This is a genomic window from Thalassovita mangrovi (assembly GCF_009857745.1).
Taxonomy (GTDB): domain Bacteria; phylum Pseudomonadota; class Alphaproteobacteria; order Rhodobacterales; family Rhodobacteraceae; genus Thalassobius; species Thalassobius mangrovi.
The window spans coordinates 1-54,116 of record NZ_WWEN01000009.1 but is presented as its reverse complement, the minus strand read 5'-3'; the positions used below and the strand labels follow the sequence as shown (position 1 = coordinate 54,116).

Sequence of the window (54,116 nt, the reverse complement as noted above, 5' to 3'; positions counted from 1 at the left end):
CGGTCGAATACGGCAACACGCAGGATTTCACCGAGGCGCTGATCCGCATCCAGCAGGAAAACGGCAGCTATCAGCGGCTGGAAAACGCGGTGGCGGTCGATCAGCAAACGCTATTCCGGACCTCGATCGCGCTGCCGTCGAACCTGACCGAGGGCGGGTACAAGGCACGGATTTTCCTGACCCGGGGCGGCAGCGTGGTGTCGATGTTCGAAACCGTCATCGACGTGCGCAAGGTGGGGTTGGAACGGTTCCTCTACAACATGGCGCAGGAACAGGCGACGCTTTACGGGCTGCTGTCGATCCTCATCGCGGTGGTCGCCGGTTGGGGCGCCTCGGCCGTGTTCCGGCTGATCCGCAACGGCTAGGCCGGTCCGGGGCGCGCCCCTTCAGCCGCGCCCGATATAGGGCATCTTGGTCGCCATGATCGTCATGAACTGCACATTGGCCTCGGGCCCCAGCTCGGCCATTTGCAGCACCGCCTTGGCGACATCGTCCACCGCCATGGTCGGCGGCGGGTTGTCGGGGTTCTTGGCGATGATGCCTTCCAAAAGCTCGGTCCGCGCATTGCCGATATCGATCTGGCCGCAGGCGATGTCGAAGGCGCGGCCATCGAGCGACAGCGTCTTGGTCAGCCCGGTGATCGCGTGCTTGGTCGTGGTATAGGTCACCGATCCCTCGCGCGGCACATGGGCGCTGATCGATCCGTTGTTGATGATCCGCCCGCCCTGGGGGTTTTGCGCCCGCATCCGGGCGAAACCCGCGCGGGCGCAATAGAACATCCCATCCAGGTTCACCGCCCGCACCAGGTTCCATTCCTCGACGCTGATTTCGTCGATCGGCGCGGCGGATCCGAACATGCCGGCATTGTTGAACAGCACGTCCAGACGCCCGGCCTGATCGACGAAACTGTCGAAGGCATCCTCGACGCTGGCCGGGTCGGTCACGTCGCAGGGCAGGATGACGGCGTTTTCATTGCCGCCCGCCACCTGTTCCAGCGCCTCGCGCCGCCGCGCCAGCAACCCGACGCGCCAGCCCCGGTCCAGGAACAGATGCGCGACAGCCGCGCCGATCCCGGCGCTGGCGCCGGTGATGATGATGGTTTTCATAGCTCCCCCTCCTCCAGTTGCAGGGCCAACGGCGCCGGGGCCGATTTCAGGTCATCGACCCTGAGCGGCCCGCTCGGCTTCGACAGCCGCGCCCGCACCACCCAATGCAGCCGTTCCTCGGCCCGTGTGATGGCAACATAGGCCAGACGTTTCCACAAGGGTTGCCCGGCCTCATTCCTGCCCATCCGGGCGGCGGCGTAAAGGTCGGGGGCAAACACCTGCACATCGCGCCATTGCGACCCCTGCGCCTTGTGGATCGTCACCGCCGCGCCATGCAGGAACACCGCACCCATGCGGGCGGCGAAGGGGATGAACGGTTCTTCCTCGTCCGGCTTTTCGATCTTCACGATGGAAGCGGCGGATACCTGCGGGTCCTCGGCGCCCATCACGTGCAGCCGCGAAAATCCCGGTTTCCGGCCGGGGCCGAGATAGATCACCTGCGCCCCCTTGATCAGGCCGCGCGCTTCCAGGTCCAGCCGCTTCTTGCGGTGTTTCAGCGGCAATTCGATCCCGTCGCAGATCAGCGGCTCGCCGATCAGCAATTCGTCCTCGGGCGCCTCGTAAACCGCGCGGAACGCGTTGATCAGCCGGATACGCGTGGCGTTGCGCCAGACCAGCACCGGTGATCGCGCCATCAGGTCGACCTCCACCCGCTGCGCCCAGACGACACGTTCGTCCTTGCGCGCGGTCTGTTCGACCATCCGTTCGAAATCCTCGAACCCCACCTCGGGATCGGCCAACGCGTGGGCCAGATCGAGGATCGGGTTATCGGCCTCCTGCCGGTGGATGCGGTGCAGGTTCAGCACCGCCGGTTCCGGCAGGGTTTCAAACACCATCTTGCCCGACTGTCCCACCGGCGCCAGCTGCGCCGGGTCGCCGAACAGGATCAGGGTCGGGAAGATTTCCTTCAGATCAGCGAATTGCTTGTCGTCGAGCATCGAGGATTCATCGACAAACCCGATATCCAGCGGATCGTCGCGCCGTTTCCAGCCGGTGATGAAATCGCTACCCCGCAGCCCGGCCGCCGCCAAAGCGCCGGGGATCGATTTGTGCAGCTGGTAAAAGGCATGCGCGCGTGCCAGCGCCTCCTCGGTCAGCTCTTCTATCTCGGGCTTTTCGCCGTTGCCCGCCAGCCATTCGGCGATCTTTTCGTATTCCGGGTCGTAAACCGGCGTGTAGAGGATGCGGTGAATTGTGGTCGCGGGCACGCCACGTGTGCGCAACACGCTCGCCGCCTTGTTGGTCGGCGCCAGGATCGCCAGCGTACGCCGCTCCTTGCGCTTGCGGCCCTCGTAATCGCCCGACACCACGTCGACGCCCGCCGTTTCCAGCGCCTTGTAGAGCTCGGCCAGCAGCAGCGTCTTGCCCGATCCGGCCTTGCCGGTGACGGCCAATACGCGGGCCTTGCCTTCCATCGGCGGGGTCAGGATGCCCTCGGCCAGATCGACACCGACCGAGCGCAGCGCCTCGGCGATACGGTCATAGGCTTCGGCCTGGTCATGGGAAAATTGCAGCGCGGGAACGGTCATGGCGCGACCCTATATCGGGGCCGGGGAAAGGGCTAGGGAAGGACGGTGAAATTCTGCATGCGGGCCGCGTCAGGTTGGGCACGGCCCGGCCGCGCGGCCGGGCAACCGCCCGGCGCGCGCCGGGCGTATCCCGCAAAAAAATCCGCGGCGCTTTTGCAAGCGCCGCGGATCTATCGTTTAAACCGATGTGGTTACTTCTTGCCCGCTTCCAGCACGTCCTCGAAGGTACGCAGCCCGGTGCGCGGCGCCTGAACCAGCACCGCCATGTTGCCGGGCTTGTGTTCGTTTCGCAGCATCTTCAGGTGTGCGTCGGGGATTTCCGCCCAGGGGAAAACCTCGGACATGGTCGGGTCGATCCGGCGTTCGATCATCAGCTTGTTCGCCGCCGCAGCCTGCTTCAGGTGGGCGAAGTGCGACCCCTGCAGGCGCTTCTGGTGCATCCACATGTAACGGACGTCGAAGGTGCAGTTGAAGCCGCTGGTCCCGGCACAGATCACCACCATGCCGCCCTTCTTGACCACCAGGGTCGACACCGGGAAGGTCGCTTCGCCGGGATGTTCGAACACCATGTCGACGCTGACACCCTTGCCCAGGATATCCCAGATCGCCTTGCCGAATTTGCGCGCCTCTTTCAGCCAGGCGTTATATTCCGGCGTACCGACCTTGGGCAGCTGGCCCCAGCAATCGAATTCCTTGCGGTTGATCACGCCCTTGGCGCCGAGGTTCATCACGAAATCGCGCTTGTCCTCGTCGGAAATCACCCCGATCGCGTTGGCGCCGGCGGCATTGGCCAGCTGGATCGCGAAGGACCCCAGACCGCCCGAGGCGCCCCAGACCAGCACGTTCTGACCGGGCTTCAGTTCATGCGGGTGGTGGCCGAACAGCATCCGATAGGCGGTGGCCAGCGTCAGCGTGTAACAGGCGCTTTCTTCCCAGGTCAGGTGCTTGGGGCGCGGCAGCAGCTGCTGCGCCTGCACGCGGGTGAACTGGGCAAAGGACCCGTCATAGGTTTCATAGCCCCAAATCCGCTGGGTCGGCGAAAACATCGGGTCGCCGCCGTTGCATTCCTCGTCGTCGCCATCATCCTGGTTGCAGTGGATCACGACCTCGTCGCCCACTTTCCAGGTCTTCACCTTGTCGCCCACCGCCCAGACGATGCCCGACGCGTCGGACCCGGCGATGTGATAGGGGTGCTTATGGGAATCGAAGGGCGAGATCGGCACGCCCAGCCCGGCCCAGATGCCGTTGTAGTTCACGCCCGCGGCCATCACCAACACCAGCACTTCGTGGCTGTCAATTTCCCAGGTATCGACGACTTCGACCTGGAAGGATTTGTCCGGTTCACCATGGCGGTCCTGGCGGATCGCCCAGGAATACATTTTCTTCGGCACATAGCCCAGCGGGGGCATTTCGCCGATCTCGTAAAGGTCCTTTTCAGGCGCGTCGTACGGGGCGATCCCCGTGTCGGTATCCAGAGCCATCCTTGCCTCCAATATTGGTCATGCCGCGATGCAGAATCGCGCGATCTGACCCGAGAGATAAAGATGGGCGCGCAACAATGCAATCAGTTTAAACTCATTTTTGTAATTTTATGACCTCGCAACCGCAGAAACACTTTCTGCGACCGCATAATCTGCCGCTTCATATAGGCAGGCGCCCCGACAGCGCGTATTTTGCACTTGCGAAGGGAACGCAGCGGAAATGCCGCGACGCGGCGAATTGACAGCGCCACAATATTCCAAGTATCAACACCCAAGCGCAAGATTATTGCCCATCTGATTCACGAGGCCGCGATGACCGAGACGACGAAAGACCGACCCTGGCTGTTCCGCACCTATGCGGGCCATTCGACCGCGAAAGCGTCGAACGCGCTTTACCGCTCGAACCTCGCCAAGGGGCAGACCGGGCTTTCGGTGGCCTTCGACCTGCCGACCCAGACCGGCTATGACAGCGACCATATCCTGGCGCGGGGCGAGGTCGGCAAGGTCGGCGTGCCAGTCTGCCATCTGGGCGACATGCGGGCGCTGTTCGATGACATCCCGCTGGAACAGATGAACACCTCGATGACGATCAACGCCACGGCGCCCTGGCTGCTGTCGCTGTATATCGCCACGGCCGAGGAACAGGGCGCGGATGTGTCCAAGCTGCAGGGCACGGTGCAGAACGACCTGATCAAGGAATACCTGTCGCGCGGCACCTATATCTGTCCGCCGAAACCATCGCTGAAGATGATCGCGGACGTGGCCGAATATTGCTATTCCAACGTGCCCAAGTGGAACCCGATGAACGTCTGTTCCTACCACTTGCAGGAAGCGGGCGCGACGCCGGAACAGGAACTGGCCTTCGCGCTGGCCACCGCGCAGGCGGTGCTGGACGAATTGCGCCCGCGCGTGCCCGCCGAGGATTTCCCGGCGATGGTCGGGCGGATTTCCTTCTTCGTGAACGCCGGCATCCGGTTTGTCACCGAGATGTGCAAGATGCGCGCCTTCGTCGATCTGTGGGACGAGATCTGCCAGACCCGCTATGGCGTCGACAATCCGAAATTCCGCCGCTTCCGCTACGGCGTGCAGGTAAACAGCCTCGGCCTGACCGAACAGCAGCCGGAAAACAACGTCTACCGCATCCTGATCGAAATGCTGGCGGTGACCCTGTCGAAAAAGGCCCGCGCCCGCGCGGTGCAGCTGCCCGCCTGGAACGAAGCTTTGGGCCTGCCGCGCCCGTGGGATCAGCAATGGTCGCTGCGGATGCAGCAGATCATGGCCTATGAAACCGACCTGCTGGAATACGAGGACCTGTTCGACGGCAACCCGGCGGTGGATGCCAAGGTCGAGGCGTTGAAGGACGGCGCGCGGCACGAACTGGCCAATCTCGACGGGATGGGCGGCGCGGTGGCCTCGATCGAATACATGAAGGGGCGGCTGGTCGAATCCAATGCCGAGCGGCTGAACCGGATCGAAAAGAATGAAACCATCGTGGTCGGCGTCAACAAGTGGACCGAAGGCGAAGCCTCGCCGCTGATGAGCGGCGATGGCGGCATCATGGTCGTCGACCCGGCGGTGGAAGCCGAGCAGGTCGAGCGGCTGAACGCCTGGAAGGCCGAGCGCGACCAGGCAGCGGTGGACAAGGCGCTGACCGATCTGCGCGCGGCGGCACAGGCGGGCGACAATATCATGCCGGCCTCGATCAACGCGGCCAAGGCCGGCGTCACCACCGGCGAATGGGCCGCGCAGATGCGTGCGGTTTACGGCGAATATCGCGGCCCGACCGGCGTGTCGAAATCGGTCAGCAACAAGACCGAGGGGCTGGAAGACATCCGCGACGCGGTGGATGCGGTCAGCGACAAGCTGGGCAGACGTTTGAAATTCCTCGTCGGCAAGCCGGGGCTTGACGGCCATTCCAACGGCGCCGAACAGATCGCCTTCCGCGCCCGCGACTGCGGCATGGATATCGATTACGAAGGCATCCGTCTGACGCCCGAGGAACTGGTCAAGGCGGCAAAGGAAAGCAAGGCCCATGTGGTCGGCCTGTCGATCCTGTCGGGGTCGCATATCCCGCTGGTCGAGGACATGATGGAACGGATGCGCGACGCGGGGCTCAGCCATGTGCCCGTCGTCGTCGGCGGTATCATCCCCGATAACGACGCCGTCCGGCTGCTGGAAATGGGCGTGGCCAAGGTTTATACGCCGAAGGATTTCGAGCTGAACGCGATCATGAAGGACATCGTGACGCTGGTCGGTCCCAAGGCGGTTGCAGCCGAGTAATCCAGGTCCGAAAAGACGCGGAACCTACAAGATTTGCGCCCCGGAAAGCCATCGGTTTTCCGGGGCGTTTTCTGTTTCAGAAAACGCCCTGCCCCCGCCCCGCTTGCCCGACTCGCCTCTGCGGGCCTACCCTGTCCGCAGGCAACAGGAAGGTCCCGATGCGCCAGATCGCCATGCAAGCCCGCGTCACCGGCCGCGTTCAGGGCGTCGCCTTTCGCGCCTGGACCCGGGCGCGCGCCGAAACGCTGGGCCTGTCGGGATGGGTGCGCAACAACGGTGACGGATCGGTCAGCGCCCTGTTCTGCGGCAATGAGGACGCGGTTGAAACGATGATCGGCGAATTGTGGGATGGTCCCGGCGCAGCCTCGGTCACCGATGTGCAGACCGAAGCGGCCAGCCATGACGCCGCCCATACGGGCTTCCGCATCCTCCATTGATATCCGGCCGTGGCAGGCCATCCCGCCACGACCCGCTCACTTCGACGCCGCCGCCAGCTTTTCCAGCATTTCCAGCGCCGCGTCGCCCGATTTGGACAATAGATCGGACGCCGCCAGCGATGCCTTCGCCGCCGCCTCGATCACGCCTTGCGCATCCGCGCCCCCCGCCCCGCTGAGCGCCTTGGCATAGGTGGCTTCGGTCATGATCTGGACCCGGCGCAGATGATCCACCGCATCCTGCAGCGCGATCGACGCCGTCTGTGCAATCGCCAGCGCCAGCCCGGCCCCGGCGAGTTGATCTGGATTGCCCGCGACCAGGCGGCGCAATTCATCCGCTGCTTGCAGCGCCTGGGAATTCAGCGGCGTTTGATTGTCCTGAAGACCCCCGTCGGGGCCGGGCTGTGTCGGATCGCTCATTTCAGGGCTCCTTTTGCATCCGCGACGACAGCCGAAAGAGACGCCTCCGCCAGGGTCTGCCCCGCCTGCTGCCGGGCCGCCGCGTTTTCAAAGCCGATCCCCATCGCATGGGCCCAGACCTGTTGCTGCGCGCCCAACGCCGTCGCCGGCGCGGTTCCAAGGCTCATCAGGGCGGATTGCGTCACCGCATCGGTGATCTGCCCGTTCACACTGGTCGGCAGTGCCATCAGGTTCCTTTCCCTTCCAGCAGTTGTTTGACAGCGCTGGTCAGCACCGCCTGCAACAGGGTTGCGCCGGCCTGCTGGCTGCTGACCGCGTTTTCCATCAGGATGCCCGAAGAATGCGCCGCCGCCTGGTACAGCGATCCCATCGCCATCGCCGGAGATTCGGACAGGACCTTGACGTTGGTTTGCGTCACCGCGTCGGTGATCTGATCGTTTACGGCTGTTGGGAATGCCATTATTTCTTACCTCTCGTTGGATTTTGCACCGGGCCGCCATCGCCCAGCAGGGTCATGACACACTGGGTCGTCGCGGCCTGGGCCGTGATCGCGTTTTGCTGCTGGGCGTTCACCGCGTTCTCGAACAGCATGGCGCTGGAATGGGACAGCGACTGACAAACCGTCCCCATTGCCATCGCCGGGGCCTCCGCCAGTGTTTTCAGGTTGGCCTGGGTCACCGCGTCGGTCACCGCCGGCGCGACGCCGGCTTCGGCACTGTCTTCTTTGTCGACCTTTTCGGCCATGCATGGTCCTCCTGCTGAAATAGATGTTCAGGCGCCGGACAGGATCGACCGGCACAACTGCGCCAGCTTTTCCTGTTGCGCCATCTGCGCCTGCTGCTGCCGATCGGTCGCCGCCAGCATCATCTCCGACAGCTCCCGTGCGAATTCCAGTTGCGCCTTGATGGTTTCGGAAATGTCCAAATCGTCCGGGTCCGGCACGCGGGGCCTCCTTGAATACGGGCTCAAAGCCATCACGCGACATCTAAAAGGCGAATCGTTAACAAACTTCTCCCTTCGACTGAAAGTTCCGTGTCAGGTTTCCCCCACGTCCGGTTTCACCCTTTGTTGTCATGTCCTGCGGACTTCTTCATTGTGGTTTCAAAATGCGAGAGGGTCTCGAATGAGTGTGCAGATACGCCCGCTGAGGGCCGAGGACGAAGCGGAGTGGCGGCGGTTGTGGACCGCTTACCTGGTATTTTACGAAAGCAGCGTTTCCGAAGAGGTCTACCAGACCACCTTCGCCCGGCTGATCGATCCCGAACGCAAGCAGCAATGCGCCTTGCTGGCCGAACTCGATGGCAAGCCGGTGGGCCTGGTGCATTACATCTATCACGCCCATAACTGGCGGGTCGAAGACATCTGTTACCTGCAGGATCTCTATGCCGATCCGGATGTACGGGGCAAAGGCATCGGCCGGGCGCTGATCGAAGCGGTCTACAAGGCCGCCGACGATAACGGCACCCCGGCGGTCTATTGGATGACGCAGGAATTCAACCACACCGCCCGGCAGCTTTATGACCGCATCGGCACCCTGACACCTTTCATCAAATACCAGCGCTAGGAAGTCCCATGACCATTCACATCGGTGCCAAACCCGGGGAAATCGCCGAAACCGTGCTGCTGCCCGGCGATCCCTACCGCGCCAAATGGGCGGCGGAAACCTTCCTCGACGATCCCAAGCTGGTCAACGAGGTGCGCGGGATGCTGGGCTATACCGGGACCTACAAGGGCAAGCCGGTCACCATCCACGGGTCCGGCATGGGGATGCCGTCGCTGTCGATCTACGTGAACGAATTGATCCGCGATTACGGTGCGAAAACGCTGATCCGCATCGGGTCCTGCGGCGGCATGCAGGACAAGGTGAAGGTCCGCGACGTGATCCTGGCGATGACCGCCTCGACGATTTCCACCCCGTCGCGCGGCATCTTCAAGGAGTTGAACTTCGCCCCCTCGGCCGACTGGTCGCTGCTGAAGGCCGCCGCTGACGCCGCAGAAGCCAAAGGCGTCGTCCCCCATGTCGGCGGCATCTATTCGGCCGATGTGTTCTATGACGAACGACCCGACCTGAACGAACAGATGGTCCGCCACGGCATCCTCGGCGTGGAAATGGAAGCGGCGGAACTTTACAACCTCGCCCTGCGCCACGGGGTGCGGGCTCTGGCCGTGCTGACCGTGTCCGACCACCTGCTGACCCACGAAGCGCTGCCGTCGGAAGACCGCGAGAAATCTTTCGGCGACATGGTGGAAATCGCGCTAGAGGCGGCTTTCGCGTAACGCCGCCGCCAGCCGCGCCAGCGGTTCCCGCACCGGCTGGCGCAGTTGCAGGATCAACGCCTTGCCGGTGGCGACCGGGTGGTCGAACGGCGCCACCAGCCTGCCCTCGCGCAACTCTCGCTCGATCAGGCAGCGATGCCCGATCAGCACCCCGGCGCCGTTGACCGCCTCCTGCACCGCCAGCGCGTAAAGCGAAAACACCGGCCCGCGCACCGTCGGCGCCTCGGCCCCGGCAATCCGTTGCAACCAAAGCGGCCAGTCCTGCGCCCAGGCGCTGTCGGACAGGCAATTCACCCCGGCCAGATCGGCAACGTGGGCAAGACCGCCCTCCAGGGCGGGAGAACAGACCGGCAAAACCTCATCCCCGGCAATCGCCTCGCCCTCCGCCGGGTCGCCAAAGAACAGCGTCATGTCGAAGGGATCGCGTTCCAGGTTGGGCGGCTGTTCCATCGCCGTCACCGATATTTCCAGATCCGGCAACGCCCGGCGCAGCCCCGGCAGCCGCGGCGACAGCCACAGCTGCGCCACCGCAGGCAGCGCCGCGATATGCAACCGGTTGGGGCTGGCGACCGCCCTGATTTCCTGCACCGTCGCGGCGATCTGATCGAAGGCGCGGGTCGCCAGCGGCAGCACCTGCCGCCCCATGTCGTTCAGCACCACGCCCTGCGCCTGCCGGTCGAACAGCGCCACCCCGGCCCAGTCTTCCAGCAGCTTGACCTGCTGCGCCACCGCGCCCGGCGTGACGCATAATTCCTCGGCCGCGCGGGAAAACCCGCCCAGCCGCGCCGCCGCCTCGAAGGCGCGCAGCGCGTTCAGCGGCGGGCCGGAGGGGCGTGGCGGGCGAACGGGCATGATAGACCTAGAATTTCTAGGCCAAGAATACATGAAAACTGATTTGCGCAAAGCCCCTCGCCGCGATTTTCTGGCTGCAAACCACTCAGGAACCGATCCATGTCCCATCTCAGCAAACGCAACTGGGTGCCGTCCCAGGCCGAAACCCTGGTGCAGCGCATCGCCGACGACACCGCCACGGCGGACAGCGCCGATCTGGCCGCCCGCCTGGAATCCCTGGCCGACAGCAACCGGCAAATCCACGAACGCGACTGTTTCAACCTCAACCCCGCGACCAACGTGATGAACCCGCGCGCCGAGGCGCTGCTGGCCTCTGGCATCGGCACCCGTCCCTCGCTGGGCTACCCGGGCGATAAGTACGAGATGGGGCTGGAGGCGATCGAGGAAATCGAAGTGATCGCGGCCGAGCTCAGCGCCGAGATTTTCGACGCGAAATATGCCGAAATCCGGGTGCCGTCGGGCGCCATCGCCAACCTTTACGGCTTCATGGCGCTGGCGAAACCGGGCGATGCGATCATCACCCCGCCCGCCAGCATCGGCGGCCATGTCACCCATCACGCGGCGGGCTGCGCCGGGCTTTACGGGCTGCAAAGCCATGCCGCCCCGGTCGATGCCGACGGCTACAGCGTCGATCTCGACGGGCTGGCAGAGCTGGCCGAGCGGGTCCGGCCCCGGATCATCACCATCGGCGGCAGCCTGAACCTGTTCCCGCATCCGGTCGCCGACATCCGCGCCATCGCCGACACCGTCGGCGCGCATGTTCTGTTCGACGCAGCGCATCAATGCGGCATCATCGCCGGTCAGGCCTGGCCCAATCCGCTCGATCAGGGTGCGCATCTGATGACGATGAGCACTTATAAATCGCTCGGCGGCCCGCCCTCGGGGCTGATCGTCAGCAACGACATGGAAATCGCGCAGCGTCTCGACGCCATCGCCTTCCCCGGCATGACCGCCAATTTCGACGCCGCCAAATCCGCCGCCCTGGCGATGACCATGCTGGACTGGCGCGATCACGGCACCGGCTATGCCAAGGCGATGATCGACACCGCCCAGGCGCTGGCCAAGGAACTTGGCGATCTCGGCCTGCCGGTCTTCGCCGCCGGCAAGGGCGCCACCGCGTCGCATCAATTCGCGCTGGAAGCAGCCGGGTTCGGCGGCGGTCAGGCGGCGTCGAAGAAACTGCGCAAGGCGGGGTTCCTGGCCTGCGGCATCGGCCTGCCCATCGCAGAGGTCGAAGGCGATCTGAACGGACTGCGCATCGGCACGCCGGAACTGGTCCGCTGGGGCATGACGCCCGATGACATGCCGGAACTGGCCCGGCTGATCGCGGCAGCCCTGCGCGCCAACGCGCCCGAAACCCTCGCCGCCGAGGTCGCAGAATGGCGCAAGAGCTTCGACCGGCTGCATTTCATCCACGCCAGCTGATCGGTCTTCATATCAAGAAAAAAAGCGGCATCCGCCCCGTTCGGGTGTCGCCTTCTCATGAACCAGAAATATTTGCCAAGCAGAAAAGCACACACAAGAGCGTGCAAAATATGGATTGATTCATATCAAAGCGGTGCGGACGTTCCCGCTGAACCTTGGGAGCATAATTTTTCTGATTCAGGAGGTTCAGATGATTATTGCAGACTTCACCCGTAAAACCGCAATGCTGCTCGGTGTATCGACCTTGGCACTCACCTTTGCGATCGCCGTAGCGCCAGAATTCAGCCCCAATACGGGGGCAGCTTTCGCCGCGTCTGACAACGCAGGCGGCGGCAGCAGCGGTAGCGACGATGGAGGCAACCAAGGGGGCAACGACAGCAGCGGCAATAACGACAGCGGCAGCGGCCCGAGAGGCGGTGCGGGAGAACCGGACGAATCCGATGGGGAAGGTCCGCAGGCCGGCCAGCCCACAGGAGATCAGGGCGGCTCGCCGAACTGGGCTGAGGGAAGGATTCCCGAAGTGGAGCTTGGTCGCCTGAATGTGGCGCGCTCACCCAGCCACGTCTTGGATCAGGCCTACACGGAGGCCGTGAACAATATCACCCAGGACATGCTGGATTTCTACAACATGACGCTGGAGGAAATGGTCGATGCCCTCAGGAACGATTTCGAAAATCAGACCTACATCGACTCTCCGCTCGCAAATCTCGCCCTGCTTCGTGACGCACTCGATGGAACGTCGGCTTTGACGGACCTCGGCGTAACCACCGACGTCGACACGTTGATGGCGGTGTTCCTCGGCGTGGCTTCCGACAAGGGTGTAACTGTCACGACAGACACCGCTATAGCCGTGAGCACTATTCTTGGCGAGCCACTCTCTGAAGAGGACGCCGAGGCGCTTGCGGCCGATGCCGAAGCAATTCGGGACGCGGTTGAAGACGGACACGGCTAACCGATTCCTGATAGCAAGCCGCCTCCGACGCATCCCTCGGGGGCGGGAAATAGACGCAATATTTCTGGCACTCTTCTATCGATAGGCCTTTGGCTAGACAGCAGGGACGGCGCGGACAGGCATTGTTCGCGCTGTTTTCTTTTCGATTGCCGCTTAGCTCAGCGCCCGTGCGACCGGTCGTAGCCATTCACCTCCGGCTGCGACCAGCCCCGCAACGCCCCTTCCTCGGGCGCGAATACCTCGACCAGCAGGGGGTAACAGGCCGCCGCGTCGCTGGAATGTTCCGACGAACAATCCCCGCCCGGACAGGCCGACAGCGCGCCCAGCAGGTCGATCTCGGCGAAGAATTCCAGGTAATCGCCGGGGCGTACCGGGCTCGCCTTCATGAAATACTGGCCGGTATCGCGGGTAAACCCGGTGCACATGAAGACGTTCAAAACGTCATGCACATGCGGTTCGGCCTCGGCCAGTGTCATTCCGGTCGCATCGGCCAGCGCCCGGGTCAGGTTGGAATGGCAGCAATGGTGGTACTGCCCGCCCGACAGCAGGTTATGGGTATAGGGATCGCAGCGGGTGCCGATCACGTCATGCACCGACCCGCCATATTCGTCGATCCCGTACCAGGACAGCGTGTCCTCGATAATCGTCGCCATCGGCCGCAGCGTGGGGAAGGAGGACCACATCCGCTCGCCTACGCTCAGATGGGTGCCGTGCAACGCCCGCGTCTTGCCGGAATAGAACCGCTCCGACAGGTCATGCACGTTCCACAGGTTCAGATCGCCCACCTGCGCACCGTCGATCGAGGAAATGCGGAAAAACTGCCCCGCGCCCACCCGGAAACTGCCTGCATCGCGCGGCGGCACCAGCACCTCGTCCACCTTCCGCGCCCCTTCCCGGGCGGCGCGATACAGTGCCAGGTCGACCGGGGGCAGGGTATCGTTGGGATAGCAGATCACCGGTGGAACGGCGCGGCGGGCCTCGGCATCGGCGGGAATATCGGGCATCTTTCGACCTCGGGCATCACAGGGAAGGCGGCGGCGTTTTTGCCAGACAATCCTTGGGCGGCCTGCCGTCCGAAGTAAAGCTTTCGGCGCCGCAGACCATGCAGCGATAGCAGCTTTGCCCATTTGCGTCGCGGCGCCGGTCGGCGCGCCATTTGCACTGGCGCGTGCGGCGGTTGGAAAAGATCAAGATCAGGACGAAGGCGATGACAAAGCCGAGCGGAAAAATCATGCGCCGGTTCTACCGTGCGGCGGCGGCGGCGAAAAGCAGCTGAGGGCGCACCGCTTGGCCGAAACGAAAAAGGCGCGCCCGGGGCCGGGTGCGCCTTTTGCCAATATCGATCGACGGGTCGCCTCAGGCGGCCGCGGCGTATTCGTAGTATTCGACGAAATCATCGTCGCTGCCGTGCACGGCCTCTTCAGGGATGTAATAGGCAAAGGCCTGATCCAGAGCTTCCAGCGCTTCGCGGGCAAGGTCTTGTTGGGTTTTTGCGGTATCGGACATCATAGCCTCGGTTCTTCGATGTTCCTCCCGTGAGCCGTAAATAAACAATCCGGGGGAAATAACATCCGCCAAAGCAGCAATGCTGCTATGCAGCATTTGCAGGTTTGACCCGGCGGAAAGGAAAAGGCCCACCACAAGGGCAGGCCTTTCAAAGGCTTGGATACGTCAGACCCGACCTTACACGGTGCGGTTCACCAGCATCCGCTTGATCTCTGCGATCGCCTTGGCCGGGTTCAGGCCTTTCGGGCAGGTCTTGGTGCAGTTCATGATCGTGTGGCAGCGATAGAGCTTGAACGGATCTTCCAGATCGTCCAGCCGTTCTCCGGTGGCTTCATCGCGGCTGTCGATGATCCAGCGATAGGCATGCAGCAGGGCGGCCGGCCCGAGGTACTTGTCGCCGTTCCACCAGTAGGACGGGCAGGAGGTCGAGCAGGACGCGCACATCACGCATTCATACAGACCGTCGAGCTTCTTGCGGTCCTCGATCGACTGCTTCCATTCCTTGGCTGGACGGTTGGTCTTGGTTTCCAGCCAGGGCATGATCGACGCGTGCTGGGCATAGAAATGGGTCAGGTCGGGGATCAGGTCCTTGACCACCGGCATATGCGGCAGCGGGTAGATCTTGACCGTGTCCGACTTGACCTCGTCCATGCCGTAGATGCAGGCCAGCGTGTTGATGCCGTCGATATTCATCGCGCAGGACCCGCAGATACCTTCGCGGCAGGACCGGCGGAAGGTCAGGGTCGGGTCGATCTCGTTCTTGATCTTGATCAGCGCGTCCAGGATCATCGGGCCGCATTTGTCCATGTCGACGAAATAGGTGTCGACCCGGGGGTTTTCGCCGTCATCGGGGTTCCAGCGGTAAATCTGGAACTTGCGCACATTCGTGGCGCCTTCGGGCTTGGGCCAGGTTTTCCCGGTACGAACGCGGGAATTCTTGGGGAGCGTCAGTTGGACCATTGTCGCCTCTCCTACTCAACTGCTTTTTGATGCGGGCATTGCGGACCGCAACGAGGTGTTTCCAAGGGTTGCCGGGCAAAGCCCCCGGCCAGAGCAGCATCCGGGCAGGCCCCGAATGCGCGGTTCATTCTGATGTCATCGGCCTGTGCCGCCTTCGCCGCCATGACCATTACTCCACCACACAATAGCCGGACCCGCCATACATCACCGATGCGCGTCTTGGGCAGATCGGGCTGGATCCCGACCTCACCACGCCGGGGGCGGGGTAACGCGGCGCAACGGCCGCAGCAGAGGGCGGAGTGCCATAGCTGTAATCCCGGACAACCTGACCTTCGGGGGTTTTCCGGAGCTTGGACGTCTGATTGGACGCGATCACCGTCTGGAACGGAACGCCGTCCTGCGCCGCCTTGGCCTGGATGCAGGCATTCAGCGCGGCCGCCCCTTCGGCGGTCCCCCCCTCGCCGGGCACGACATTGGTGGCAACCGGTCCAGCCGCGGATACATACGATCCGGGCGCGTCCACTTCGAACATGCAGCTGACCGCGTATTTCGGCTGCCGAGCGGCGCCGCAGGACATCAGGACCGAAACCGCCAGAAGGGGCAGGAATTTAAACATGCGCTTGTTCATTCCGTACCGAACCCTTCCAGACGCCCGGCATCGCGGACAAACAGTGTATTTCCTTCGCCTTCGAACCGGGACGTATACCCGGCGGCGGTGATCCGGCCGACCAGGTCGCTGTCCCAGGTCGCGGCATGTTCGGTTTCGATCAGGATCGCGTCGGGCATGTCGCTGCCGTCGGCCTGATCCAGCCAGGGCGTCAGCACCGAATCCTCGAACCCTTCCACGTCGATCTTCAGCACGCAGAGGTCATAGCCGTCCGCGCCCTTCAGATAGGGCGCCAGCGGCCGCACCGGCACGCAGGCAGAACCATCGGCCTTGCCCTTGCCGACGCCGCGCAGCGATGCCTGGCCGTAATTCCCGGCGCTCAACATCAGCGTGGCTTCGCCTTCTTCGGCGCCCAAGGCGCAACCTTCAATCCGCACCACGTTTCCCAGATCGTTTCGGCGCACGTTTTCGCCCAGCCGCCCCAGCATCACCGGGTTGGGTTCGAACGCGATCACCCGCGATCCTTCGCCGGCGGCGCGCGCCAGCGGCACCGCGAAGGCACCGCAATTGCCGCCGATATCCAGCACCAGGGCGCGCTTGCCCGCCACGATATCGCTCAACGCCTTCAGCGATTCCACCTCGGGCGGTTCACCGTTCAGCCAGATGCACTGTTCGGTGAAATTGTCCTGCGGATTGACCAGCAGTTCCACCCCCGCGAAGCTGACCGCGGCTTGCGGCAGCAGCGGCCGCAGGTGACGCCGGACCTTGGGTCCGGCGACCTGGAAGGCCTTGCGCAGGTGCTTTTGCTGCTGGCGGTCCATCGCAGCCCCTTAGAACGTCCGCGCTTTCGGCGCGATCTTCTTGAGGCTGATGCCGCCTTCTTCCTCGGTGGTCAGCGGATCGACGATCACCGGACGATAGCTCAGCTCGACCTTGTTGCCCTCGACACGGCTGACGGTGTGGATCCGCCAGTTGTCGTCGTCGCGGTTCGGGTAATCCTCGTGCGCGTGGGCGCCGCGGGATTCCTTGCGCGCCTCGGCCCCAACGATGGTGGCCAGGGCGTTCGGCATCAGGTTGGTCAGTTCCAGCGTTTCCATCAGGTCGGAGTTCCAGACCAGCGACCGGTCGGTCACTTTCAGGTCGCCCATCTTGGCGGCGACGGCGGTCATCTTCTCGACGCCTTCCTTCAGGGACTTGTCGGTGCGGAACACCGCCGCGTCGGCCTGCATGGTGCGCTGCATTTCCAGCCGCAGGTCAGCGGTCGGGATGCCGCCATTGGCGTTGCGCAGCCCGTCGAACCGGTCGAAGGCCTTGTCGATCGAGGCCTGGCTCAGAACCGGGTTCGGCGCGTTCGGGTCGACCACCTGACCGGCGCGGATCGAGGCCGCGCGGCCGAACACCACCAGATCGATCAGCGAGTTGGAACCGAGACGGTTCGCACCGTGCACCGAGGCACAGCCCGCTTCGCCCGCGGCCATCAGGCCCGGCACGATGGCGGTCGGGTTGTCCGCGGTCGGGTTCAGAACCTCGCCCCAGTAATTGGTCGGGATGCCGCCCATGTTGTAGTGCACGGTGGGCAGAACCGGGATCGGTTCCTTGGTCACGTCGACACCGGCGAAGATCTTGGCGCTTTCCGAAATGCCCGGCAGGCGTTCGGCCAGCGCTTCGGCGGGCAGGTGCGACAGGTTCAGGTGAATGTGGTCGCCATGTTCGCCCACACCGCGGCCTTCGCGGATTTCCATCGTCATCGACCGCGACACGTAATCGCGCGGCGCCAGGTCCTTGTACTGGGGCGCATAGCGCTCCATGAACCGTTCGCCTTCGGAGTTGGTCAGGTAACCGCCTTCGCCGCGCGCGCCTTCGGTGATCAGGCAGCCCGAGCCGTAGATACCGGTCGGGTGGAACTGCACGAATTCCATGTCCTGCAGCGCCAGGCCGGCGCGGGCCACCATGCCACCGCCGTCGCCGGTGCAGGTATGCGCCGAGGTGGCCGAGAAGAAGGCCCGGCCATAGCCGCCGGTCGCCAGCACCACCATCTTGGCGTTGAACACGTGGAAGGTGCCGTCGTCGAGCTTCCAGCACACCACGCCCTGACACTGGCCGTCGTCGGACATGATCAGGTCGATGGCGAAATATTCGATGTAGAATTCGGCGTTGTTCTTCAGCGACTGGCCGTACAGCGTGTGCAGGATCGCGTGACCGGTCCGGTCGGCTGCCGCGCAGGTGCGCTGCACCGGCGGGCCGTCACCGAATTCGGTGGTGTGGCCGCCGAACGGGCGCTGGTAGATCTTGCCCTCTTCGGTGCGCGAAAACGGCACGCCGTAATGTTCCAGCTCGTAAACCGCCTTGGGCGCTTCGCGCGCAAGGTATTCCATCGCGTCGGTATCGCCCAGCCAGTCCGACCCTTTCACGGTGTCGAACATGTGCCATTGCCAGTTGTCGGGGCCCATGTTGGACAGCGAGGCGGCGATGCCGCCCTGCGCGGCCACGGTGTGCGACCGGGTCGGGAAAACCTTGGTCACGCAGGCGGTGCGCAGACCCTGTTCGGCCATGCCCAGCGTCGCCCGCAGACCCGCGCCGCCGGCGCCGACGACAACCACGTCATATTCATGGGTTTCGTATTCGTATGCAGCCATTTTTCTAATTCCTTCAGAGCGCGATCTTGGCCAGGGCGAACAGACCGAAGCCGGTCACCACATAGGACAGGCCCATCACGAACATCACCAGCAGCTTGCGCGTGGTGCCGTGCGAATAGTCTTCGATCATCATCTGCGCGCCCTTGGCGAAATGGCGCGAACCCACCACCAGCACCAGCGCAGTCAGAACCGCGGTGAACGGGCGCGAGAAGATGGCCATGACGTCTTCGTGCGAAGATCCCAGGGCACGGCCGAAGATGAAGATGAACAGCGGGACGATACAGGCCAGGCCGACCGAGCTGACGGTCATGTACCAGTGGTGTTCGGTCCCGGTATGGGAAGCGCCTTTGCCCTCGGCGCGTTTGCGGGCGGTCAGGTAACGCATGGCTCGGCTCCGGTTATACGATGATGAGGGTCAGGACGGTCAGCGCGACCGATCCGATCAGGCAGGCCCAGCCCAGCTTTTCCGCGGTGGGCAGGTCCAGCCCGCGACCGGCGTCGAAATAGAGGTGACGCAGACCGGCCAGGTAGTGATACCACAGGCCCAGTGCCGAAAGGGTCATGACCAGATCGCCGAACCACGAGGTCAGCACGGCATCGGCCAAGGCATAGTATTCAGCGCTCGTCGCCGCGGCCAGCAGCCACCACACGACCAGAATGGCGGAAACAATCAGGGCGTTGCCGGTGATCCGCGTCAGGATGGAGGTGATGGCGGTCAGCTGCGGGCGATAGATTTGGAGGTGTGGGGAAAGCGGGCGCTCGGCCTTTTTCACATCAGCCATATCAGATCCTTTCAGGGTTCCCTTGCTTGGGTTCTTTCTTACCGTTTTTTTCGTCCATGTCACGCGCCGCGGGCGCGGCGTTGGCGCTAAATCTCACGGAAAACACAGAAATTTTTTGCTTTGTGATCACACCGAAACCCGGTGTGATCACATATTCAATTCCGATTAAATCACTCGGAATTGATCTCGATTCTGCTCTGCAGAAACCCGGCGCGACCCGCGCGCCGGGCCCGCGATCACATCGGCATCAAGGCCCAGTAATCGAGATCAAGCAGGACGTCCGGCAGGTATTTCCCGTCCTCGCCCTTCAGCTCGAACGGCTCTCCACCACGGGTCGCGACCAAGCGCAGCCGGATCGCGCCGACGCCGGGGGCGGAGGTTTCGGCCTTGTCCAGAACCTCGGACCACGCCTTCAACGTCAGGCCACTGAAACATGGGTTGGCATGGGCCCCACCGTTCAGGCCCACGATCATCTGCGCATTGGCCAGCCCGTTGAAGGACAGCGCGCGCGCCATCGAAATCACGTGGCCGCCATAGATCAGCCGCTGCCCGTCGGGGCGGAAGGTGGCGTCGAAATGCACCTTGGCGGTGTTCTGCCACAGCCGGGTCGCCATCATGTGTTCGGCTTCCTCGATGGTTACGCCGTCGACATGGTCGATCTTCTCGCCGAGCTCGTAATCGCCCCAGCGATGCGGCTCACCTGCCTGCGCGAAATCGTAATTGGAGAAATCCAGCCCTTCGGGGATCACCAGGTCCTCGGCCGGGATCACCTTCTGCAACTCGGGGATCACCGTTTCCGGCGCCGGGGCGTCCAGGTCGCGTTTGCGCACCATCACCCAGCGGACGTAATCCAGCACCACCTCGCCCAACTGGTTCATGCCGCGGGTGCGGACGTACACGACGCCCGACTTGCCGTTGGAATTCTGCTTCAGCCCGATCACCTCGGACACCGACCGCAAAGTGTCGCCGGGATAGACCGGCTGCAGCCAGCGCCCCTCGGCATAGCCGAGGTTCGCCACCGCGTTCAGCGACACGTCCGGCACCGTCTTGCCGAACACCACGTGGAAGGCGGCCAGATCGTCCAGCGGGCTTTCCGGCAGACCGCAATCGCGGGCGAATTCATCCGAGGAATAGAGCGCGTGACGAGCAGGGTAGAGCGCGTGATAAAGCGCCCGCTCGCCTTCGCCCACGGTGCGCGGCACCGCGTGGGCGATCACGTCGCCCAGCTTGTAATCTTCGAAAAAGCGGCCCGGATTGGTCTTCGCCATCACTGTTCTCCAAGTTTCATTTCGGGGTGGTATTCGCCGGGGGCTTCCTTGGTCACCGCCTGACCGCAGCGCATCACGCCGTTGGCGGCGTCGAAGGCATAGGTCGGGTCACCGTGCAGTTCCCAGCCCTTGTTCAGGGCCTGGGTCACCTTGTGGCAGAAGGCCGAGGTGTCATCAGCGGTCAGAAAACGATAAAGTTTCATGGGTCTCATCCAAACGGGTTATAGCCAAGCCAGGTGTGGATCATCGCGATCGCGCCGAACACCAGAACGGTGCCGACGGCAGCGCCGATTTCCTTGCCGGTGGAAAATTCGGTCGGTTTCTTCCACTCCGGTTCCATGTTGTTGATCTGAATGACCGAAAAGACCGCCCAGATCAGCATTCCGCCGAACAGGATGAAGGAAGGCACGTCACCGTTGACGAGAAGGTGCCCGAGCGCCCAGGCCTTGACCCCGGCCAGCTGCGGATGGCGGATCTTGGCGGTGATCCGGGTTTTCATGCCCGATGCGGCGAACAGGTAGATCGACAGCAGCATCAGCAGGTTGTTGATCCCGGCCAGCATCGGGGTCCGGCCCCAGAACACCGCGCCGTCGGCCATGCGGTAGCCGACCACCATCAGCACCAGCGACAACAGCACCGCCAGGGCAATCGGCCCCTTGGCCTTTTCGCCCCAGGAGGCGCGCAGATCGGGCGCCAGTCGTTTGAACAGATGCGCGCCCGACCACAACAGCACGCCCAGAATAAGCCAGATCATGGATGCCTCCAATTAAACAGGTGTCTGGGCGTAATGTGCCTTATTTGGACAGTTCGGCAATAGCCGCCGCCTTGGCGAGGGTCTTTTTCGCAGTTTCGACATGCAGGTTTTCGACGATCTTGCCGTCGACCACCGCAACGCCCTGCCCCGACGCTTCGACTTCCTCCAGCGCCGCGATCTGGCGCTTGGCGAGGTCGATTTCCGCCTCGGAGGGGGCGAAGGCGGCATTGGTCACCTCGACCTGCGCCGGGTGGATCAGGGTCTTGCCGTCAAAGCCCATGTCGCGGCCCTGATCGCATTCGACTTTCAACCCCTCGTCATCCTTGAACTGGTTGTAGACGCCGTCGATCGCCACCACGCCATGCGCCCGCGCCGCCAGCAGGATGGTCTGCAGCGCCATCTGCATCGGCAGGCGGTCGGCCCGGAAGCGGCAGTTCAGTTCCTTCGCCAAATCGTTGGTGCCCGCGACGAAACCCGCCAGCTGCGGATGCGCGGCGATTTCCAGCGCGTTCATGATCCCCAGCGGGGTTTCCATCATCGCCCAGATCGGTTTGCCGTTGCCCAGCAGATCGGCCAGCGCCTGCACATCCGCCGCGCTGTCCACCTTGGGTAGCAGGAAAGCGTCGGCATCCGCGTCGCGCAGCGCCTCGACATCGCCCTTGCCCCATTCGGTATCCAGCCCGTTGATGCGGATAATCTTGGCCCGGTTGCCATAGCCGCCCTGATCCAGCGCCGCCTTCAGCGTGGCGCGCGCTTCGACCTTGGCGTCGGGCGTCACCGCGTCTTCGAGATCGAAGATGATCGCATCGACCGGTAGCCCCCGCGCCTTGTCCAGCGCCCGGTCCTTGGACCCGGGAATATAAAGAACCGAACGGTACGGGCGGGCGGTCATGTCCATTTTCTTCTCCTCGCAACAATCTTGCGCGGAATTGGGCATTTTTTACCAAAAACTTCAAGCAGATTTTTGCCGCATCGCAGAAATACGTAACGGCGCTGCAGCACGGGGCGCGGCGTTAACCACGTCTTCAGCGCCGAACCGGCAGGCTTTACGCATCGGACAAGGGCCAAATGGAAGGGGATGACGATGACAGGCAAGCTCTTCACGCTCAGCTGCGCCGCGCTGATGCTGGCGGGTGCGGCGCAGGCGCAAAGCGCCAACCGCTGCGCACCCCGCGATCAGGTGATCGCGCAACTGGCCGACCGCTATGGCGAAACCCGGCAATCCATCGGGCTGGGGTCGAATAACTCGGTGATCGAGGTTTACGCCTCGGGTGACACCGGCACCTGGACCATCCTCGCCACCCTGCCGAACGGGCTGAGCTGCCTGCTCGCCAGCGGCCAGGCCTATGAGGCGCTGGCCGGGGTGCAGCCCGCGCAGGGCACCCGGATCTGAACCGGCGCGATCACATCACCCCATCCCAGATCAGCTTCGCCCCGGTCAGGATCAGCAACACGTAGGTCAGGCCGAAAAAGACCCGCTCCGGAATCTGGTAATGCAGCCGCACACCGATCCACGCGCCAAGCAGCGCGAAGGGCGCCAGCACCAGGTCGGCCAGGAAAGTCTGCACCGAAAAGATGCCCAGCAGGAAATAGGGCACGAACTTGACCAGGTTGACCGCCCAGAAGGTCAGCACCGTGGTCGCCTGATAGGGCGTTTTGCCCAGCCCCCGCGACAGCAGGTAAACCGCCGCCGGCGGCCCGCCCGCATGGCTGATGAAGCTGGTGAAGCCTGCCACCGCCCCGGCGATCGCGCCGCCCCAGACCGGCATCGCCCGCCTGGGCGCGCCGATCAGTTTCAGCTTCAGCGCCAGTTGCCAGGCCACGAAGGCCACCGCGATACCGCCGATCAGGATGCGGAACACATCCGCGTCCACCGATTGATACAGCCATCCGCCCGCCACGATCCCGGGCAGCGATCCCAGGATCAGCACGCGGGCCTCGGGCCAGCTCCACTTTTTCCAATAGGGGCGCAGGGTCGACACATCGATCAGCATCAAGAGCGGCAGCATGATCCCGATCGCCTGGCCCGGTTCCAGAACGATGGCCAGAATCGCCGCCGAGGCAAACGCCGCCCCCGACCCGAAACCGCCCTTGGAAATGCCCGCAAACACCACGGCCGCCGCGGCAATCGCCAAAGTGGCCAAGTCCATATGCATTTCCCTAAATCCCCGCTATTCGCGCTATCGGCCCTGATTTAGCTGCAAAAATCGTCATATGACAGTCACAAAAATCCCGCCGCCGCATCGCAGCACTCTTGCGTGAAAGATCGGAAGGGTCTACCCCATGCGCGATTTCTCAACGGACCGGAGATAAATTCCATGGCCAGACCCAAGATTGCCCTTATCGGCGCAGGACAGATCGGTGGCACCCTTGCCCACCTCGTAGCCCTGAAAGAACTCGGTGACGTCGTTCTGTTCGACATCGCCGAAGGCACCCCCGAAGGCAAAGCGCTCGACATCGCTGAATCGGGCCCCTCGGAAGGGTTTGACGCCTCGCTGAAGGGTACTCAGGATTACGCCGACATCGCGGGCGCCGACGTCTGCATCGTCACCGCAGGCGTGCCGCGCAAGCCGGGCATGAGCCGCGACGACCTGCTGGGCATCAACCTGAAAGTCATGAAATCGGTCGGCGAAGGCATCGCCAAGAACGCCCCCGACGCCTTCGTGATCTGCATCACCAACCCGCTCGACGCGATGGTCTGGGCGCTGCAGCAGTTCTCGGGCCTGCCCGCGAACAAGGTCTGCGGCATGGCAGGCGTGCTGGATTCGGCCCGCTTCCGCCACTTCCTGGCCGAAGAATTCAACGTGTCGATGAAAGACGTCACCGCCTTCGTTCTGGGCGGCCACGGCGACACCATGGTTCCCTCGGTGCGCTACTCGACCGTCGCAGGCATCCCGCTGCCCGACCTGGTCGAAATGGGCTGGACCACCCAGGACAAGCTGGACGCCATCGTGCAGCGTACCCGTGACGGCGGCGCCGAAATCGTCGGCCTGCTGAAAACCGGTTCGGCCTTCTACGCGCCCGCCACTTCGGCGATCGAAATGGCCGAAGCCTACCTGAAAGACCAGAAGCGCGTCCTGCCCTGCGCCGCCTATTGCGACGGCGAGATCGGCGTCAAGGACATGTATGTCGGCGTGCCCACCGTGATCGGTGCCGGTGGCATCGAGAAGGTCGTCGACATCAAGCTGAACAAGGAAGAACAGGTCATGTTCGACAAGTCGGTCGACGCCGTCAAAGGCCTGGTCGCCGCTTGTAAGGAAATCGATCCGTCGCTGGCATAAGCGTCAGATCGTCTGCAAGACATCTCGAAAGGGTCCGGTTTTCCGGGCCCTTTTTCTTTTGCCATAGGTTCAGGGCTTCACCAGGGCCAGACGGGTCACCCGCTGCATTTCGGCCAGATAGTCCGCTTCCGGCCAGCCATTTTCCAGCACGCAATGCGCCCAGCCGTCCATGCTCAGCAGGGTGAAATAGAGATCCGTCGCCCGTGCCTCGGTCAGGTGATCCAGCAGATCGCCATCGGATTTCAGCGCATGGACGGCCGCCGCGCAGCCCTCCTTCATCGCGTGAATCCGGTCTTCCCAGGCCGATTTGGCTTCCTCGTCGCCGGGCCCCATCCGCATCAGCGATTGCTTCAAGGGATAGATCGCCGGGAAGAAGTCCAGCATCGCCTGGGTATAGGCGGTCAGGCGGCTGCGCCCGTCCGGTGCGGCGCGGCTGGGGGCCAGCCGGGTGTCTATATCCAGCTGATCGCCGAAATGCTGAATCGCTGCGGTCAGCATTTCGGAGCGATTGGAGAAATGATCATAGACCGTTTGCCGGGTGACGCCTGCGGCCTTGGCCACGTCGATCATCCGAAGGGGCGATCCCTCGGGGGCCAGCAACAGAGAAAGGACTGTATCCATAAGGAGTTGGCGGGTTTTTGTTCGTTTATTTGACATGATGTAAGATTTTCAATTGACACGATGTAAGGTTTTGCGGCATCTAACCGATATTCTTACACCGTGTCAAAAAGAGACTTACCATGACAAAATTCATCAAACCTTTCCTCTTCCTGTCCTCCACCGTCCTGCTGCTGGTCGGCCTGATGCTCAGCTTCGCGCCGGACGTGATGTATGCCAGTTCCGGGCACAGCCTGCCCGACATGACCCTGCTGCGCTCCGACCTGCGTTCGGGCGGGATGGTCTTGCTGGTCTGCGGCCTGTTCGTGCTCTGGTCCGCGCTGCGGGGCAGCCGCATCGAACTGGCGCTGCTGATCTCCGCCCTGGCCTTTCTCGGCTACGGTCTGGGCCGTGTCGTCAGCCTCGGTTTCGACGGGGCGCCGGACGCGACGCTGGCCACGGTCATGGCGATCGAATGGGCCTTGGGGCTGGCCGCGCTTGTCCTGCTGTGGCGGGGCAAGGGCACTGGCAACGGCACGCCGATGGCTGCCAACTAAGCTCACATTCAGAACCGAAACAGGCGGGTCTCATCCGGGGGATGAGGCCCGCCTTTTTGACGCCGAGCCCCAACGCAATCCGTAACTCGCCTTGGGAAACCACGCCGCGCAGGTGCGGCAGACCACCGTTGAGAAAACCGGCAGGGGCCGCGCTCCCTGCCCTGCGGGAAAAACTTAACCTGATAATCTTCAGCTTTTTGAATAAATTTGGCGTGCCGCGAATCACGACGAAAGCCGACTTCGCGTTTGTGATCACGCTTTTTGCGCGTGTGATCACAAATTGCAGAAATCTTCCCCAAATCCCGTCCGCGCCTAAAAAAACGATTAAACATCGCGTTGGCCTGTGTCAGACCGAAAACCAATCGTAGCAAGACGGGATAGGTTCATGAACATTCATGAGTATCAGGCGAAAGCACTGCTTCGCGAATACGGCGCCCCGGTTTCGGAAGGACGTGTCGTCCTGAAGGCCGAAGACGCCAAAACCGCCGCTGGCGAACTCGACGGCCCGCTTTGGGTGGTCAAGGCCCAGATCCACGCGGGTGGCCGCGGCAAGGGCAAGTTCAAGGAAGCCGACGCCGGTGAAAAAGGCGGCGTGCGCCTGGCCAAGTCGGTGGAAGAAGCCGCCGAGGAAGCCAAGAAGATGCTGGGCCGCACCCTGGTCACGCATCAGACCGGCCCGGCAGGCAAGCAGGTCAACCGCATCTATATCGAAGACGGTTCCGGCATCGAACGCGAACTGTACCTGGCGCTGCTGGTCGACCGCCAGTCGTCGCGCATTTCCTTCGTCTGCTCGACCGAGGGCGGCATGGATATCGAGGAAGTCGCCGCGTCGACCCCCGAAAAGATCCTCAGCTTCTCCGTCGATCCGGCTACCGGCTACATGCCGTTCCACGGCCGCCGCATCGCCTTCGCCCTGGGCCTCACCGGCGCGCAGGTCAAGCAATGCGTCGCGCTGATGGGCAACCTCTACCGTGCTTTCGTCGAGAAAGACATGGAGATGCTGGAAATCAACCCGCTGATCGTGATGGACGACGGCAACCTCAAGGTGCTGGACGCCAAGCTGGGCTTCGACGGCAACGCGGTCTACCGCCACGCCGACATCGCCGCGCTGCGCGACGAAACCGAAGAGGACCCGAAGGAACTGGCCGCGTCGAAGTTCGACCTGAACTACATCGCGCTGGACGGTGAAATCGGCTGCATGGTGAACGGCGCGGGTCTGGCCATGGCCACGATGGACATTATCAAGCTCTACGGCGCGGAACCGGCCAACTTCCTCGACGTGGGTGGCGGCGCCACCAAGGAAAAGGTCACCGAGGCGTTCAAGATCATCACCTCGGACCCGAACGTCAAAGGCATCCTGGTCAACATCTTCGGCGGCATCATGCGCTGCGACGTCATCGCCGAAGGCGTGGTCGCCGCGGTGAAGGAAGTCGGCCTGCAGGTCCCGCTGGTCGTCCGTCTGGAAGGCACCAACGTGGAAGCCGGCAAGGAGATCATCAACACCTCGGGTCTGAACGTGATCGCCGCTGACAACCTCAGCGACGGCGCCGAGAAGATCGTGAAAGCGGTGAAGGGTTGAGTTTGATGCGGTTTTCTCTGGCATCGCTGTTGTTTGCTTCGGCAACTCTGCTTGCAAGTTGCGGCAGTTCGGACCTCATGGAGGTCCGCGACGGTCCACAGCTCGAGTCACCCTATGGCGACAGCAAGCCGACACCAATGCCAGTGACCGCATCCATCCCGGTTGCACCCGTTCAGCCGGTCCAATCCGCAGTCGCTCAGGCTCCGGCAATGGAACCGGCGCTTTCGAATGCTTCGGTGGGATATTCGTCGCCTGTCTTTGCAGCTGCGAACGATCCCATTGGCGATGTGCCGTTGCTGGTTCAAGCTTGCGTCAATTCGGTTTGGGGGAACTTTACCAATGCCGATATCGTAACTCAGCGCGGCTACAGCCTTCAGAGAAATTCGGAAACACGTCGTACCTACTACAGAAAGTTCGCCACCAGCACCTTTGCAATGCTGAACGGGGAAACCAAATCTGCACGTTTGTCGCTGCGGGGAAATTCGATCCGCAGAGAAAACTACTGCACGATTGAAATCACCTCGTCCGGCCACGAAAGCAGTGTTCGGGCGTCCGCGATCAGCACTTTGCAATCATTGGGCTATCAATCTGCGGGCGGACAGACTTGGACAAACGGCGCCCACAGTCTTGAACTTTCGGGCTCTATGTCCGGGTCGCGGTCGGCACGTCGGGTGTCAGTATACTTCACTGCCAGACAATAACATACGTATCTGCGCTTGCAGCGCACAGAAAACAAGGAGCACGCCAAATGGCAGTCCTCGTAAATGAAAACACCAAGGTAATCTGTCAGGGCCTGACTGGCTCGCAAGGTACCTTCCACACCGAACAGGCAATCGCTTACGGCACCAAGATGGTCGGCGGCGTGACCCCGGGCAAAGGCGGCCAGGAACATCTGGGCCTGCCAGTCTTCAACTCGGTGCACGAAGCCAAGGCCAAGACCGAAGCCAACGCCACCGTGATCTATGTTCCCCCGCCCTTCGCGGCCGACTCGATCCTCGAAGCGATCGACGCGGAAATGGAACTGATCGTCTGCATCACCGAAGGCATCCCGGTGCTGGACATGATGAAGGTGAAGCGCGCGCTGATCGACAGCTCCTCGCGCCTGATCGGGCCGAACTGCCCGGGCGTCATCACCCCCGGCGCCTGCAAGATCGGCATCATGCCCGGCCACATCCACCAGCGTGGTTCGGTCGGCGTCGTGTCGCGGTCTGGCACCCTGACCTATGAGGCGGTCAAGCAGACCTCCGACATCGGCCTGGGCCAGTCCTCGGCGGTCGGCATCGGCGGCGACCCGATCAAGGGCACCGAACATATCGACGTGCTGGACATGTTCCTGGACGACGACGAAACCCACTCGATCATCATGATCGGGGAAATCGGCGGGTCGGCAGAAGAAGAAGCGGCCGAGTTCCTGAAGGAACAGAAGAAGAAGGGCCGCTGGAAGCCTTGTGCGGGCTTCATCGCCGGGCGCACTGCACCTCCGGGCCGCCGCATGGGCCACGCAGGCGCGATCGTCGCCGGCGGCAAGGGCGGCGCGGAAGACAAGATCGAGGCGATGAAATCCGCCGGTATCGTTGTCGCCGACAGCCCCGCCACCCTGGGCGAAGCCGTTCAGAAAGCCATCGAGCTCGGCTGAGATGGACCGGCTGCGCGACCATAACGGGCAAGGCCGCGCCGTGGGAAGCCCCGCGGCCCTGCTCTTCGTCGCCTTGATCGGGGCGCTTGTCCCGATCACCGTCGTTTCGGTCAAGAAGGCCGAGACGACGACGAGTTTCTGGGGCGGAGAGCTTCTTCGCCCCAATCCGCTTAGATAAGACCCTCACCCCCGTTTCCTTTGAGGAACAGCGCCATGAATGACCAGTCCCCCAACGATATCTTCCACGCCTCCAGCTTCATGCAGGGGCAGAACGCGGAATATCTCGAACAGCTTTACGCCCGCTATGCCAACGACCCCAATGCCGTAGACGAGGCCTGGCAGGAATTCTTCCGCCAGCTGGGCGACGAGGAAATGGACGTGAAGGCCGAAGCGCAGGGCCCGTCCTGGGCGCGCGCCGACTGGCCGCCGACCCCCAATGACGATCTGACCGCCGCGCTGGACGGGCAATGGCCCGCCGCCCCGGTCAAGGAAGCCAAGGAAGCGGGCAACAAGATCGCCGCCAAGGCCGCCGAAAAGGGCGTCGAGATTTCCGACGAACAGGTCAAGCGCGCCGTCCTGGATTCGATCCGCGCCCTGATGATCATCCGCGCCTACCGGATCCGCGGCCACCTGATCGCCGATATCGACCCGCTGGGGATGCGCGACCAGACCCCGCACCCGGAACTTGACCCCACCTCCTATGGCTTCACCGAGGCCGACATGGACCGGCCGATCTTCCTCGACAACGTGCTGGGGCTGCAGATCGCGTCGCTGCGCCAGATCATGGAGATCGTGAAGCGCACCTATTGCGGCACTTTCGCGCTGCAATACATGCATATTTCCAACCCCGAGGAAGCCGGCTGGCTGAAGGAACGGATCGAAGGCTTCGACAAGGAAATCACCTTCACCCGCGAAGGCCGCAAGGCGATCCTGAACAAGCTGGTCGAGGCCGAGGGCTTCGAGAAGTTCCTGCATGTGAAATACATGGGCACCAAGCGGTTCGGCCTGGACGGCGGCGAAGCGCTGATCCCGGCGATGGAACAGATCATCAAGCGCGGCGGCAACCTGGGCGCCAAGGAAATCGTCATCGGCATGCCGCACCGCGGCCGCCTGTCGGTTCTGGCCAACGTGCTGAGCAAACCCTACCGCGCCATCTTCAACGAATTCCAGGGCGGCAGCTTCAAGCCCGAGGACGTGGACGGGTCGGGCGACGTGAAATATCACCTCGGCGCCTCCTCGGACCGCGAATTCGACAATAACAAGGTGCACCTGTCGCTGACCGCCAACCCGTCGCACCTCGAAGCGGTGAACCCGGTGGTACTGGGCAAGGCGCGCGCCAAGACCGACCAGGCGCACGACCCCGAACGCCACACGGTGATCCCGGTGCTGCTGCACGGCGACGCGGCCTTTGCCGGTCAGGGCGTCGTGGCGGAATGTTTCGGCCTGTCGGGCCTGCGCGGTCACCGCACCGGCGGTACCATCCATATCGTGGTGAACAACCAGATCGGGTTCACCACCGCGCCGCATTTCTCGCGCTCCTCGCCCTATCCGACCGATATCGCGCTGATGGTGGAAGCGCCGATCTTCCACGTCAACGGCGACGATCCCGAAGCGGTGGTGCACGCCGCCAAGGTGGCGACCGAGTTCCGCCAGAAATTCCACAAGGACGTGGTCATCGACATGTTCTGTTATCGCCGCTTCGGCCATAACGAAGGCGATGAACCGATGTTCACCAACCCGGTCATGTACAACCGGATCAAGCGCCACAAGACCACGCTGCAGCTCTATACCGAACGGCTGGTCCAGGACGGTCTGATCCCGGAAGGTGAGATCGAGGACATGAAGGCCGCCTTCCAGGCCCAGCTGAACGAGGAATTCGAAGCGGGCAAGGATTACAAGCCGAACAAGGCAGACTGGCTCGACGGCCGCTGGTCGCATCTGGACAAGCAGCAGCGCAACAAATACCAGCGCGGCCAGACCGCGATTTCCGAAGACACCATGAAACAGGTGGGCGAGGCTCTGACCCGCGCGCCCGACGGGTTCAAGCTGCACAAAACCGTCGACCGCCTGCTGGACGCCAAGAAGAAGATGTTCGAAACCGGCACCGGCTTCGACTGGGCGACCGGCGAAGCGATGGCCTTCGGGTCGTTGCTGACCGAAGGCTACCCGGTGCGCCTGTCGGGCCAGGATTCGACCCGCGGCACCTTCTCGCAGCGCCATTCGGGCCTGGTGAACCAGGACACCGAGGAACGCTACTACCCGTTGAACCACATCCGCGAGGGCCAGGCCCGCTACGAGGTCATCGACTCGATGCTGTCGGAATACGCGGTGCTGGGTTTCGAATACGGCTATTCGCTGGCCGAACCGAACGCGCTGACCATGTGGGAAGCCCAGTTCGGCGATTTCGCCAACGGCGCGCAGATCATGTTTGACCAGTTCGTCAGCTCGGGCGAAGCCAAGTGGCTGCGGATGTCCGGCCTGGTCTGCCTGCTGCCGCACGGTTTCGAAGGCCAGGGCCCGGAACACAGCTCGGCCCGTCTGGAACGGTTCCTGACCATGTGCGGCGGCGACAACTGGATCGTCGCCAACTGCAGCACGCCGGCGAACTATTTCCACATCCTGCGCCGTCAGCTGCACCGCACCTACCGCAAGCCGCTGATCCTGATGACGCCGAAATCGCTGTTGCGTCACAAGATGTGCATTTCGGATGCCGAGGATTTCCTGACCGGATCGTCCTTCCACCGGGTGCTGTGGGATGACGCCGAGAAGGGCCATTCCGACACCCAGCTGGTGGCCGACGACAAGATCAAGCGCGTGGTGATGTGTTCGGGCAAGGTCTATTACGACCTGCTGGAAGAACGCGACGCGCGCGGGCTGACCGACGTCTACCTGATGCGGGTCGAACAGTTCTACCCGTTCCCGGCGATGACCCTGACCAAGGAACTGGACCGGTTCAAGAACGCCGAAATGGTCTGGTGCCAGGAAGAACCGAAGAACCAGGGCGCCTGGTCCTTCATCGAACCCAATATCGAATGGGTGCTGACCCGGATCGGCGCCAAGCACACCCGCCCGACCTATGCCGGACGCGCCGCCTCGGCCTCGCCCGCGACCGGTCTGGCAAGCCAGCACAAAGCGCAACAACAACAGCTCGTCGACGACGCGCTGACCATCGAAGGAAAATAACCGATGACGACCGAAGTACGTGTCCCCACCCTCGGCGAATCCGTCACCGAAGCGACGGTCGCCACCTGGTTCAAGAAACCGGGCGATGCCGTCGCCGCCGATGAGATGCTGTGTGAGCTGGAAACCGACAAGGTAACCGTCGAAGTCCCCAGCCCAGCCGCCGGCACCCTGGCCGAGGTGATCGCCGCGGAAGGTTCCACCGTCGGCGTCGACGCCCTGCTGGCGATGATCACCGAAGGCGCCGCAGCCCCCGCCCCGGCGCCCGCCGCCAAGGCCGAAGCTGCCGCAGCCCCGGCCGCCGCAGGTCAGTCGGTCGATGTGATGGTACCCTCCTTGGGTGAATCGGTGACCGAGGCCACGGTTTCCACCTGGTTCAAGAAAGTGGGCGACACCGTGGCGCAGGACGAAATGCTGTGCGAACTGGAAACCGATAAAGTGTCGGTCGAAGTGCCCGCTCCCGCCGCCGGCGTGCTGGCCGAAATCGTGGCCGGCGAAGGCACCACCGTCGATGCCTCCGCCAAGCTGGCGGTGATCGCCTCCGGCGCGGGCGCTGTCGCCGCCGCCCCGGCCACCGCAGCCCCTGCCCCCGCCGCCGCTACGGCCGCGACCGGCAAGGATGTCGAAGACGCACCCTCGGCCAAGAAAGCGATGGCAGAAGCGGGCATCAGCCGCGACGCCGTGGCCGGCACAGGCAAGGACGGCCGGGTGATGAAGCAGGACGTGGCCAAGGCCGTCGCCGCAGCCGCGGCAGCCCCCGCCGCCACCGCGCCCGCCGCCCAGGCCCCGATGCCGCGCGGCCCGGTCAGCGCCGATGACGCCGCACGCGAGGAGCGGGTCAAGATGACCCGCCTGCGCCAGACCATCGCGCGCCGCCTGAAGGACGCGCAGAACACCGCCGCGATCCTGACCACCTATAACGAGGTGGACATGACCGAATGCATGGCGCTGCGGAAGGAATACAAGGACCTGTTCGAGAAGAAACACGGCGCCCGCCTGGGCTTCATGTCCTTCTTCACCAAGGCCTGCTGCCACGCGCTGAAAGAGGTTCCCGAGGTCAACGCCGAAATCGACGGCACCGACATCGTCTACAAGAACTTCGTCCACATGGGCATCGCCGCGGGCACCCCGCAGGGCCTGGTCGTTCCGGTGATCCGCGACGCCGACCAGATGTCGTTTGCCGAGATCGAAAAGGCGATCGCCGAAAAGGGCAAGCGCGCCCGCGACGGCAAGCTCAGCATGGCCGAAATGCAGGGCGGCACCTTCACCATCTCGAACGGTGGCGTCTACGGCTCGCTGATGTCCTCGCCGATCCTGAACCCGCCGCAATCGGGTATCTTGGGCATGCACAAGATCCAGGACCGCCCGATGGTCATCAACGGCGAAATCAAGATCCGCCCGATGATGTACCTGGCGCTGAGCTACGATCACCGCATCGTCGACGGCAAGGGCGCCGTGACCTTCCTGGTCCGCGTCAAGGAAGCGCTGGAAGACCCGCGCCGGCTGTTGATGGATCTGTAAGCGGTGGGGTAAAACCCCACCCTACGGAAAACAGGGAAAGGCGGGCCACGGTCCGCCTTATCCGGAACGGGAAAGGTTTTCGTGTTGGTCCTCGTGTCGTTCTTTCCAGATGCCGTTCCCGACCGGCTTTTCCGGAAGGGCGTCCTGACATGACCGCCGAAAAAACCGCCCTCGTCTCCTGCATGCGCAACGAAGGTTTCTGCGCACTGAAACGGATCGCCGATCACCAGGGGCCGGGCTTCGCCGCGATCCTGACGCCAGAGCAGCGCCGCGCCCGGATCAGGAACGCCGCATGACTTCTTCTGTTCACAAATATCCTCGGGGGGAGGCCCGCCAGGGCCGTGGGGGGCAGACAGCCCCCCGCCCCGCCCGCCAACACGCAACACCACCCTCAAAGACCTGACGGAGACACCCAATGGCACAATATGACGTAATCGTAATCGGCGCCGGCCCCGGCGGCTACGTGGCCGCGATCCGCTGCGCCCAGCTGGGCCTGAAAACCGCCTGTGTCGAAGGCCGCGACACCCTGGGCGGCACCTGCCTGAACGTGGGCTGCATCCCGTCCAAGGCGATGCTGCATGCCTCCCACCAGCTCCACGAGGCGGAACACAATTTCGAAAAGATGGGCCTGAAGGGCGCCGCGCCCAAGGTCGACTGGAAACAGATGCTGGCCTACAAGGACGACGTCGTCGCGACCAATACCAAGGGCGTCGAATTCCTGTTCAAGAAGAACAAGATCGACTGGATCAAGGGCTGGGCACAGGTCCCCGAGGCGGGCAAGGTCAAGGTCGGCGACGACATCCATGAGGCCAAGAACATCATCGTGGCCACTGGTTCCGAAGCCTCCTCGATCCCGGGCGTCGAGATCGACGAGAAGGTCGTGGTCAGCTCCACCGGCGCGCTGGAACTGCCGAAGATCCCGAAGAAGCTGGTGGTGATCGGCGCCGGCGTGATCGGGCTGGAACTGGGCTCGGTCTATGCCCGGCTCGGCACCGAGGTGACCGTGGTGGAATTCCTCGACCAGATCACCCCCGGCATGGACGCCGAGGTGCAGAAAACCCTCCAGCGCGTGCTGAAGAAACAGGGGCTGAACTTCGTCATGGGCGCCGCCGTGCAGTCGGTCGAAGCGATGAAAACCAAGGCCAAGGTCACCTACAAGCTGCGCAAGGACGATAGCGAGGCCACGGTCGACGCCGACGTGGTGCTGGTCGCGACGGGGCGCAAACCCTTCACCGACGGGCTGGGGCTGGAAGCGCTTGGCGTGGAACTCAGCCCACGCGGCCAGATCAGGACCGACGGGCATTGGCAGACCAACGTCCCCGGCATCTATGCCATCGGCGACGTGATCGACGGGCCGATGCTGGCGCATAAGGCCGAGGACGAAGGCATGGCCTGCGCCGAGGTCATCGCCGGCAAGGCGGGCCATGTGAATTACGACGTGATCCCCGGCGTGATCTACACCACGCCCGAGGTTGCCACCGTCGGCAAGACCGAACAGCAGCTGAAGGAAGAAGGCCGCGCCTACAAGGTCGGCAAGTTCCCCTTCATGGGCAATGGCCGCGCCAAGGCGGTGTTCCAGGGCGAAGGCTTCGTCAAGCTGCTGGTGGATGCCGAAACCGACCGCATCCTGGGCTGCCACATCATCGGCCCGTCGGCGGGTGACCTGATCCACGAAATCTGCGTCGGCATGGAATTCGGCGCCTCGGCCGAAGACATCGCGCTGACCTGCCACGCCCACCCGACCTTTTCGGAAGCGGTGCGCGAAGCGGCGCTGGCCTGCGGCGACGGTGCGATCCACGTGTGATCCTGCCGCAGTGATTGCCAATATCGAAAAGGCCACCCGCTCGGGTGGCCTTTTTGCTGGCAACGCTCAGGATTGATCAGTCAATGAAGCCGACGAACCGCGCGGTTTCCTCCACCGGGCGGCGCCGCGACACCACCGCGTTGGCCGGGAATTCCTCGTCCGGCCAGCCCATGGCGACACAGGTCATGATCACCTGATCGTCGGGAATCTGCGCCACCTCGCGCACGACGGGCGATTGCATGATGCCCTGCCCGTTGATCACCGTGCCCAGCCCGCGGTCCCACGCCGCCAGCACCAGCCCGAAGGTAACCGCGCCGAGATCGAAATGCGCGATGGTGCCATGCATCTGCGCCGACTTGTCGAAGGTCACCACGATCGACACCGGCGCGTCGAACTGGCGAAACCCGCGCATCACCCAGTCCTGACGCATTTCCTTGTCTTCGCGGGCGATGCCCATGGCGGCAAACAGTTGCTTGGCGATCTCCACCTGCCGTTCCCGGTGGACGCCCTCATAGGTGCCGTGATCGGGGATTTCGCGCTGCGGCGGCACACCGGCCAGCATCTTTTCGCAATTGCCCTGCCGCACCCGTTCCAGCGGTTCGCCGGTCAGCACGTGGAAATGCCAGGGCTGCGTGTTCATCGACGACGGTGCCCGGCTGGCCAGCGCGATGATTTCTTCCAGCAAAGCGCGCGGCACCGGGTCGGGCCTGTAGCCGCGAATGCTGCGCCGCCCGTTTATCGCCTGTTCCAGTTCCATCTTGTCCTCCCTGTCTCCTTCTCCGGCGGCGAGGGTTGGATAATCGCAGGCCCTGGTCAACGCAGAACGCGGCGTCACGGGCGGCGGCGCGGTTCCACTATTGCGCCACACGGGAATATCTTCATTCTACCTGAAAAGGAATTTTCATGTCGCATATTCTGCTCAAGTCGAACCGCAATTACCGGCTGATCTTTTCCGCCAGCGCCGTGTCCAACCTGGGCGACGGGGTGTCCAGCGTCGCCATGCCCTGGCTCGCCACGCTGCTGACCCGCGACCCGCTGCTGATCTCGGCCGTCGCCATGGCGCAGCGGCTGCCTTGGTTCCTGTTCGCCCTGCCCGCCGGCGTCTGGACCGACCGCGCCGACCGCAGGCGGCTGATGGTGCGGGCCGATCTGGTGCGGCTGGCGCTGACGCTTTGCATCACCGGCATGGTTCTGTCCGCCGCCGCGATACCGCCCGCGACCGGCGGGACGGGGATGATCCTGACCCTTGCGCTCATTTCCTTCCTGCTTGGTACGGCGGAGGTGATCCGCGACAACGCCGCCCAGACCGTGATGCCCTCGCTGGTCCGCCCGGACGACCTGGAACAGGCCAATGGCCAGATGTGGAGCGCCGAACAGATCACCAACCAGTTCATCGGCCCGCCGCTGGCAGGCGTTCTGATCGGCGCCGGGATCGCGCTGCCTTTCGGGGTCGACGCCGCCACCTTCGCGCTGTCGGCGGCGCTGATCTGGCTGATCGCCCTGCCGCCATCGCCGACGCGCAGCCGCGCGCGGTTCTGGCCCGCGCTGGTCGAGGGGCTGTCCTGGATGCGCCGCAACCGGAAAATCCTGCGTCTGGCGCTGATGCTGGCCGCGATCAACGCGGTGTTCATCGGCGGCATGACCATCCTGGTGCTGTATGCGCAAGAGGTGCTGGGGCTTTCCGCGGCCGGTTACGGCCTGCTGCTGACCTGCGGCGCGGCGGGTGGGGTGCTGGGCGGGCTGACCGCCCCAAGGCTGGCCCGGCGCATCGGCATGCGCGCCAGCCTGATGCTGGCGCTGTTCGCCTTCATGCTGCTGCAACTGCTGCTGGGCCTGTTCAGTTCGGTCACCCTGGCCGGGATCGCGCTGTTCCTGGAGGCGGCGGGCGGCATGTTGTGGAACGTGGTCACCGTCAGCTACCGGCAAAGGCGTATTCCCGACCAACTGCTGGGCCGGGTGAATTCGGTCTATCGCTTCTTCGGCTGGGGGGCGATGCCCTTCGGTGCGCTTGGCGCCGGGGCACTGGTGGCGGCGCTGGAACCGGGGCTGGGGCGAATCGCGGCGCTGCATGCGCCTTATCTCATCTCGGCAGCGATCTGTTTCCTGTTGTTGCTTTACGGCTTCCTGAAACTGCGCTTCGACGAGGTGTAGGCCCCACCCGAGCGCGGCTCTTACCACATGGTCGTCGCGGCGCGTCCGGCCCAGTCGCGGTCATAGCTTTCGCCGTCGAAATCGCCCTCGGTCATCGCTGACAGGATCTGCCCCACCGTGGGCAGGTCGCCGCTTTCGTCCTCGCCCGACCACAACCGCGCCCGGATGATCGCGCGGGCGCACTGGGTGTAGATTTCCTGGATGCGGATCACGATCACCGACCGCGGCTGCTTGCCGTTGCGGTCGAACCGCGCGATCAGGTCCTCATCCGCCGTCACTCGCGCTTCGCCATTGACCCGCACCGCGTTGGACGATCCCGGCACCATGAACATCAGCGCGATACGCGGGTCGCGCACGATATTGCGCAACGTGTCGATCCGGTTGTTGCCGCGCCAGTCGGGCAGCGCCAGCGTGTGTTCGTCGAGTTCCAGAACCACCGGGCCGTCATCGCCGCGCGGGCTGCCATCGGCGCCTTCGGGCCCGACGGTCGACACCACGCAGAACCGCGACGCCATGATCCAGCGGCGGTATTCCGGCGTCATCCGCCGCGCCACCTTCTTCAGCGACGCCTCACCCGGTTCGCCGTAAAGCGCCTCAAGCGCCTCGATATCCTCAATCCACTGCATCCGGATCGAACCCCGCTTCTCTCATCAAAGCGTCCGAGGCGGTTTCCACCTCCTCTTCGAGCCGCGCCATGAATTCGGTGCGCGGCAATCCGGCCGGGATCGCCGGCAGGAATTCCACCACCGCCAGCCCCGGCTTGCGGTAAATCCCGGTGCGCTTCCAGAACACGCCCACATTGGTCGCCACCGGCACGCAATCCTCGCCCAGCTCCTCGGCCAGGACCGCCGCGCCGACCTTGTAGGGCTTTTTCACCCCGGCGGCGACGCGGGTGCCTTGCGGATAGATCACCAGCTGACCGGGCAGTTTCTTGCCCTTGGCGACATCCGCGACCATCTTCTTGATCGCCATGCCGCGCTTGCCGCGATCGACCGGCACGCAGCCGATGCGATAGGCGTATTGGCCGATCACCGGGGTCCACAGCAATTCGCGCTTCATGATGAATTTCGCCGCAGGCAGGGCGTTGAAGATCAGCAGGATGTCGAAGAAGGACTGGTGCTTGGCCGCCACGATCAGGTCGCCCGAGGGCACCTCGCCGCGGACCTCGCCACGCAGCCCCACCATCCAGCGCGCCGACCACAGCACCCAGCGGCAATAGAGCTTGCAGGCATAGCGGGCACCGTGATGGGTCAGCAAAGCGGCGGGGAAAAACAGGATTCCGATGATCCCCATCATTGCATAGATCTGGATCACGAAGACCAGGCTGCGCAGCCATTGCCAGGCATGGGCGATCGTGCGGAGCATCACGGCAGTTCCTTCAGCTTGCGGGTAGCGGCGGCGCGGGTGGCGGCGAAGGCGACAGCGGCGCCGATCACCGGGATCAGCAGCGGCCAGAACCAATCGGCGCCCTGGAAGCCGAGCCCGGTCAGGAACCCGCCCTCCTGCTGCGCCGAGGGCAGCAGGGTGACGGCGATCAGCCCCGCGACCATCCCCGCCGCCGCGCCGGTGAAGCCGCGCAGGGTGAAGCGGCGCACGAAGGCGCCGGCGATATAGCTGTCCTGCGCGCCGACCAGCCGCAGCACCGAAATCACCTGCTTGTTGGCCGACAGCGCCGCCTGCGCCGCCAGCGTGATCATCGCCGCCATCGCGCCGCCGATCAGCAGGAACGACGTCCAGCCCAGCAGCCGCAGCCGCGACGCCGCCCGCACCAGCGGTTTGCGCCAGCGGGTGTGATCGTCCAGCACCGCGCCGGGCACCTCGGCCGCCAGCCGCAGCCGCAACCCGGCGGCGTCATAGCCTTGCGCGGTCTCGTCGATCTCGATCAGCTGCGGGATCGGCAGCGTATCGAGCGGCAGGTCGGGGCCGAAGAACGGCTCCAGCAGAGCGCGTTGTTCTTCTTCGCTCAGCGCCTTCGCGGTGGCCACGCCCGGCGTGGTTTCCAGCACCCGCAACGCGGCGGCCACCTGGGTTTCCATCTGGTCGGCGGGTGCGGAAATCCGCAGCGTCGACGAGCGCGCCAGGTCGTTGCTCCAGCGATCGGCCAGCCGCCCGGCGGCCAGCGACAGCGCCAGCGCGAACACCGCCAGGAAAGCCATCGCGGCGGCGCTGAAGGTGGTCAGGTTGGCGGTGAAGCCGCTCGGCGGCACCACCCGGTCGGCCTGCGCGTCGCCGACGAACAGCGTGGTGAAACGTGTCGCGATGCTCATAGGTCCGCCCCCGCCAACTGCACCCGCCGGTTGGCGATCCGCAGCACCCGCGCGGGCACCTGCCCCTTGGCGGCGCGGATCAGGTTCAAATCGTGGGTGGCGACCATGATCGTCTTGCCCATCCGGTTCAGTTCGACCAGCAATTGCAGCAGTCGCTGCGACATCTCCCAGTCGATATTGCCGGTGGGTTCGTCCGCCAGCACCACGTCGGGCGACATGATCACCGCGCGGGCCAGCGCGGCGCGCTGCCGTTCACCCCCCGACAGTTCCGGCGGCAGCGCCTCGGCGCGGGATTTCAGCCCGACCCAGGCCATCAGTTCCTTCAGATTGGCCAGTTCGTCGATATTGTGGCGCCCCGACACGGTCAGCGGCAGGGCGATGTTTTCGCGCAGCGGCAGATGGTCAAGGAACTGGCAATCCTGATGCACCACCCCGATGCGGCGGCGGTTCAGCGCGATCTCGTCGCGGTCCATCAGCCGCACGTCGCGGTCGAACAGCCGCACGTGACCGGCGGTTGGCAGAAGCGCGCCGTAGCACAGTTTCATGAAGGTGGTCTTGCCCGCGCCGGAAGGTCCGGTCAGGAAATGGAACGACCCGGGCGACAGTTTCAGGGAAATGTCGCTCAGCAGTTCACCACCGCCATAACTATACGCCACGTTTTCTAACTCGATCACCGCTGCCCCCATTGAACGCTGCCTTTTTCTGCACGACACGAGGCCCAGATGCAATGCGGCAAAGCTCTGTTAAGCTTTGCACTTTTCGACACCCATGTTCCGCCATATAGTCACCTTCGACAAGGCAAGCCGGGGAACGGGATAAAAGGGGGCGAAATGCGGCTTACATGCCCGAATTGCGGGGCGCAGTACGAGGTGCCCGATGGCGTGATCCCGGAAGCGGGGCGCGACGTGCAATGTTCCAATTGCGGCCATACCTGGTTCCAGCAGCATCCCGACGACATGGCCGGGACGCCCGGCGACCTGGACCTGCCCGAAACGGATCTGGCCGAGGCGGGGATGCAGGATATCGCCCCCGAACCGGAACCGGAGGAAGAAGCCGCCGAGGCGCCGCAACGGCGCCAGCTCGATCCGTCGATCGCCGAGGTGCTGCGCGAAGAGGCCGCACGCGAAGCGCGCGCCCGCGAAGCCGAACGCGGCGGCGGGCTGGAAAGCCAGCCCGACCTGGGCCTGGCCGAACCCGAGGACGAACCGACCCGGCGGGCGCGGCAGGCCCGCGAACGGATGGCGCGGATGCGCGGCGAAGACCCCGAGGACATTCTACCCGAATCCGTTTCCGCTGAGGAAGAATCCGCCTCGCGCCGCGACCTGCTGCCCGATATCGACGAAATCAATTCCTCGCTGCGCGCCGCGAGCGACCGCCGCCCGGCCGAGGCAGACGATCACGACACCCCCGGCAGCGCGGTCGAAGCCGCCCCCAATCCGCGCAGCGGCTTCCGCAGCGGTTTCCTTCTGGCGCTGCTGATCGCCGCCGTTCTCTGGATGGTTTACGCCTATGCCGGTCCGATTGCGGCGAAGGTCCCGGCGCTGAAACCGGTGCTGGGCAGCTATGTCACCGTTGTCGACCAGGCGCGCGGCGCGCTGGATGCCCAGGTCAAGGCGCTGCTGGTCAAGCTGGACGCGATGGGGTCCGACGCGAGCTAGCGGGCTGCGGGGGCGCGAAATCTGGCACAGATTTCGCCCCGCCGCTTTAAAGCGTGTCGAACAGCGCGCTCAGCCTGTCGGCCTCGTCCTGCGTGCCAAAGGGCGTGTTGACCACGAACATGCCCGACCCGATCATCCGGTGCCCTTCGCGCGCCGGGCCGAAATGCACCTCGTGACGCAGCGCGCCAGGCAGGTCCTTCGCCTCCAGCGCCGCCAGCATCGGCTGATGCGCCCCGCCGGTCAGGATCGGATACCACAGCGCGATCACGCCGACGTTCCATTTGCGGTGCAGCTTGGCGATGAAACCGGGCAGCGCGTCGTAATCGCTTTTCATCTCGTAGCTGGGATCGATCAGCACCAGCCCGCGGCGCGGCTCGGGCGGGGTCTGCGCCATCAGCATCTTGAACCCGTCCTGCTTCAGGCAACGCGCGCCGGTGCCCTGCATCGCCCGTTCCAGCGCCTCGAATTCGCGCGGGTGCAATTCGGCCAGGGTGATCCGGTCCTGCGGCCTGAGCAGCTGCGCCGCCAGCAAGGGCGATCCCGGATAGGAGCGCGCGCCATGCGCCGCCCGCACCTTCGCCAATGCTTCCGCATAGGGATGATCCGCGCCGAACCAGCCCAAGGCTTCCACCGCGTCAATCCCCGCCGCCGCCTCGCCGGTTTTCACCGCCTCGGCCGCGTCCAGCGCATAAAGCCCGCGCCCGGCATGGGTTTCGAAATAGCTCAGCGGCTTGTCCTTCGCCGTCATGTAGCGCAGCATCCGCGCCAGCAGCGCGTGTTTCTGCACATCCGCCAAATTTCCGGCATGATAGATATGTTGATAGGACAGCATTCCGGGACCTTCCTTTGCGCTGCTGATAAGGCCTCACACGGGGGCAAGGCAATCGGGCTTTGACCGCAAACCGGGCAGGCTTGGCAAAAAGGCGCTGATTTGACCCCCGTCGGCCTTTTCCATTTGTCCCCCTGCCCGTATAAGAGCATCTGCTTCCGGCTCGCAGAATCGCGGAAGCACTGAGGGGATAAATACCGAAGGGCAGCATCTGAATGGCATTCATCGACAAACTGCCGGGCCTGTTTTCGTCAGACATGGCGATCGACCTGGGCACGGCAAACACGCTGGTTTACGTCAAAGGCCGGGGCGTGATCCTCAGCGAACCGTCGGTGGTGGCCTATCACGTCAAGGATGGTGTGAAGAAGGTGCTGGCCGTGGGCGAGGACGCCAAGCTGATGCTGGGCCGGACGCCCGGATCGATCGAAGCGATCCGCCCGATGCGCGACGGCGTGATCGCCGATTTCGACGTCGCCGAGGAAATGATCAAGCACTTCATCCGCAAGGTGCATAAGCGCTCGACCTTCTCGAAGCCGAAAATCATCGTCTGCGTGCCGCATGGCGCAACCCCGGTTGAAAAGCGCGCGATCCGCCAGTCGGTCCTGTCCGCAGGCGCCCGCCGCGCCGGGCTGATCGCCGAACCGATCGCCGCCGCGATCGGCGCCGGCATGCCGATCACCGATCCGACCGGGTCGATGGTCGTCGATATCGGCGGCGGCACCACCGAGGTTGCGGTTCTGTCGCTGGGCGACATCGTTTACGCCCGTTCGGTCCGCGTCGGTGGCGACCGGATGGACGAGGCGATCATCAACTACCTGCGCCGCAACCAGAACCTGCTGGTCGGTGAAAGCACCGCCGAGCGGATCAAGACCACCATCGGCACCGCCCGGATGCCCGATGACGGGCGCGGCGCGTCGATGCAGATCCGCGGCCGCGACCTTCTGAACGGCGTGCCGAAGGAAACCGAAATCAGCCAAGCCCAGGTGGCCGAGGCGCTGTCCGAACCGGTGCAGCAGATTTGCGAAGCGGTGATGACCGCGCTGGAAGCCACCCCGCCGGACCTGGCCGCCGATATCGTCGACCGGGGCGTGATGCTGACCGGCGGCGGCGCGTTGCTGGGCGATCTCGACCTGGCGCTGCGTGAATCGACCGGCCTTTCGGTGTCGATCGCGGACGAGAGCCTGAACTGCGTGGCCCTCGGCACCGGCAAGGCGCTGGAATACGAAAAGCAACTGCGTCACGCGATTGACTACGACAGCTGACGCCCCCACCTTTTCCTGAAGAGGGGAAAGCTTGGCGAAAGACAGATCACAGGGCGAAGATTACCTCGGCCCCCTGAAGCGGTTGCTGACGGGGCTGGCGGTTCTGTGCCTGATCGGCATCTTCCTGGTCTGGCGCATCGACAGCCCGCGGGTGGAACGGTTCCGCGCCCAGGTGGTCGACAAGGTGGTGCCCAACTTCGACTGGGCGATGGCGCCCGTGACGGGCACGGTGAACCTGATCCGCGATTTCCAGTCCTATCAGCGCATCGTCGACCAGAACCGCGAATTGCGCCGTGAATTGCAGCAGATGAAGGCCTGGAAAGAGGCCGCTTTGCAGCTGGAACAGGAAAACGCCCGGCTTTTGGACCTCAACAACGTGCGGCTGGACCCGCGGCTGACCTACGTCACCGGCGTGGTGATGGCCGACAGCGGATCGCCGTTCCGGCAATCGGTGCTGCTGAACGTGGGCGCGCGCGATGGTATCGTCGATGGCTGGGCCACGATGGACGGGATCGGGCTGGTCGGAAGGGTTTCCGGCGTCGGGCAGAACACCTCGCGGGTGATCCTGCTGACCGATACGTCAAGCCGCATCCCGGTGGTGATCCAGCCCTCGGGCCAGCAGGCGATGATCATGGGCGACAACACCGCCGCGCCGCCGATCACCTTCCTTGAGGACCCCGACCTGGTGCGCCCGGGCGACCGGGTGGTGTCGTCGGGCGATGGCGGGGTGTTCCCGTCGGGCATCCTGGTGGGCCAGGCGGCGCAGGACCCGGACGGGCGGATGCGCGTGCGGCTGGCCGCCGACTACGAGCGGCTGGAATTCCTGCGCGTGCTGCGCAACCCGGGAACCGAGGCGATCACCGAAACCGGCGCCCTGATCATCCCCGAAGGCGCGCCCCTGGCCGCGGCCGCGGCCGAGACCGGCGCGCAGGAAGGGGCCGGTGATGAGTGAGGCGCTGACCACACGGCGATGGGGGATGCGGCTAGCCTATCTGGTGCTGGCGCTGGCGATCATCTTCTTCCAGCTGTTGCCGCTGGAAACCATGCCGCGTCGCTGGACCGGGCCGGACCTGTTGATCCTGATCACCTTCGCCTGGGCGGTGCGCCGCCCCGATTACCTGCCCGCCTTCCTGGTCGCCGCCGTCTTCCTGCTGGGCGATCTGCTGTTCCAGCGCCCGCCCGGATTGCTGGCAGCGCTGAGCCTGCTCGCCGTCGAGGCGCTGAAGCGGCGTTCGCGCGCCCTGCGCGATCAGACCTTCCCGGTGGAATGGCTGACCGTGTCGGTGATGATGATCCTGGTGATGCTGGGCAACCGCATGGTGCTGGCGGTGCTGCTGATCCCGCAAAGCCCGATGGGGCTGACCCTGATCCAGTTGATCATGACGATCATCGCCTATCCCCTGGTCGCGGTGCTGTCGCATTCGATCTTCGGGGTGCGCCGGATCGCCGCCAATGACGCCGAAGCACTGAGGAACGGGCTATGAAACGCTCGACCCGGGAAAGCGCCGACAGTTCGCGCAAGATCAGCCGCCGCGCCCTGCTGCTGGGCGGCGCTCAGATCGGTTTCGGCGGCTTGCTGGCGCTGCGCATGCGCTATCTGCAGGTCGATCAGGCCGACGAATTCCGCCTGCTGGCGGAAGAGAACCGGATCAATATCCGGCTGATCGCCCCGGCGCGCGGCGAAATCTTCGACCGACAGGGTGCGGTCATCGCCAAGAACGAACCCAGCTACCGGCTGACAATGGTGCGCGAAGATGCCGGCGACGTGGACGAGGTGATCCGCCGCCTGTCGGCGCTGGTCGAACTGGACGAAGAAGAGCTCAACCGCGCGCTGGCCGAGATGAAGCGCAGCGCGCCCTTCCTGCCGGTGACCGTCGCCGACCGTGTGAGTTGGGAAGCGATCAGCCGCGTCGCGGTCAACGCCCCGGCCCTGCCCGGCATCACCCCCGAGGTCGGTCTGTCGCGGCATTACCCGCTGGGTCCGGATTTCGCCCATGTCACCGGCTATGTCGGCCCGGTGTCGGATTACGATCTGTCCAAGATGGAAGACCCCGACCAGTTGCTGCGCATCCCCCGGTTCCAGATCGGCAAGGTCGGGATCGAGGCCAAGCTGGAAGACCAGCTGCGCGGCAAGGCCGGCGCCAAGCGGGTCGAGGTCAACGCGGCAGGCCGCGAAATGCGCGAACTCAGCCGCCGCGAAGGCCAGCCCGGCACCAACCTGCAGCTGACCCTCGATCACCGGCTGCAGAGCTATATCCAGGCCCGGCTGGGCCAGGAAAGCGCCGCGGTGGTGGTGCTGGATTGCGAGTCGGGCGATATCCTGGCCTCCGCCTCGGCGCCGTCGTTCGATCCGAACCTGTTCGTGCGCGGCATTTCGGTCGCCGATTACAAGGAACTGACCGAAAACCCCTATCGCCCGCTGGCCAACAAGACGGTGCAGGGGCTCTACCCGCCCGGGTCGACCTTCAAGATGGTCACCGCGCTGGCGGCGCTGGATGCGGGCGTGGTGACGCCGGAAGAAACCGTTTATTGCCCCGGCCATATCGAGATCGCCAACCGCCGCTTCCACTGCTGGAAACGCGCCGGTCACGGCCATGTCGATATGGAAACCTCGCTGCGCGAAAGCTGCGACGTCTATTATTACGACGTCGCGATGAAGGTCGGGATCGACAAGATTTCCGCCATGGCCGAAAAGCTGGGGCTGGGCCAGCGCTTCGACATCCCGATGTCGGCGGTGGCGCGGGGCCGGGCGCCGACCAAGGCGTGGAAACAGGAAACCTACGATCAGCAATGGCTGATCGGCGACACCGCCAACGCCGCCATCGGCCAGGGGTTCGTTCTGGCCTCGCCGCTGCAGCTGGCGGTGATGAGCGCCCGGATCGCCACCGGCCGCGCGGTGGAACCGCGGCTGATCAAGACCATCGACGGGATCGAACAGCCCATTCGCGGCGGCGAGGTTCTGGATGTCGACGCCGGGCTACTGCGCGCCGTGCGCAAGGCGATGTACGAAGTGTCCAACAACCGCCGCGGCACCGCCTATCGAAGCCGCATCATCGAAGACGCCTTCCGCATGGCGGGCAAGACCGGCACCAGCCAGGTCCGCAACATCACCGCCGCCGAACGCGCCCGCGGGGTAACCCGCAACGAAGACCTGCCCTGGGAACGGCGCGACCACGCCTTGTTCGTGAACTTCGCCCCCTACCGCAATCCGAAATACGCGGTGGCGGTGGTGGTGGAACATGGCGGCGGCGGGTCCACCGCGGCGGCCCCGATCGCGCGCGACGTCACGCTGCAGGCGCTTTATGACGGCGATCCGCCGCTCGAAGCCTATCCCACCGCCGACCGGTCCAAGGTCAAGGCGCAGCAGGAACGGCTGAAGCGCGAACGCCGCGATGTCCCCGGCAACGGGGAGGACCGCGCGTGAGCTATCTTGAATATACCGTCAAGAGCGTCCCCAGCGGGCTGCGCAAGCTGCTGTACCTGAACTGGCCGCTGGCGCTGCTGCTGACGGCGGTGGCGAGCTTCGGCTTCCTGATGCTCTATTCTGTGGCGGGCGGGTCCTTCACGCCCTGGGCCGAACCGCAGATGAAACGCTTTGCCCTGGGCATGGTGGTGATGGTGATGATCGGCATGGTGCCGATCTGGTTCTGGCGCAACATGGCCGGGGTCGCCTATCTGGGATCGCTGTTGCTGCTGCTGGTGGTGGAACTGTTCGGCACCGTCGGCATGGGCGCGCAGCGCTGGATCGACCTGGGCTTCATGCGGCTGCAGCCGTCGGAACTGGCCAAGATCACGCTGGTGATGCTGCTGGCGGCCTATTATGACTGGCTGCCCTTGAAGCGTGTGTCGCGGCCGATCTGGGTCGCGGTGCCGGTGATCCTGATCCTGCTGCCCACCTTCCTGGTGCTGAAACAGCCCGATCTGGGCACCGCGCTTCTGCTGGTCTTCGCAGGCGCGTCGATGATGTTCTTTGCCGGGGTGCATTGGGGATACTTCGCCGCGGTGATCGCCATGGGGGTGGGATTGGTCACCGCCGTGTTCCAGTCGCGCGGCACCGCCTGGCAACTCCTGAAGGATTACCAGTATCGCCGGATCGACACCTTCCTCGACCCGTCCAGCGACCCATTGGGGGCGGGGTATCACATCACCCAGTCGAAGATCGCGCTCGGGTCGGGCGGCTGGGCCGGGCGCGGATTCATGCAGGGGACGCAGTCGCGGCTGAACTTCCTGCCCGAAAAACACACCGATTTCATCTTCACCACCCTGGCCGAGGAATTCGGCTTCCTGGGCGCGTTTTCGCTGCTGTCGCTGTACCTGCTGATCATCGTCTTCTGCATTTCCTCGGCGCTGTCGAACAAGGACCGGTTCTCGTCGCTGCTGACGCTGGGCATCGCGGTGACCTTCTTCCTGTTCTTCGCGGTCAACATGTCGATGGTGATGGGAATGGCGCCGGTGGTGGGGGTGCCGCTGCCGCTGGTCAGCTATGGCGGCTCGGCGATGCTTGTGCTTCTGGCCGCTTTCGGGTTGGTTCAGAGCGCGCATATTCACAAGCCGAGGTAAAAGATGACCGTCAACGTCCTGTTCGCCCATAACGAAGCCCAGTGGGAAATCTACAAGGACCCGCTGGAACAGGCGATCAGGGCGGTCGGGGTCGACGCCGTGCTGTCGCGCGACATGCCCCCCGAGGAGGTCGATTACATCGTCTACGCGCCGTCGAGCTGGCTGCAGGATTTCACCCCCTATACCCGCGCCAAGGCGGTGCTGAACCTCTGGGCCGGGGTCGAGGCGATCACCGGCAACGAAACGCTGAAGATCCCGCTGGCGCGGATGGTCGATTTCGGTCTGAAACAGGGCATGATGGAATGGGTGACCGGCCATGTGCTGCGCCACCACCTGTATATCGATTTCTACCTGCACCATCAGGACGGCGACTGGCTGCCCAAGGTGCCGCCCCTGGCGCGCGACCGGCGGGTGACGATCCTGGGGCTGGGCGAGCTGGGCAGTGCCTGCGCTGAAGCCTTGGCGGGTTTGGGTTTCCCGGTCAGCGGCTGGAGCCGCAGCCCGAAACAGATCGACGGCATCACCTGCCATCACGGCGACGAAGGCCTGAAACAAGCGCTGAAAAAGGCCGACATCCTGGTGCTGCTGTTGCCCTTCACCGCCGCCACCGAAAACGTGCTGAACGCCGAAAGCATCGGCTGGATGCCCGAAGGCGCGGTGGTGATCAATCCCGGCCGCGGCCAGCTGATCGACGACGAGGCGCTGCTGAACGCGCTTGGCACCGGGCAGATCGGCCATGCGACGCTGGACGTGTTCCGGGTCGAACCGCTGCCCGCCGATCACCGTTACTGGGGTCATCCCAGCGTCACGGTGACCCCGCATATCGCCTCGGAAACCCGGCCCGACACCGCCTCGGAAGTGATCGCCGAAAACATCCGCCGCGGCGAGGCGGGGGAACCCTTCCTGCACCTGGTGGACCGCGACCTGGGCTATTGAGGCGCCACAAGTTGCGGCGATGGGGAGTATAACGAACCGTTGTCTTGATCAGCCACATTTTCTGAATCCTGCCAATGGGCCAAGTCAGGCATTTCAGGCCCATTGTCGGCTGTGCGGGACAAATCAGTCGTTCGCTTTCGTACGACTGGTCAGAAACGGTCATTTTCGCCGGCGACAGAAACGTATGGGTTTTGGCAAGATTAGCTATCGGTATACAGGGCTGGTGCCCGCAGCGATTATCGCGCTAAGGTTGCTGCATGAACGAGTATCACCACCTAATAAAGCAGCACGAAACAGAGGTGAACCGGCTCCATGCTGAGGTACGGGAAGCATTCGGGCGTAGCGATCAGTCAAAGCATGCACGGCGCGATTGGGAACTTGCAGCGAAGCGTTTCCGTGAGCACAAATCTGAGGTCGATTATCTCGTTGAGAGGTGCATGACTGAGGATATTGGAAATGATGGCGAGTTGCGCGCGTTCACTTTCAGCTATGTGAAATCCGACCCATATTTTTTTAGGTCTGGCTATATCTTGGAACGCTTGTTGCGGCGGATCAAAAAGCTCGACCTCTCTGAAACCGAAAAGATTCTGATCCAAGAGTTGATATTGAAGCGGATCGACACGAATGCGCTGAGAAACTTCCGCGACATGTGCCGCCTGATTCCAATGATCGAAACAGAAGGCTTCAGCAACAAAATCGCGGCACGTCTTCGGTCCGATGAACCAAGTATCCGGCACCGTGCGGAATTTGCAGCTTTGTATTTTCCAATTCGCGGCAAGGCCAGAGGCGTCGGATTCGAAATGGCATAGCCCAGCGATCGAAGGGGTCATTTCCGAAGTCTAGGTCATAAAACCTAGACAAAACCTCCCTGTTAAAAACGGTCGTTGTTGATCGGTTCGCCGTAGCGGCCGAAATCGCTAGATCTTCTTGTGCCACAAACCCTTGGCAAAATCCGGTCTGGTTTTGACAACTTTTTTTTGACCGCCCTGGCCGAGCGGTCATTCGAGCACCAGGCAGAATTGGCCAGCAATGGCTCAGTGCGGACATTTCCCGCAACCTCATCCCGTCATCTTCGGGTCCATTCTTGACGTGAAGGCCAAAGTCGTCTGACCCTCCACCTCGCGCTCAGCGCAGGATCGGCGGCTTGTCCGGGTCCGATCCGGGGGCCGCGCGGCCCAGTTCCTGCACCTCTTCGGGCTGCGGCAGGTCGAAGCGCAGGCCCCATTGCGCCAGCTTGGCCGCCAGCGGATCGCTGGCGCGCACGAAACTGACGTCGAGCGCCCCGGCCTCGATCCCCGAAAAGGTCAGCGCCTCGGACACCGCTTTGGCCAGCGCGTCCTCGGCGCCCGGCACCGCATCGACGAAGGCCAGCAGGTGATTGCGCGCGCCGCCCTCGTAGGTCGCCGCCGCTAGGTAGGCCGAATGCGCCAGTCCGGTCGCGGTGACCAGTTTGCTGTCCAGCGCTTCGAGAAGCGCCTCGGGCAAGCCGGCGGGGCGGCCGATTTCCTCGATCCGCGCCTCGGCCTCGTCGGGCGCGTGGCCCAGCGTTTCGGACAGCCAGGTCACCGCCTCGGGCGGGATCAGGATCGACGAGGGCGCGACTTCGAGGTTGACGCCCAGCCCGATGCCCTGCCCGTCCAGCAGCCCGGCGATCACCCGCCCCGACAGCGCCGCGTAAGGTGCCGGGCGGCCGACGAATTGCGCCAGCCGGTCTTCGCGGTCGAACACCAGCACGAAGGCGTGATCGGACAGCTCAAAGAGTTCCGGCGACACGTTTTCATCCACCGGTTCCTCGCTCAGAAGCAGGAACAACTCGCTATCGGCCAGCCGTTCGTAAAACCGCAGCCGCGCGGCCGCGTTGGCCTCGTCGGCTTCCATCGCCGCATGGGCGGCATCCAGTGCAGTCAGATCGCTCATCGCTTTCCCTCCGGGTTGCCTGTCGGTACCCCCGCCCCCATCTATGGGCAAGCCCCAACCGCGCCACGAATGGCCGCAGACACAAGGAAACCGCATGACGCTGGCCCGCGAAATCGCCGCCTGCCGCCTGTGTGCCGACCGGTTCGCCGCGACGGCGACCCGGCACGCGCCGCGCCCGGTGCCGTGGTTCCGGCCCTCGGCGCGGGTGCTGATCGCCGGGCAGGCGCCGGGGATGCGGGTGCATGAAGCGGGCAAGCCGTTCTTCGACCGCTCCGGCGACCGGCTGCGCGACTGGATGGGGGTGACTTCCGAGGAGTTCTACGATCTCGACCGGGTGGCCTGTGTGCCCGCGGCCTTCTGTTTCCCCGGCTACAGTGCCAAGCGCGCCGACCTGCCGCCGCCCCCCATCTGCGCCCAGACCTGGCAGGACAAGGTGATGTCGGCGCTGCCCGAGCTGCAAATCCGCATCCTTGTCGGCGCCTATGCCCATCGCAATCACCTGCGGGTAAAGACCTCGCTGACCGAAACGGTGCGCAACTGGCGCGCCTATGCGCCCGGCGTCTTCGTGCTGCCGCACCCGTCCTGGCGCAACACCGCATGGCTGCGCCGGAACCCCTGGTTCGAGGACGAATTGCTGCCCGAACTGAAACGCGCGGTCGGCGCGGTGATGGCGCCGGAACCTTCCGACGGGCGGGGCAATACCTAAGTTCTGGACCGCCGCCCCCGGCCGTCACGGCCCGCGCAGGCAGGAAATGTTTCTTCACAAAGCGGATATTGCGCCGATTTCGCGGCGCGACAGCTTGCTCACCCGGCGTAAATGGCCTAATTCTCGCGCGAAATCACGGCCAAGGATATGGAGAGCACATGTATCGCGTCTGGAACTTTCTGACCAATTACTCGCTGCTACTCATCTTCGGCGCGATCACCGCCCTGATCTGGGCCAATATCGATCCCCACAGCTATCACGCTCTCGTCCATCTCGAGCTTTGGAAGGATGCCCCGATCGGCAGCCTGCATGACGGCCACCGGACGCTGACGCTGCATTACCTGATCAATGACGTGCTGATGGCCTTCTTCTTCGCCATCGCGGCCAAGGAAGTCTGGGAAGCGATCGTGTTGAAAAACGGATCGCTGCGCGGCAAGAAGGCGGCGACGCCGCTGTTCGCCACCGCCGGCGGCATGATGGGCCCGATCGCGGTCTATCTGGGGCTGGCCTTCTTCATCTGGCCCGACACCTATACCGATGTGCAAAACGGCTGGGCGATCCCGACCGCCACCGATATCGCCTTTTCCTATCTCGTCGGCCGACTGGTCTTCGGCGCCGGTCACCCGGCGGTGCGGTTCCTGCTGCTGCTGGCGATTGCCGACGACGCGGCCGGGCTGATCATCCTGGCGATCTTCTATCCCTCGGGCGATCTGGCGCCGGAATGGCTGCTGCTGTCGCTGGGCGCGGCCGTCACGGTCTTCGTGCTGGCCAACTGGCTGCCCCGCTATCTGGACCGCGGCAACCAGGACCGCCCGACTTCGACCTGGATGCGCACGAAAGTGAGCTTCTGGCCCTATCTGATCGCCGGCTGCGCCAGCTGGTACGGGTTCCAGGAAGCGGGCATTCACCCCGCGCTTGGCCTGCTGCCGATCGTACCGACCATCCCGCATGCCGACCGCGCTTTCGGCATCTTCAGCGAGGCGGAACAATACCTGACCGACCTGCTGAACCATATCGAACACGCGCTGAAGCACCCGGTCGAAATCATCCTGTTCTTCTTCGGCCTGCTCAATGCCGGGGTGGAGTTTTCGTCGATTTCCGAACCGACCTGGCTGGTGCTGGGCGGGCTGCTGATCGGCAAACCCATCGGCATCATGATCTTCGGCATCATCGGCGCACATGTGCTGCGGCTGGGCCTGCCGCAGGGGATGCGCACGATCGACCTGCTGGTGATCGGCTGCGTCGCCGCGATCGGCTTCACCGTGTCGCTGTTCGTGGCCTCGGTCGCCTTCCCCGGCGGGCCGGTCCAGGATGCGGCGAAAATGGGCGCCCTGTTCAGCTTCGCCGCTGCCATCATTTCGGTGATCGCGGGCAAGGCGTGCCGGGTGACCAAGCAAGAGCTCTGACGCGAAAGCGGAAACAATTCGGGAAAACCGGCACCAAATGGTGCCGGTTTTTCTACATTTGGCCTTAATTTTGCCTTCACCCCCGTGGCATATCTATAGTTAAAACGCTGTCCCGCCGTTAACGAACAAGTAACGAAGATTCGAAACCAAGGCAGGCGGGGAGACAAAGAGGAGAGTCGGGGCGCGATGCTCGAATTCGAGAATGTCAGCAAGTCCTTCTGGACCGGAACACAGCACAAGGTGATCCTTGATCGCGTGTCTTTCCGCGTGGAACTGGGACAGTCGCTTGGCATTCTGGCACCGAACGGCACCGGCAAGACCACTTTGATCAACATGATGGCCGGGCTCGAAAAGCCCGACGAAGGCGCGATCCGCCGCAGCTGCCGGGTGTCTTTCCCGCTGGGTTTCATGGGCGGCGTCATCAACAAGCATTCGGCGATGGAAAACAGCCGCTACATCGCCCGGCTCTACGGGCTCGACCCCGATTATGTCGAAGCCTTCTGCCGCTGGCTGTGCGGGTTGGGCGAATATTTCGACCAGCCGCTCGGCACCTACAGTTCGGGGATGAAGGCGCGGTTTTCCTTCGCGCTGCTGCTGGCGCTGGATTTCGACATCTACCTGATCGACGAAGGCATGCCCGGATCGACCGACGTGGAATTCAACCGCAAGGCCGGTGACATCCTGCGCGAAAGGCTGCGTACCACCACGGTCGTGATCGTTTCGCACCAGCCCGCAACGCTGGAAAAATTTGCCCGTTCGGCCGCCGTTCTGATGAATGGCCAGCTGCATATGTTTGACACCTTGGAAGAGGCGAAACAGCTCTATGACTACGAAACCCAAGGCTAAGAAATTCCGCATCCGGCGCAGCACGAACCCGGCAGCCGCTTCGGCTGAACCGCGCCAGCAGGCCGCGCAGGCCGAGGCCGCGCCGCGCCCCGCCGCCCCCGGCCAGCCGACCCGCAGCTACCTGTCCGAGGTCCGGTCCCGCTCGCAGGCCGCC

The 54,116-nt window shown here is 63.9% G+C and carries 61 protein-coding genes (1 of these 61 running past the window's edge); 30 read left to right on the top strand and 31 right to left on the bottom strand.

Annotated features, from left to right (window positions below; all coding sequences use genetic code 11):
• Positions 1-365 carry the final stretch of a TIGR02186 family protein gene (locus GR167_RS17155; protein ID WP_160974958.1) on the top strand. The gene continues 400 nt to the left of window position 1, outside the view, so 365 of the gene's 765 nt are visible here — the last part of the coding sequence; its start codon lies beyond the left edge, outside the window; its stop codon occupies positions 363-365.
• Positions 366-386: 21 nt separating this feature from the next.
• Here the strand turns inward: GR167_RS17155 and GR167_RS17150 are convergent, their stop codons facing one another.
• The 3 genes from GR167_RS17150 to ccrA form a co-directional block, all read right to left on the bottom strand.
• Positions 387-1,106: an SDR family oxidoreductase gene (locus GR167_RS17150; RefSeq protein ID WP_160974957.1), complete on the bottom strand. Its 720-nt coding sequence runs from the start codon at positions 1,104-1,106 to the stop codon at positions 387-389.
• The gene (locus GR167_RS17145; RefSeq protein WP_160974956.1) at positions 1,103-2,635 is read right to left on the bottom strand and encodes an ATP-dependent DNA helicase; all 1,533 of its coding nucleotides are present in this window, start codon (positions 2,633-2,635) and stop codon (positions 1,103-1,105) included. Before GR167_RS17145 ends, GR167_RS17150 begins: the two co-directional genes overlap by 4 nt.
• Positions 2,636-2,826: 191 nt before the next feature.
• Positions 2,827-4,116 (bottom strand): crotonyl-CoA carboxylase/reductase, encoded by a 1,290-nt coding sequence (ccrA, locus tag GR167_RS17140; RefSeq protein WP_160974955.1) that lies wholly within the window; start codon positions 4,114-4,116, stop codon positions 2,827-2,829.
• A gap of 312 nt (positions 4,117-4,428) precedes the next feature.
• Between ccrA and GR167_RS17135 the strand changes: the two genes are divergently transcribed.
• Entirely contained in the window at positions 4,429-6,396 is a 1,968-nt protein-coding gene (locus GR167_RS17135; RefSeq protein WP_160974954.1) for an ethylmalonyl-CoA mutase, read from the top strand.
• Between the two features lie 158 nt (positions 6,397-6,554).
• The gene (locus GR167_RS17130) at positions 6,555-6,833 is read left to right on the top strand and encodes an acylphosphatase (RefSeq protein WP_160974953.1); all 279 of its coding nucleotides are present in this window, start codon (positions 6,555-6,557) and stop codon (positions 6,831-6,833) included.
• A gap of 36 nt (positions 6,834-6,869) precedes the next feature.
• Here the strand turns inward: GR167_RS17130 and GR167_RS17125 are convergent, their stop codons facing one another.
• From GR167_RS17125 to GR167_RS17105, 5 genes are read right to left on the bottom strand one after another with little or no spacing between them, the layout of a single operon-like run.
• Positions 6,870-7,250, bottom strand: coding sequence for a hypothetical protein (locus GR167_RS17125; RefSeq protein WP_160974952.1), 381 nt, complete (start codon positions 7,248-7,250; stop codon positions 6,870-6,872).
• Positions 7,247-7,477 (bottom strand): RebB family R body protein, encoded by a 231-nt coding sequence (locus GR167_RS17120; protein WP_160974951.1) that lies wholly within the window; start codon positions 7,475-7,477, stop codon positions 7,247-7,249. The genes GR167_RS17125 and GR167_RS17120 overlap by 4 nt, the downstream gene beginning before the upstream one ends.
• Positions 7,477-7,710: a RebB family R body protein gene (locus GR167_RS17115; protein ID WP_160974950.1), complete on the bottom strand. Its 234-nt coding sequence runs from the start codon at positions 7,708-7,710 to the stop codon at positions 7,477-7,479. Before GR167_RS17115 ends, GR167_RS17120 begins: the two co-directional genes overlap by 1 nt.
• Positions 7,710-7,994, bottom strand: coding sequence for a RebB family R body protein (locus tag GR167_RS17110; protein ID WP_160974949.1), 285 nt, complete (start codon positions 7,992-7,994; stop codon positions 7,710-7,712). Before GR167_RS17110 ends, GR167_RS17115 begins: the two co-directional genes overlap by 1 nt.
• Positions 7,995-8,021: 27 nt before the next feature.
• On the bottom strand, positions 8,022-8,192 hold the full coding sequence (locus GR167_RS17105) for a hypothetical protein (protein WP_160974948.1): 171 nt from the start codon (positions 8,190-8,192) through the stop codon (positions 8,022-8,024).
• A gap of 181 nt (positions 8,193-8,373) precedes the next feature.
• On the opposite strand from GR167_RS17105, the gene GR167_RS17100 reads away from it, so the two are divergent.
• Both GR167_RS17100 and deoD read left to right on the top strand, forming a co-directional pair.
• Positions 8,374-8,814, top strand: coding sequence for a GNAT family N-acetyltransferase (locus tag GR167_RS17100; RefSeq protein WP_160974947.1), 441 nt, complete (start codon positions 8,374-8,376; stop codon positions 8,812-8,814).
• Between the two features lie 8 nt (positions 8,815-8,822).
• Positions 8,823-9,527 (top strand): purine-nucleoside phosphorylase, encoded by a 705-nt coding sequence (gene deoD / locus GR167_RS17095; RefSeq protein WP_160974946.1) that lies wholly within the window; start codon positions 8,823-8,825, stop codon positions 9,525-9,527.
• Here the strand turns inward: deoD and GR167_RS17090 are convergent.
• Entirely contained in the window at positions 9,507-10,379 is an 873-nt protein-coding gene (locus tag GR167_RS17090; protein ID WP_160974945.1) for a LysR family transcriptional regulator, read from the bottom strand. The genes deoD and GR167_RS17090 overlap by 21 nt on opposite strands.
• A 99-nt stretch (positions 10,380-10,478) precedes the next feature.
• Here GR167_RS17090 and glyA point away from each other — a divergent pair, with 99 nt between their 5' ends.
• Both glyA and GR167_RS17080 read left to right on the top strand, forming a co-directional pair.
• Positions 10,479-11,804, top strand: coding sequence for a serine hydroxymethyltransferase (gene glyA / locus GR167_RS17085; protein ID WP_160974944.1), 1,326 nt, complete (start codon positions 10,479-10,481; stop codon positions 11,802-11,804).
• Between the two features lie 190 nt (positions 11,805-11,994).
• The gene (locus GR167_RS17080) at positions 11,995-12,756 is read left to right on the top strand and encodes a hypothetical protein (RefSeq protein WP_160974943.1); all 762 of its coding nucleotides are present in this window, start codon (positions 11,995-11,997) and stop codon (positions 12,754-12,756) included.
• A gap of 158 nt (positions 12,757-12,914) precedes the next feature.
• On the opposite strand, the gene GR167_RS17075 is transcribed toward GR167_RS17080, so the two are convergent.
• From GR167_RS17075 to GR167_RS17020, 13 genes are all read right to left on the bottom strand, one after another.
• Entirely contained in the window at positions 12,915-13,760 is an 846-nt protein-coding gene (locus tag GR167_RS17075) for an urea carboxylase-associated family protein (RefSeq protein WP_160974942.1), read from the bottom strand.
• Positions 13,761-13,776: 16 nt separating this feature from the next.
• Positions 13,777-13,989, bottom strand: a complete 213-nt coding sequence (locus tag GR167_RS17070; RefSeq protein WP_160974941.1) for a hypothetical protein — start codon at positions 13,987-13,989, stop codon at positions 13,777-13,779.
• 123 nt (positions 13,990-14,112) lie between these two features.
• Positions 14,113-14,262 carry a hypothetical protein gene (locus GR167_RS20195; protein ID WP_212770034.1) on the bottom strand — a complete coding sequence of 50 codons (150 nt, stop codon included), beginning with the start codon at positions 14,260-14,262 and terminating at the stop codon, positions 14,113-14,115.
• A 177-nt stretch (positions 14,263-14,439) separates the two neighbouring features.
• Complete coding sequence (locus GR167_RS17065) at positions 14,440-15,222, bottom strand: succinate dehydrogenase iron-sulfur subunit (RefSeq protein ID WP_160974940.1); 783 nt, start codon at positions 15,220-15,222, stop codon at positions 14,440-14,442.
• A gap of 169 nt (positions 15,223-15,391) precedes the next feature.
• The gene (locus GR167_RS17060; RefSeq protein WP_160974939.1) at positions 15,392-15,838 is read right to left on the bottom strand and encodes a hypothetical protein; all 447 of its coding nucleotides are present in this window, start codon (positions 15,836-15,838) and stop codon (positions 15,392-15,394) included.
• A gap of 8 nt (positions 15,839-15,846) precedes the next feature.
• Positions 15,847-16,650: an FkbM family methyltransferase gene (locus GR167_RS17055; RefSeq protein WP_160974938.1), complete on the bottom strand. Its 804-nt coding sequence runs from the start codon at positions 16,648-16,650 to the stop codon at positions 15,847-15,849.
• A gap of 9 nt (positions 16,651-16,659) precedes the next feature.
• The gene (gene sdhA / locus GR167_RS17050; RefSeq protein ID WP_160974937.1) at positions 16,660-18,465 is read right to left on the bottom strand and encodes a succinate dehydrogenase flavoprotein subunit; all 1,806 of its coding nucleotides are present in this window, start codon (positions 18,463-18,465) and stop codon (positions 16,660-16,662) included.
• Between the two features lie 13 nt (positions 18,466-18,478).
• Complete coding sequence (gene sdhD / locus GR167_RS17045) at positions 18,479-18,850, bottom strand: succinate dehydrogenase, hydrophobic membrane anchor protein (RefSeq protein ID WP_160974936.1); 372 nt, start codon at positions 18,848-18,850, stop codon at positions 18,479-18,481.
• A 13-nt stretch (positions 18,851-18,863) separates the two neighbouring features.
• A complete protein-coding gene (gene sdhC / locus GR167_RS17040) occupies positions 18,864-19,247 on the bottom strand; it encodes a succinate dehydrogenase, cytochrome b556 subunit (RefSeq protein ID WP_160974935.1) in 384 nt (127 codons plus the stop codon).
• A 236-nt stretch (positions 19,248-19,483) separates the two neighbouring features.
• Positions 19,484-20,515, bottom strand: coding sequence for a MaoC family dehydratase (locus tag GR167_RS17035; protein ID WP_160974934.1), 1,032 nt, complete (start codon positions 20,513-20,515; stop codon positions 19,484-19,486).
• The gene (locus tag GR167_RS17030; protein WP_160974933.1) at positions 20,515-20,718 is read right to left on the bottom strand and encodes a DUF1737 domain-containing protein; all 204 of its coding nucleotides are present in this window, start codon (positions 20,716-20,718) and stop codon (positions 20,515-20,517) included. The genes GR167_RS17035 and GR167_RS17030 overlap by 1 nt, the downstream gene beginning before the upstream one ends.
• A 5-nt stretch (positions 20,719-20,723) precedes the next feature.
• The gene (locus GR167_RS17025) at positions 20,724-21,269 is read right to left on the bottom strand and encodes an NnrU family protein (RefSeq protein ID WP_160974932.1); all 546 of its coding nucleotides are present in this window, start codon (positions 21,267-21,269) and stop codon (positions 20,724-20,726) included.
• 40 nt (positions 21,270-21,309) lie between these two features.
• Positions 21,310-22,167 (bottom strand): HpcH/HpaI aldolase/citrate lyase family protein, encoded by an 858-nt coding sequence (locus GR167_RS17020; RefSeq protein WP_160974931.1) that lies wholly within the window; start codon positions 22,165-22,167, stop codon positions 21,310-21,312.
• Between the two features lie 186 nt (positions 22,168-22,353).
• Here GR167_RS17020 and GR167_RS17015 point away from each other — a divergent pair, with 186 nt between their 5' ends.
• A complete protein-coding gene (locus GR167_RS17015; RefSeq protein ID WP_160974930.1) occupies positions 22,354-22,662 on the top strand; it encodes a hypothetical protein in 309 nt (102 codons plus the stop codon).
• A gap of 10 nt (positions 22,663-22,672) precedes the next feature.
• Here the strand turns inward: GR167_RS17015 and GR167_RS17010 are convergent, their stop codons facing one another.
• Complete coding sequence (locus GR167_RS17010) at positions 22,673-23,419, bottom strand: sulfite exporter TauE/SafE family protein (protein ID WP_160974929.1); 747 nt, start codon at positions 23,417-23,419, stop codon at positions 22,673-22,675.
• Between the two features lie 168 nt (positions 23,420-23,587).
• Between GR167_RS17010 and mdh the strand changes: the two genes are divergently transcribed.
• Positions 23,588-24,550 carry a malate dehydrogenase gene (gene mdh, locus GR167_RS17005; protein WP_160974928.1) on the top strand — a complete coding sequence of 321 codons (963 nt, stop codon included), beginning with the start codon at positions 23,588-23,590 and terminating at the stop codon, positions 24,548-24,550.
• A gap of 69 nt (positions 24,551-24,619) precedes the next feature.
• On the opposite strand, the gene GR167_RS17000 is transcribed toward mdh, so the two are convergent.
• On the bottom strand, positions 24,620-25,171 hold the full coding sequence (locus tag GR167_RS17000; protein WP_160974927.1) for a TetR/AcrR family transcriptional regulator: 552 nt from the start codon (positions 25,169-25,171) through the stop codon (positions 24,620-24,622).
• 119 nt (positions 25,172-25,290) lie between these two features.
• Between GR167_RS17000 and GR167_RS16995 the strand changes: the two genes are divergently transcribed.
• From GR167_RS16995 to lpdA, 9 genes are all read left to right on the top strand, one after another.
• Entirely contained in the window at positions 25,291-25,704 is a 414-nt protein-coding gene (locus GR167_RS16995; RefSeq protein WP_160974926.1) for a DUF4345 domain-containing protein, read from the top strand.
• Between the two features lie 385 nt (positions 25,705-26,089).
• Positions 26,090-27,283 carry an ADP-forming succinate--CoA ligase subunit beta gene (sucC, locus tag GR167_RS16990; RefSeq protein WP_160974925.1) on the top strand — a complete coding sequence of 398 codons (1,194 nt, stop codon included), beginning with the start codon at positions 26,090-26,092 and terminating at the stop codon, positions 27,281-27,283.
• A gap of 5 nt (positions 27,284-27,288) precedes the next feature.
• Positions 27,289-27,984: a hypothetical protein gene (locus GR167_RS16985; protein ID WP_160974924.1), complete on the top strand. Its 696-nt coding sequence runs from the start codon at positions 27,289-27,291 to the stop codon at positions 27,982-27,984.
• A 47-nt stretch (positions 27,985-28,031) separates the two neighbouring features.
• The gene (sucD, locus tag GR167_RS16980; protein ID WP_160974923.1) at positions 28,032-28,919 is read left to right on the top strand and encodes a succinate--CoA ligase subunit alpha; all 888 of its coding nucleotides are present in this window, start codon (positions 28,032-28,034) and stop codon (positions 28,917-28,919) included.
• A gap of 1 nt (position 28,920) precedes the next feature.
• Positions 28,921-29,097, top strand: a complete 177-nt coding sequence (locus tag GR167_RS16975; protein WP_160974922.1) for a hypothetical protein — start codon at positions 28,921-28,923, stop codon at positions 29,095-29,097.
• A 35-nt stretch (positions 29,098-29,132) separates the two neighbouring features.
• Entirely contained in the window at positions 29,133-32,102 is a 2,970-nt protein-coding gene (locus tag GR167_RS16970; RefSeq protein WP_160974921.1) for a 2-oxoglutarate dehydrogenase E1 component, read from the top strand.
• Positions 32,103-32,105: 3 nt separating this feature from the next.
• The gene (gene odhB, locus GR167_RS16965; protein ID WP_160974920.1) at positions 32,106-33,620 is read left to right on the top strand and encodes a 2-oxoglutarate dehydrogenase complex dihydrolipoyllysine-residue succinyltransferase; all 1,515 of its coding nucleotides are present in this window, start codon (positions 32,106-32,108) and stop codon (positions 33,618-33,620) included.
• 149 nt (positions 33,621-33,769) lie between these two features.
• Positions 33,770-33,916, top strand: coding sequence for a hypothetical protein (locus GR167_RS16960; protein WP_160974919.1), 147 nt, complete (start codon positions 33,770-33,772; stop codon positions 33,914-33,916).
• Between the two features lie 119 nt (positions 33,917-34,035).
• The gene (gene lpdA / locus GR167_RS16955; RefSeq protein WP_160974918.1) at positions 34,036-35,424 is read left to right on the top strand and encodes a dihydrolipoyl dehydrogenase; all 1,389 of its coding nucleotides are present in this window, start codon (positions 34,036-34,038) and stop codon (positions 35,422-35,424) included.
• 76 nt (positions 35,425-35,500) lie between these two features.
• On the opposite strand, the gene GR167_RS16950 is transcribed toward lpdA, so the two are convergent.
• Positions 35,501-36,181 (bottom strand): nitroreductase, encoded by a 681-nt coding sequence (locus GR167_RS16950; RefSeq protein ID WP_160974917.1) that lies wholly within the window; start codon positions 36,179-36,181, stop codon positions 35,501-35,503.
• 146 nt (positions 36,182-36,327) lie between these two features.
• Between GR167_RS16950 and GR167_RS16945 the strand changes: the two genes are divergently transcribed.
• Positions 36,328-37,575 (top strand): MFS transporter, encoded by a 1,248-nt coding sequence (locus GR167_RS16945; RefSeq protein ID WP_160974916.1) that lies wholly within the window; start codon positions 36,328-36,330, stop codon positions 37,573-37,575.
• A gap of 20 nt (positions 37,576-37,595) precedes the next feature.
• On the opposite strand, the gene GR167_RS16940 is transcribed toward GR167_RS16945, so the two are convergent.
• From GR167_RS16940 to GR167_RS16925, 4 genes are read right to left on the bottom strand one after another with little or no spacing between them, the layout of a single operon-like run.
• Entirely contained in the window at positions 37,596-38,201 is a 606-nt protein-coding gene (locus GR167_RS16940) for a pyridoxamine 5'-phosphate oxidase family protein (RefSeq protein WP_160974915.1), read from the bottom strand.
• On the bottom strand, positions 38,188-38,940 hold the full coding sequence (locus tag GR167_RS16935; protein WP_212770025.1) for a lysophospholipid acyltransferase family protein: 753 nt from the start codon (positions 38,938-38,940) through the stop codon (positions 38,188-38,190). Before GR167_RS16935 ends, GR167_RS16940 begins: the two co-directional genes overlap by 14 nt.
• On the bottom strand, positions 38,940-39,842 hold the full coding sequence (locus tag GR167_RS16930; protein WP_160974914.1) for a cell division protein FtsX: 903 nt from the start codon (positions 39,840-39,842) through the stop codon (positions 38,940-38,942). The genes GR167_RS16935 and GR167_RS16930 overlap by 1 nt, the downstream gene beginning before the upstream one ends.
• A complete protein-coding gene (locus tag GR167_RS16925) occupies positions 39,839-40,516 on the bottom strand; it encodes a cell division ATP-binding protein FtsE (protein ID WP_160974913.1) in 678 nt (225 codons plus the stop codon). The genes GR167_RS16930 and GR167_RS16925 overlap by 4 nt, the downstream gene beginning before the upstream one ends.
• Positions 40,517-40,672: 156 nt before the next feature.
• Here GR167_RS16925 and GR167_RS16920 point away from each other — a divergent pair, with 156 nt between their 5' ends.
• Positions 40,673-41,500 (top strand): zinc-ribbon domain-containing protein, encoded by an 828-nt coding sequence (locus GR167_RS16920; protein ID WP_160974912.1) that lies wholly within the window; start codon positions 40,673-40,675, stop codon positions 41,498-41,500.
• A 46-nt stretch (positions 41,501-41,546) separates the two neighbouring features.
• Here GR167_RS16920 and GR167_RS16915 read toward each other — a convergent pair whose 3' ends face one another.
• Positions 41,547-42,332 (bottom strand): 23S rRNA (adenine(2030)-N(6))-methyltransferase RlmJ, encoded by a 786-nt coding sequence (locus GR167_RS16915; protein WP_160974911.1) that lies wholly within the window; start codon positions 42,330-42,332, stop codon positions 41,547-41,549.
• A gap of 212 nt (positions 42,333-42,544) precedes the next feature.
• Here GR167_RS16915 and GR167_RS16910 point away from each other — a divergent pair, with 212 nt between their 5' ends.
• From GR167_RS16910 to GR167_RS16880, 7 genes are all read left to right on the top strand, one after another.
• On the top strand, positions 42,545-43,591 hold the full coding sequence (locus tag GR167_RS16910; RefSeq protein ID WP_160974910.1) for a rod shape-determining protein: 1,047 nt from the start codon (positions 42,545-42,547) through the stop codon (positions 43,589-43,591).
• Positions 43,592-43,622: 31 nt separating this feature from the next.
• On the top strand, positions 43,623-44,543 hold the full coding sequence (gene mreC / locus GR167_RS16905) for a rod shape-determining protein MreC (RefSeq protein WP_160974909.1): 921 nt from the start codon (positions 43,623-43,625) through the stop codon (positions 44,541-44,543).
• The gene (locus GR167_RS16900; RefSeq protein WP_160974908.1) at positions 44,536-45,075 is read left to right on the top strand and encodes a rod shape-determining protein MreD; all 540 of its coding nucleotides are present in this window, start codon (positions 44,536-44,538) and stop codon (positions 45,073-45,075) included. Before mreC ends, GR167_RS16900 begins: the two co-directional genes overlap by 8 nt.
• Positions 45,072-47,015, top strand: a complete 1,944-nt coding sequence (mrdA, locus tag GR167_RS16895; protein ID WP_160974907.1) for a penicillin-binding protein 2 — start codon at positions 45,072-45,074, stop codon at positions 47,013-47,015. Before GR167_RS16900 ends, mrdA begins: the two co-directional genes overlap by 4 nt.
• Positions 47,012-48,151, top strand: a complete 1,140-nt coding sequence (gene rodA, locus GR167_RS16890; protein ID WP_160974906.1) for a rod shape-determining protein RodA — start codon at positions 47,012-47,014, stop codon at positions 48,149-48,151. The genes mrdA and rodA overlap by 4 nt, the downstream gene beginning before the upstream one ends.
• Before the next feature lie 3 nt (positions 48,152-48,154).
• Positions 48,155-49,087, top strand: a complete 933-nt coding sequence (locus GR167_RS16885) for a 2-hydroxyacid dehydrogenase (protein ID WP_160974905.1) — start codon at positions 48,155-48,157, stop codon at positions 49,085-49,087.
• A gap of 257 nt (positions 49,088-49,344) precedes the next feature.
• Positions 49,345-49,896, top strand: coding sequence for a hypothetical protein (locus GR167_RS16880; RefSeq protein WP_160974904.1), 552 nt, complete (start codon positions 49,345-49,347; stop codon positions 49,894-49,896).
• A 316-nt stretch (positions 49,897-50,212) separates the two neighbouring features.
• On the opposite strand, the gene GR167_RS16875 is transcribed toward GR167_RS16880, so the two are convergent.
• On the bottom strand, positions 50,213-51,004 hold the full coding sequence (locus GR167_RS16875; protein ID WP_160974903.1) for an enhanced serine sensitivity protein SseB C-terminal domain-containing protein: 792 nt from the start codon (positions 51,002-51,004) through the stop codon (positions 50,213-50,215).
• A 94-nt stretch (positions 51,005-51,098) separates the two neighbouring features.
• Here GR167_RS16875 and GR167_RS16870 point away from each other — a divergent pair, with 94 nt between their 5' ends.
• From GR167_RS16870 to GR167_RS16860, 3 genes are all read left to right on the top strand, one after another.
• Positions 51,099-51,710, top strand: a complete 612-nt coding sequence (locus GR167_RS16870; protein ID WP_160974902.1) for a uracil-DNA glycosylase family protein — start codon at positions 51,099-51,101, stop codon at positions 51,708-51,710.
• A 158-nt stretch (positions 51,711-51,868) separates the two neighbouring features.
• A complete protein-coding gene (locus GR167_RS16865) occupies positions 51,869-53,116 on the top strand; it encodes a Na+/H+ antiporter NhaA (RefSeq protein ID WP_160974901.1) in 1,248 nt (415 codons plus the stop codon).
• Between the two features lie 186 nt (positions 53,117-53,302).
• Positions 53,303-53,962 carry an ABC transporter ATP-binding protein gene (locus tag GR167_RS16860; RefSeq protein ID WP_160974900.1) on the top strand — a complete coding sequence of 220 codons (660 nt, stop codon included), beginning with the start codon at positions 53,303-53,305 and terminating at the stop codon, positions 53,960-53,962.
• The last annotated feature ends 154 nt before the right edge of the window (positions 53,963-54,116 follow it).

What these genes read in the sequence shown, in the direction of transcription:
- GR167_RS20195 (WP_212770034.1), bottom strand. Translation starts at nt 14,262, where the DNA reads ATGTCCGATACCGCAAAAACCCAACAAGACCTTGCCCGCGAAGCGCTG.
- GR167_RS16950 (WP_160974917.1), bottom strand. Translation starts at nt 36,181, where the DNA reads ATGGAACTGGAACAGGCGATAAACGGGCGGCGCAGCATTCGCGGCTAC.
- glyA (WP_160974944.1), top strand. Translation starts at nt 10,479, where the DNA reads ATGTCCCATCTCAGCAAACGCAACTGGGTGCCGTCCCAGGCCGAAACC.
- GR167_RS17065 (WP_160974940.1), bottom strand. Translation starts at nt 15,222, where the DNA reads ATGGTCCAACTGACGCTCCCCAAGAATTCCCGCGTTCGTACCGGGAAA.
- GR167_RS16995 (WP_160974926.1), top strand. Translation starts at nt 25,291, where the DNA reads ATGACAAAATTCATCAAACCTTTCCTCTTCCTGTCCTCCACCGTCCTG.
- GR167_RS17070 (WP_160974941.1), bottom strand. Translation starts at nt 13,989, where the DNA reads ATGATTTTTCCGCTCGGCTTTGTCATCGCCTTCGTCCTGATCTTGATC.
- GR167_RS16935 (WP_212770025.1), bottom strand. Translation starts at nt 38,940, where the DNA reads ATGCTCCGCACGATCGCCCATGCCTGGCAATGGCTGCGCAGCCTGGTC.
- mdh (WP_160974928.1), top strand. Translation starts at nt 23,588, where the DNA reads ATGGCCAGACCCAAGATTGCCCTTATCGGCGCAGGACAGATCGGTGGC.
- GR167_RS16940 (WP_160974915.1), bottom strand. Translation starts at nt 38,201, where the DNA reads ATGCAGTGGATTGAGGATATCGAGGCGCTTGAGGCGCTTTACGGCGAA.
- GR167_RS17145 (WP_160974956.1), bottom strand. Translation starts at nt 2,635, where the DNA reads ATGACCGTTCCCGCGCTGCAATTTTCCCATGACCAGGCCGAAGCCTAT.
- GR167_RS17075 (WP_160974942.1), bottom strand. Translation starts at nt 13,760, where the DNA reads ATGCCCGATATTCCCGCCGATGCCGAGGCCCGCCGCGCCGTTCCACCG.
- GR167_RS16860 (WP_160974900.1), top strand. Translation starts at nt 53,303, where the DNA reads ATGCTCGAATTCGAGAATGTCAGCAAGTCCTTCTGGACCGGAACACAG.
- GR167_RS17135 (WP_160974954.1), top strand. Translation starts at nt 4,429, where the DNA reads ATGACCGAGACGACGAAAGACCGACCCTGGCTGTTCCGCACCTATGCG.
- sdhC (WP_160974935.1), bottom strand. Translation starts at nt 19,247, where the DNA reads ATGGCTGATGTGAAAAAGGCCGAGCGCCCGCTTTCCCCACACCTCCAA.
- mrdA (WP_160974907.1), top strand. Translation starts at nt 45,072, where the DNA reads ATGAAACGCTCGACCCGGGAAAGCGCCGACAGTTCGCGCAAGATCAGC.
- GR167_RS16865 (WP_160974901.1), top strand. Translation starts at nt 51,869, where the DNA reads ATGTATCGCGTCTGGAACTTTCTGACCAATTACTCGCTGCTACTCATC.
- GR167_RS17015 (WP_160974930.1), top strand. Translation starts at nt 22,354, where the DNA reads ATGACAGGCAAGCTCTTCACGCTCAGCTGCGCCGCGCTGATGCTGGCG.
- GR167_RS17060 (WP_160974939.1), bottom strand. Translation starts at nt 15,838, where the DNA reads ATGTTTAAATTCCTGCCCCTTCTGGCGGTTTCGGTCCTGATGTCCTGC.
- GR167_RS16970 (WP_160974921.1), top strand. Translation starts at nt 29,133, where the DNA reads ATGAATGACCAGTCCCCCAACGATATCTTCCACGCCTCCAGCTTCATG.
- GR167_RS17120 (WP_160974951.1), bottom strand. Translation starts at nt 7,477, where the DNA reads ATGGCACTGCCGACCAGTGTGAACGGGCAGATCACCGATGCGGTGACG.
- GR167_RS17080 (WP_160974943.1), top strand. Translation starts at nt 11,995, where the DNA reads ATGATTATTGCAGACTTCACCCGTAAAACCGCAATGCTGCTCGGTGTA.
- GR167_RS16910 (WP_160974910.1), top strand. Translation starts at nt 42,545, where the DNA reads ATGGCATTCATCGACAAACTGCCGGGCCTGTTTTCGTCAGACATGGCG.
- deoD (WP_160974946.1), top strand. Translation starts at nt 8,823, where the DNA reads ATGACCATTCACATCGGTGCCAAACCCGGGGAAATCGCCGAAACCGTG.
- GR167_RS17130 (WP_160974953.1), top strand. Translation starts at nt 6,555, where the DNA reads ATGCGCCAGATCGCCATGCAAGCCCGCGTCACCGGCCGCGTTCAGGGC.
- sucD (WP_160974923.1), top strand. Translation starts at nt 28,032, where the DNA reads ATGGCAGTCCTCGTAAATGAAAACACCAAGGTAATCTGTCAGGGCCTG.
- GR167_RS17025 (WP_160974932.1), bottom strand. Translation starts at nt 21,269, where the DNA reads ATGATCTGGCTTATTCTGGGCGTGCTGTTGTGGTCGGGCGCGCATCTG.
- lpdA (WP_160974918.1), top strand. Translation starts at nt 34,036, where the DNA reads ATGGCACAATATGACGTAATCGTAATCGGCGCCGGCCCCGGCGGCTAC.
- GR167_RS16900 (WP_160974908.1), top strand. Translation starts at nt 44,536, where the DNA reads ATGAGTGAGGCGCTGACCACACGGCGATGGGGGATGCGGCTAGCCTAT.
- GR167_RS16945 (WP_160974916.1), top strand. Translation starts at nt 36,328, where the DNA reads ATGTCGCATATTCTGCTCAAGTCGAACCGCAATTACCGGCTGATCTTT.
- GR167_RS17000 (WP_160974927.1), bottom strand. Translation starts at nt 25,171, where the DNA reads ATGGATACAGTCCTTTCTCTGTTGCTGGCCCCCGAGGGATCGCCCCTT.
- GR167_RS17125 (WP_160974952.1), bottom strand. Translation starts at nt 7,250, where the DNA reads ATGAGCGATCCGACACAGCCCGGCCCCGACGGGGGTCTTCAGGACAAT.
- GR167_RS16960 (WP_160974919.1), top strand. Translation starts at nt 33,770, where the DNA reads ATGACCGCCGAAAAAACCGCCCTCGTCTCCTGCATGCGCAACGAAGGT.
- GR167_RS16985 (WP_160974924.1), top strand. Translation starts at nt 27,289, where the DNA reads ATGCGGTTTTCTCTGGCATCGCTGTTGTTTGCTTCGGCAACTCTGCTT.
- GR167_RS16870 (WP_160974902.1), top strand. Translation starts at nt 51,099, where the DNA reads ATGACGCTGGCCCGCGAAATCGCCGCCTGCCGCCTGTGTGCCGACCGG.
- GR167_RS16885 (WP_160974905.1), top strand. Translation starts at nt 48,155, where the DNA reads ATGACCGTCAACGTCCTGTTCGCCCATAACGAAGCCCAGTGGGAAATC.
- GR167_RS17115 (WP_160974950.1), bottom strand. Translation starts at nt 7,710, where the DNA reads ATGGCATTCCCAACAGCCGTAAACGATCAGATCACCGACGCGGTGACG.
- GR167_RS16920 (WP_160974912.1), top strand. Translation starts at nt 40,673, where the DNA reads ATGCGGCTTACATGCCCGAATTGCGGGGCGCAGTACGAGGTGCCCGAT.
- GR167_RS17030 (WP_160974933.1), bottom strand. Translation starts at nt 20,718, where the DNA reads ATGAAACTTTATCGTTTTCTGACCGCTGATGACACCTCGGCCTTCTGC.
- sucC (WP_160974925.1), top strand. Translation starts at nt 26,090, where the DNA reads ATGAACATTCATGAGTATCAGGCGAAAGCACTGCTTCGCGAATACGGC.
- GR167_RS16930 (WP_160974914.1), bottom strand. Translation starts at nt 39,842, where the DNA reads ATGAGCATCGCGACACGTTTCACCACGCTGTTCGTCGGCGACGCGCAG.
- GR167_RS17035 (WP_160974934.1), bottom strand. Translation starts at nt 20,515, where the DNA reads ATGGCGAAGACCAATCCGGGCCGCTTTTTCGAAGATTACAAGCTGGGC.
- GR167_RS17010 (WP_160974929.1), bottom strand. Translation starts at nt 23,419, where the DNA reads ATGGACTTGGCCACTTTGGCGATTGCCGCGGCGGCCGTGGTGTTTGCG.
- odhB (WP_160974920.1), top strand. Translation starts at nt 32,106, where the DNA reads ATGACGACCGAAGTACGTGTCCCCACCCTCGGCGAATCCGTCACCGAA.
- GR167_RS17100 (WP_160974947.1), top strand. Translation starts at nt 8,374, where the DNA reads ATGAGTGTGCAGATACGCCCGCTGAGGGCCGAGGACGAAGCGGAGTGG.
- GR167_RS17110 (WP_160974949.1), bottom strand. Translation starts at nt 7,994, where the DNA reads ATGGCCGAAAAGGTCGACAAAGAAGACAGTGCCGAAGCCGGCGTCGCG.
- GR167_RS16975 (WP_160974922.1), top strand. Translation starts at nt 28,921, where the DNA reads ATGGACCGGCTGCGCGACCATAACGGGCAAGGCCGCGCCGTGGGAAGC.
- ccrA (WP_160974955.1), bottom strand. Translation starts at nt 4,116, where the DNA reads ATGGCTCTGGATACCGACACGGGGATCGCCCCGTACGACGCGCCTGAA.
- GR167_RS17150 (WP_160974957.1), bottom strand. Translation starts at nt 1,106, where the DNA reads ATGAAAACCATCATCATCACCGGCGCCAGCGCCGGGATCGGCGCGGCT.
- GR167_RS16880 (WP_160974904.1), top strand. Translation starts at nt 49,345, where the DNA reads ATGAACGAGTATCACCACCTAATAAAGCAGCACGAAACAGAGGTGAAC.
- GR167_RS17020 (WP_160974931.1), bottom strand. Translation starts at nt 22,167, where the DNA reads ATGGACATGACCGCCCGCCCGTACCGTTCGGTTCTTTATATTCCCGGG.
- GR167_RS16875 (WP_160974903.1), bottom strand. Translation starts at nt 51,004, where the DNA reads ATGAGCGATCTGACTGCACTGGATGCCGCCCATGCGGCGATGGAAGCC.
- GR167_RS17090 (WP_160974945.1), bottom strand. Translation starts at nt 10,379, where the DNA reads ATGCCCGTTCGCCCGCCACGCCCCTCCGGCCCGCCGCTGAACGCGCTG.
- sdhD (WP_160974936.1), bottom strand. Translation starts at nt 18,850, where the DNA reads ATGCGTTACCTGACCGCCCGCAAACGCGCCGAGGGCAAAGGCGCTTCC.
- GR167_RS17055 (WP_160974938.1), bottom strand. Translation starts at nt 16,650, where the DNA reads ATGGACCGCCAGCAGCAAAAGCACCTGCGCAAGGCCTTCCAGGTCGCC.
- sdhA (WP_160974937.1), bottom strand. Translation starts at nt 18,465, where the DNA reads ATGGCTGCATACGAATACGAAACCCATGAATATGACGTGGTTGTCGTC.
- GR167_RS16915 (WP_160974911.1), bottom strand. Translation starts at nt 42,332, where the DNA reads ATGCTGTCCTATCAACATATCTATCATGCCGGAAATTTGGCGGATGTG.